Below are 53,712 nucleotides of genomic sequence, written 5' to 3'. Positions count from 1 at the left end.
CGCTCGCAGACCGTCGCCGGCAAGCTGGTCGACGCCGCCGAAAAGAGCGGCAAGCTTGCGATGTTCGGCAACACGCCGGCCAAGTCGCTGATCGTCGAGAACGGCCGCATCAAGGGCGTCGTCACCCACCGCGGCACGATCATGGCGGATCACGTCATTGTCTGCGCCGGCATCTGGGGCCGCCTGATCGCCGAGATGGTCGGCGAGGACCTGCCGGTCATGCCGGTCGACCATCCGCTGACCTTCTTCGGCCCGTACAACGAATTCGAAGGCACCGGCAAGGAGATCGGCTTCCCGCTCTTACGCGACCAGGGCAACTCCGCCTACATGCGCGACACCGGCGACCCGAAGACGACCGAGGGCGGCCAGATCGAGTGGGGCTACTACGAGACCGACAATCCCCGCCTCTGCCATCCGCGCGACATCCTGGAAAAGGACCAGGCGCGGCTTTCGCCCTCGCAGCGCGACCTCGACATGGAGCAGATCATCGAGCCGCTCGAAAAGGCGATGGAACTGACGCCGATCCTCGGCGAGCTTGGCTACAACGAGGGCCATTCCTTCAACGGCCTGCTGCAGGTCTCCGCCGCCGGCGGTCCCTCCTGCGGCGAGAGCCAGAAGGTGCGCGGGCTGTGGTACTGCGTCGCCATCTGGGTGAAGGACGGCCCCGGCTACGGCAAGCTGATCGCGGACTGGATGACGGACGGCCGCACCGAGATCGACCACAACTCGATCGACTATTCCCGCTTCTATCCGCACCAGCTCGAAGAGAAGTTCATCGAGAGCCGCACCTATGAAGCGGCGCAGAAGATCTACTTCCCCGCCGTCCATACCCGCGAGCCCTATGCCACCGGCCGCAACGTCAAGCGTTCGCCTTTCTACGAGCGCGAGGTCGAACTCGGCGGCTATTTCATGGAGCTCGGCGGCTGGGAGCGCGCGCATGGCTATGCCGCCAACGAGCACCTGCTGGAGAAGTATGGCGATCGCGTTCCGGTGCGCGAGAACGAGTGGGACAGCCGCCATTTCTGGCGCGTCTCGAATGCCGAGCATCTGGCGATGAGCGAGGACTGCGGCATCGTCAACCTCAGCCACTTCCACATGGTCGACATCGAAGGGCCGGACCATGTCGAGCTCCTGGAATGGCTGTGCGCCGCGAAGATCGGCGGCGACGGCAATGTCGGCAAGGGCATCTACACCCACTTCCTCGACGACGAGGGCATGGTGCGCGCCGACTTCACCGTCTTCCGCATGGCCGACCGCTGCCGCCTCGTCAACGGCGCCGACGCCGGCCCGCGCGACTTCCACTACATGAAGCGCATCGCCGAGGACCGTGGCCTCGACGTCACCATCACCGACGTCTCGGAAAAGTTCATCACCATCGGCATTTGGGGGCCCAATGCCCGCGAGACGCTGAAGAAGGTGGTGGCCGATCCAGCCGGCCTCGACATCGAGAACTTCGCCTTCGCCGCGATCAAGCCGATCGAGATCGCCGGCAAGGCCGTCACCGCCTTCCGCATTTCCTATGTCGGCGAACAGGGCTGGGAACTGCACATGAAGTACGAGGACGGGCTTGCCGTCTGGGACGCGCTGCGCGCCACCGGCGTCATGGCCTTCGGCGTCGAGACCTATGCGAATTCGCGCCGCATGGAAAAGAGCCTGCGCCTGCAGAATGCCGATCTTCTGACCCAGTACAACCTGATCGAGGCCGACCTCGCCCGCCCGAAGGTCAAGGAGGCGGACTTCCGCGGCAAGGCGAAGCATCTGGAGTACAAGGCGCGCGAGCACCAGCCGGCCATGCTCTGCACGCTGGTGATGACCGAGAATACCGACAGGAACGGCGTCAAGCGCTACCCGGTCGGCAGCCTGCCGGTCATGGATCCGCAGACCGGGGAGACGCTCGTCGACGAACTCGGCCGCCGCTCCTACGTCACCTCGATCGCCTACGGCCCGACGATCGGCAAGAACATCGCGCTCGCCTACCTGCCGCAGGAATACTGCCAGGTCGGCCGCAAGCTGAACGTGGAGTATTTCGCCGAGACCTATCCGGTCGAGGTGGTCGGCATCGGCTACAAGCCGCTCTACGACCCCGAGAACCTCAAGCCGCGCACCTGATCTGCCCGGCGACCGTCCATGCGTCTCTTGGAAAGCCCGCCACAGGCGGGCTTTTTGCTGCGCGGACGCCGATCCATCCCTGTGAACCCGCAGCGGGGACGGGTCAGGCGGACAGGCTCGCGATCTCCGCCATGGCCGTGTCCTGGACGAAATGGCCGGGAGAGACTTCGAGGTAGGTCCGTTTCGGCGGCACGTAGTCATGAGGGCGGACGGGGCTCCTGATCTCCTCGCTCAGCGTCGGCCGCGCCAGCCCGCGTCGCGAGGGGTCGGGCAGCGGCACGGCGGAGATCAGGCGGCGGGTATAGGGATGCCGGGGATTGCCGAAGATGGCGGCGCGCGGGCCGATCTCGACGATCTCGCCGAGATACATCACGGCGACGCGGTGGCTGACGCGTTCGACGACCGCCATGTCATGGGAAATGAACAGATAGGCGAGCTGGCGCTTTTCCTGGAGATCGAGCAGGAGATTGGAGACCTGCGCCTTGACCGAGACGTCGAGCGCGGAGACCGCCTCGTCGGCGACGATCAGCTTCGGCTCCAGCGCCAGGGCGCGGGCGATGGAGACGCGCTGCCGCTGGCCGCCGGAAAACTCGTGCGGATAGCGATCGGCCATGGCCGGCGACAGGCCGACCTGTTCCAGCAGTTCGGCAACGCGCTCCCTGGATTCGCGCCTGCCCATGAGCCCGTGCGCCAGCATCGGCTCGGCGATCGCAGAGCCGATCGAGATGCGCGGGTTCAGCGAGGCGAAGGGATCCTGGAAGATCATCTGCGACGTGCGGCGCATGGCGCGAAGCGCCTTCGTGCCGGCCCTTGTGACATCCTGGCCATCGACGACGATGGACCCTGCGGTCGGTTCGATCAGGCGGATGATGGCGCGGCCGGTGGTGGACTTGCCGCAGCCGGATTCGCCAACGAGCGCCAGCGTCTCGCCCGGGCGCAGGTCGAAGGAGACGTCTTCCACCGCATGGACGCGCCCGTTCGGCAGGTCGAAGCGGACGGTGAGATTGTCGACCTTCAGGATCGGGGCTGCGTCTGCTGCGACCGCCTTTGTCTCACGGCCGCCGGTCGCCTCGCCGGTCTTGGGGTCGACCTCGGGGAAGCGTCGCGGCGATCGGGCCTCGCCCATGGTTCCGAGCCGGGGGATCGATGCGAGCAGCGACCTGGTGTAGATCGCCCCGGGTTCGGCGAAGATCCTTTCGGTGGCCCCGGCCTCGACCATGTCGCCGCGGAACATCACCACGGTGCGGCCGGCCACCTCGGCCACCACGCCCATGTCGTGGGTGATGAACAGGACGCCCATGTTCTCTTCGCGCTGCAACTCGCGGATCAGGTGGAGGATCTCCGCCTGGATGGTGACGTCGAGCGCGGTCGTCGGCTCGTCGGCGATCAGGAGCTTCGGCCGGCAGGCGAGCGCCATGGCGATCATCACGCGCTGGCGCATGCCGCCGGAGAACTTGTGCGGATATTCGTGCAGCCGGGTTTTCGCAGCCGGGATGCGGACGCGCTCCATCAGGCGCAGCGCCTCCGCCTCGGCGTCCTTCCAAGACAGCGCCTGGTGCAGGACCAGCGCCTCGGCGATCTGGTTGCCGATGGTGAAGACCGGATTGAGCGACGTCATCGGCTCCTGGAAGATCATGCCGATGGAGCCGCCGCGCACCGCGCGCATCTCGGCTTCGGACGCCTTCAGCAGGTCCCGGCCCTCGAGCAGGATGCGCCCTTCGCAACGCGCCCTGCCCGGCGGCAGGAGGCGCATGGTGGACAGCGCGGTCACGCTCTTGCCCGAGCCGGATTCGCCGACGATCGCCACCGTCTCGCCGGCATGCACCTCAAGGCTGATATCGCGGATGACGGCGCGCCAGCCGTCCGGCGTCCGGAAGGAGGTCGTGAGGTTTTCGATGGACAGCACCGGCTGGCCCGCAGAGGCGGCTTCACGCATGGTCAGCTTTCCTTGGCAAGACGCGGATCGACGAGATCTCGCAGGCCGTCGCCGAGCAGCTGCAGCGACAGCACCGAGAAGACGATGGCGAGGCCGGGGAAGACCATCAGCCACGGCGCGTTGTTCATGTATTCGCGTCCCGAGGCCAGCATGGTGCCCCAGGTCGGCATGTCGGTGGAGACGCCGACGCCCAGAAACGACAGGCTCGCCTCCGCCAGCATCGCCGAGGCGAACACGAAGGTCGCCTGCACCAGGATGGGAGAGGCGAGGTTCAGCAGCACGTGGCGCAGCAGGATCTGCCATGTCGGCAGGCCCATGGCGACCGCCGCCTCGATATAGGGCAGTTCGCGCAACACGAGCGTCGAGCCGCGCACGATGCGGGCCAGGCGTGGCGCGTAGGTGATGCCGAGCGCCAGGATGACGGTCGCGAGCGACGGGCCGAGGGCTGCGACCAGCGCGATCGCCAGCAGGATGTCCGGGAACGACATCATGGCATCGAGGAGGCGCGAGATCGGCGCGTCGAGCCTGCGGAAGAAACCCGCGGCAACGCCGAGAAGGACGCCGAGCACGGTGGAGATGCACACGACGCCAAGGCTGACGAGAAGCGATATGCGGCCGGCGAAGATCGCCCGGGAGAAGATGTCGCGGCCGAACTCGTCGGTGCCGAAGAGATGGGCCAGCGACGGCCCTTTCAGCTTGTTGACGATCGAAAGCTTGTTGGGCGCATAGGGCGCGATCCACGGCGCAAGCAGCGCCGCCAGCACCACGACCAGCAGGATGACGGCCCCGAACAGGATGGCGCGATTGCCGAACAGGCGGCGCAGGCTGGCGGCGAACGGCCGGGCGGCGGATGCGGTCGTCAGGGTCGTCATAGGCGTACCCTCGGATCGACGAGAATGTAGAGCATGTCCACGGCGAAGTTGATCAGCACGTAGATCGCGGCCACGACCAGCAACGCGCCCTGGATGACGGGATAGTCACGGCGCAGGACGGCCGAGACGACGAGATTGCCGATGCCGGGCAGGCCGAACACGGTTTCCGTGACGACGGCGCCGGCGACCAGCATGGCGATGGAGAGGCCGATGACGGTGATGATCGGGATCATCGCGTTCTTCAGCGCGTGCTTGAGGATGACGCGGCCCTCGCCGGCCCCCTTGGCCCGGGCGGTGCGGACATAGTCGTCGCCAAGGACGTCCAGCATGGCGGCGCGGGTGAAGCGGGTGATCAGCGCCGAATTGACGATGCCGAGCGCGATCGCCGGCAGCACGAGGTGATGCAGCCGCACGAGGAAGGTCGTGTCCGGGCCGCCATAGCCGGACGCCGGGAACCAGCCCTGGCCGACGGCGAGCACCTGGATCAGCAGCAGGCCGAGCCAGAAGCTGGGCACGCTGGCCGCGACCATGGTCAGCGTCACGACGATCTGGTCGAACAGCGTTCCGCGCCTGACGGCGGAGAGGATGCCGACCGGCAGCGCGATCGAAACCGCGATCAGGATGGAGAACAGCGTCAGGAAGAAGGTCGGCTCGGCCCGCGCGGCAAGTGCCTGCGTGACCGGCTGGTTGAGGAAGATCGACTGGCCGAGATCGCCGCGCAGCAGGCCCAGCACGAACTGGACATACTGGACGATCAACGGCGCATCGAGCCCCATCTTCGTACGCAGGTCTGCGATGTCCTGGGGCGTGGCGTCCGCCCCGAGCATCACCGCGGCCGGATCGCCCGGCGTCACCCGGACGATGACGAAAACAACCGTCACGACGATGGCGAGCACGACCAGCATGCCCCCAAGCCTGTTCAAGAGTGTCCGGGCGATCCGTGCCATGGTGCAGTGCCTCAGTTCTTCGGCGTGACGTTCCAGAAATGCGGCCAGTAGGTCGGCGTATAGCCGTCGACCGACGCTCCGACGCCCGCAACCGCGTTGAAGTTGCCGACCTTGAACAGGGGCGCGTCGTCGTAGATGACCGTCTGGATCGCTTCCCAGGCCTTGAGCTTGTCGTCGTCGCTCGTGGCCTCCATGTAGCCGGCTACGGCCTTGGCCTTCTGGTCGGACACGTACCAGCCCGGATAGCTGTCGGTGATCGTGTTGATCGTGGTCGGGTCGCCCGGAAAATTGGAATGGGTGATGAAGATGTCCCATTCCTTCGGGTCGGCGCGGCGGGTGGTCAGCGTCGCCCAGTCGACCACCTGCAGGTCGACCTTGAAGCCGGCGGCCTCGAGATAGGCCTTGGCCACTTCGCCGATCTTGTAGTGGAACTCGTACTGGCGGCTGGTCATCAGGCGGATCGGGGTGCCGTCATAGCCGGCTTCCTCGATGAGCTTTGCCGCGGCCTCCGGATCGCCTTCGCCGTAGCGGGCCACGCCGGCTTCCGTGTGCCAGAAGGAGCCGCCCGGGAAGAGCGAGGCATCGACGCTGAAGAAGCGGTCGTCGGAGAAGGCTGCCAGCATCATGTCGGAAGGATTGAGGGCGACCTGGACCGCCTGCCGGAGCGCCTTGTTCGTCAGCAGGCCCTCCTTCATGTTCAAGTTGAGCGAGGCCCAGCCGGCATTCTCGAAGATCACCGGCTTGGCGTTGCCGCTCGCCTCGACGCGCTCATAGGCGCTGACGGGCAGCGAATCGGCATAATCGAACTGGCCGGAGATCAGCCCTTCGACGCGGGTGTTCGCGTCCGGCACCGGCACGAAGCGGACTTCCTTCGCGATCGCCTCGCGCTTGCCGGCATAGTTGCTCGGCTCGCCCTCGGGCGACTTGTAGTCCTCGAAGCGGACAAGCTGGGTGTACTGGTCGGGCTTGCGCTCCTTCAGGGCATAGGGACCGGTGCCGACGAATTCGGTCAGCGTGTCGGCCACCTTTTCCGACGGGATGATGATCGACGCCTGCGAAAGCGTCGCCAGCAACGGGGCGTAGCGGGATTTGAGCTTGACGACGACGGCGTGGGCGCCGTCCTCGGTGAGGCTTTCGACGATCTCTGCGACCTGCTTGCCCTTGGAGTTGACCGCCATCCAGCGCGTCAGCGAGGCGACCACGTCCTTGGCGTCGAACGCGCTGCCGTCGTGGAACGTCACGCCCTCGCGCAGCGGAATGCGGTAGGTCAGGCCGTCTTCGGAGATCTCCGGCATCGCGGCTGCCAAAAGCGGCACCGACTTCCACTGGGCGTCATAGGTATAGAGCGTCTCGAAGATATGCTGGTCGATCATCAGCACGATGTCGGTCGGCGTCTGCATGGCGTCCAGCGTCGGCGGCTCGCCGATGGTGGCGACCGTCAGGATGCCGTCGGACGCCTGCGCAGGCATGAGCCCGGCCGAAGCGGCCAGAGCGGACGCCAAGGTCGCAATGAGAAATGTCTTCTTCATGAGGTTCCCCTTTCTTTCTGATGGCGGGCGCTTCGCGCACGCCGGCTTGTCGCAGCAGTCTCAGGTTCGAGGCGGCACGGATGCCGCGCCCGGGTCAGCTTTCCAGGCCCAGCGGATCGGCAACGCGCGGCCACAGTTCGAGGCTCGCCTTCCTGTAGGGCGTCGTTGCCGGATCGGTGGGATAGGAGGTCGGCGCGGCGATGTAGACGATCTCGGAAGCGACCGGCTGAAAGCCCGCGTGAAAGTGGTTGGTCGACTTCACCAGCAGCATGGCCTTTGCGGAAAAATCGATGCCGAGGTTGGAAAAGATGTCCGGCTCGTAGGTCTGCGTGCGGCTGGTGATCAGGACGATGTCGATCGCCGTGCCGACCGGGCGGACGACGGCCGCGCTGCCGAGGGTGACGCGGCTGTTGCGGAAGCTCTGCCAGCCGGCATCCACGACGCGCTCGACGCGGACCCGCAGGTCGAGCGGTTCTCCGCCTTGCGGGCCGGACTTGCCGCCGATGCGCAGGTCGAGCTCCGCCCCCTCGCCTGCCGCATGGCAGAAGGAGACGGCGACGGGATCCCAGATGGTGGCGACGGCGATGTCGTCGAGGCCACGCTCGATCATCCGGCGCAGGATATGGGTCGCATCACCCGCCACGCCGCCGCCCGGATTGTCCCAGACATCGGCGATCACGACCGGCTTGTCCGGCCGGGCGGCCCTGAGTTCCAGCGCCCGGTCGAGCCCGGCCTCGGTGTCGAGCATCGGCATGGCCGTCTGCCTGCGCATCCGGTAGAGCTCGTGCCCGAGTGCGCTTGCGAGCGCATCGCCCTTCTCCCTGGCGTCATCGGTGACGACGACGATGCGCGTTCCCATGTCCGGCACGTCGCCGGCCATGAATCCGTGGATGACCGAAATCGAGGCGATGCCGTCCTTGCCTTCCAGCGTCTTCAGGCGGTCGACGAAGGAGCGCATCGGCTCGCGGCTGGTCGGATAGATGGTGATCATCCGGCAGTCGAAGGTGGAGATCACCGGCTTGAACCCCTCGCGCAGCGCCCGAAGGGCGAGGTCGACGACGTGTTCGCCGCGTTGCTCGAAATCGGTGTGCGGGAACTCGAGGAAGGTCGCCATGAGGTCGAGACTGGCAAGGCGGAGCGCCGTCAGATGGCTGTGCGGATCGAATTCGGCGGCGATGAGGACGTCCGGCCCGACGATGGCGCGGACCTTCGAGAGGAAATCACCTTCCGGGTCGTCATAGCCCTGCGCCACCATGGCGCCATGCAGGCCGAGGACGACGCCGTCGACCGGCAGGGCGGCCTTCAGCTCGTCGAGGATCCGGTCGCGCAGCGTCTCATAGGTCCGGCGCTGGATGAGGCCGGCCGGCTCGGCCCAGCAGGAGGTACCCTCGATGACGGTGAAGTCTTCGGCGCGGCCGCGCCGACGCAGGATCGGCACGACGGACGAGCAGAGCGTCGGCGTATCGGGATGTTCGCCCGGCTCCGCATAGAACGCCGCCCTGAAGGCGTGCATGTCGGTCGGGACGGGAGAGAAGGTGTTGGTCTCGGTCGCCAGCGAGGCGGTAAATATGCGCATCAGATGTCCCAAGGCTGTCCCGGCCGATAGCCGTCGCCTGCCGGCGCTCCTGTCGTTCGACATGGCGCGCCGCCGTTCCTTTCATCACCGACCACCCCGGAGGACGCGCTTCGCCGCGCACGCGCCGCCGCCGGAGGCGGCCGGACATGCCGGTCGGCGAGATGCGGTTCGTTCCGGAGGCATGCCTGCCTGCTGATCCTGCTCACCCGTTCACTGTTGGCCAGTGTAATTTATTTTCTTCATTTTGCGTCATTGAGCCCGAATGTCAACGGACTTTGGATTGATGACAAGAAAATATGTAATTCATTTACATTCCTCTCGTAACGCCGTGAAAATTTTCATCGCGCATGGCTGCGCGCCGCCTGCCGCCGCGCACCCCGCATTGCGTTTTCTTTTGCAGATCAGATGCTTCCGAGGCACCGGCGCCCGGCACCGCTTCGAGGCGCATAGGCACGCCATGAAAAACGCGCCGGCAAATTGCCGGGAATTTTCGCTGCGCGGCGCGGCCAGGCCGGGCCGGGCCCACAGGGAAAATCCGGGGCCCGGCGCGAAGAAAGTCCTACATCGGCGCGCTTTTCACCACACCGTGCCGCGCGCGTCGACGGCTTCGACGCGGGTGACGACGCCGTCGCGATGGAACACCATGCGGTCGAAGAGATTGCTGACCACGCAGGTGTGGTTGGGCACCACCCTGACCATGGCGCCGACCTCGGGGAAGACGCGCGCGCAGCCCCTCAGATCGACCACCGCATGCTCCTCCGACAGGGAGACGATACGCGCGCCCTCGAAGCCCTCGATCATACCGTAGTCGCTGAAGCCCAGCAGATCGGAGGTCAGCGCCTTCGACCCGCAATCGAGGACGGCGCGATCGGGCGCGGGCCGCGAGACCACCGTCGCCAGGACATGCATGGCGAGATCGTCCGTCGTGCAATGGCCCGCCCGGACCATGCTGCGGTCGTTGTAGACATAGGTTCCGGCGCGATGCTCGGTGGCGGAGGGGACGAGGTGGGCGGAGAACAGGTCCGGCGAGCCGCCATTGGAGCGTACCGGGCATTCGATGCCCTTCGCCGCCAGCAACTCCATGGTGCGGACGATGAAGGCCTCGACGTTTTCGGCACCGCCGGTGGCCGGATAGGTCAGGATGCCCATGAAGCGAAGCCCGGGCGCGGCCGCGATCCTTTCCCCCAGGGCCGCGGCGTCTTCCGGCGTCTGCACGCCGCAGCGCCGGCCGCCGGTATCGCATTCGACCAGCACGGCAAGAGGCCGGCCGGCCTCGAAGGCCGCCGCCAGCCCATCGACGACGGCAACGCTGTCGGCCACCACGGAAAGGCGCGCCACCCGCTCGTGCAGGGCGCGCAGGCGCGCGAGCTTGGGCGCGCCGAGGATGTTGTAGGTGATCAGGATATCCTCGAAGCCGGCATCGGCGAAGACCTCCGCCTCGCTGACCTTCTGGCAGTTGATGCCGACGGCGCCGACCTCGACCTGCTGGCGCGCGACGGCGGCGATCTTGTGCGTCTTGATATGCGGACGAAACGCCTTGCCGTGGCTTTCGAGATAGCGCTGGGCCCTTGAGACGTTGGCCGCGAGGCGATCCTCGTCGATGACCGGCATCGGGGTTGCGACCTGATCGAGCGACGTGCCGACCTCGGGCCAGGGATTGAACATGGTTGCACCTCATTTTTGGGAAGGAAACGCGCCGTTGGCTGCGGCGCTGTCATTTATTTTCGTTCGAACACCCGCTTCCGTTGAAGCTCCGGCGCACTATGCTATGAAAAGACGTTCGAAAGAAATTCATTTTCACATTGGAATGGCATCGCCAAGGCGACGCCATCGCCCCGGGAGTTCCTATGGATCTTTTTCACGGCCTCTCCGACGAGGACGGCAGGCTTTCGGGGCTGGAGAAGAAACTCGCCCGGCTCGTGCTCGACGACGTGGAATTCGTGGTCAACTCGTCGATCATAGAGCTTGCCGAGCGGGCGGGCGTCTCGCCGCCGACGGTGACGCGCTTCTGCCGGCGGCTGGGGTGCCAGGGCTATTCGGACTTCAAGGTGCAACTGGCGCGAATGACCTATGTCGGCCTGCGCTACCTCAAGCCCGAAGCACCGACGGCCACGCCGGAGGAGGTCGCCGAGGACATCGTCACCAAGGCCCAGAATGCGCTTTTCGAGCTTCATCGCCAGCTCGACATCGCCGTGCTCGACAAGGCCGCCCATCTTCTGCGTGGCGCCGAGTTCATCCAGGCCTTCGGCGCGAGCGGCAACTCCGCCATGATCGTCAACGAACTGCATAACCGCCTCTTCCGGCTCGGATGCCGCATCAACGCCTCGAACGACCACAACATGAACATCATGATGTCGGCCGCCGTGCAGCCCGGCACGGTCGTGTTCGGCTCCTCGTTCACCGGCCGCGACCTCGGCCTCGTCCACTGCCTGGACCTGCTCCGGCAGGCGGCCATTCCGACGATCGTGATCACCCAGCCCGGTTCTCCCGTCGCTGCCGCGGCCGACGTTGTGATCGCGATCGAGCTGCCGGAGGGCAAGAACATCTTCCGTCCCACCTCGACGCGCTTCGCCTATCTCGCGGCGATCGACATCCTCGCCAACCTCGTCGCCTATGCCGATCGCGCGACCGCCATCAAGGCGCTCCGCTCCATCAAGGAGGAGCTGGTGCGCCACCGCGACGGCGATGATCGCCAGTTGCTGGGCGACTGAGGCGCCGCCGCAGGCTTGGCACGCGCCGCGCCAGGATCAGTCGAGCGGCTTGTAGGCGATGACGTCCATCTCGACCTTCGCGTCGACCATCAGCGGCGACTGGACGGTGGAGCGCGCCGGGGGATGATCGATGAAATGCTTCTGGAAGACGGCGTTGAAGCTGGAAAAGTCGCGCGCGTCGGCGAGCCAGACGTTGACCTTCACCACGTCCGCCAGCGTGCAGTCGGCGAGGGCAAGGACGTCCTTGATGTTGGCGACGACCTGCTCGGTCTGGGCGACGATGTTGCCGACGACCACTTCGCCGTCAACGGTCGGGACCTGGCCGGAGACATAGACGAAGTCGCCGGCCCTGACGGCCTTGGCGAAGGGTCGGCGCTGGCCGCCGGCCTGGCTGTCGGCCGTTTCCAGACGCACCAGTTTCTTACGGGACATGATGGATCCTGCAATTCATTTTCACGTGTTGGACATATTACATGACGCTATCCATCCAAGTGCGAAAAGTCCATCAATTGATGAAAATAATTTCCACGTAGAGAGCGCCGCGCACGCCAGTTTGCCGCATTGTACGCCGGACGGTGCGTGGGCTATGGTGCTGCATGTGCCGCAACGGTACCGGGGAAATCATGGTCGGGCGTCTGAGCTTCGTCGAACACTGCATGGTGCGTGTGCTCTGCACGCTCGCCCTGTTCTTCGTCGGCTTCGCGCACGATCCGGCAGGCGCGCGTGAGCGGGCGATCCCGGTCGGCGAGCTTGCGCAATACGTGCTGCCGGACGGCACCCTGCCGGAACTCTGCCATTCCTCGGGGCACGACGAGGACGGCCATAACGGCAGCGACCGGGGTTCCGGCTGCGAAGCCTGCAGGCTCTCCGCCTCCATCCTGCTGCCCGCGCCGCAGGAAGAGGCCGGCGAACCGGTCCCTGCCGGGGCCGACCCGCATGTCGCCTTCCGCACCGATACCCACTACCGGCAGCTCTTTCCCCCGAACACCGCCCCGCGCGGCCCGCCTTCCGGCCTTAACGCCTGAACGGTCGCCGCCGTTCGCGGCAGCGCCTCCCGTCGCGCCGGCTCCGCCGGACGGTGCCTCATGCCCGACAGGACACATCCGAACGTCGCGCGCCGCCTTGTGTCGGGAAACCGACCCTTCCACCGACAAACCAGACAAAATTGACAATGGAGACCATCATGAAACGACAACTCACGACACTTCTCGCCCTGGCACCGCTGCTGTTTGCGCCGGGCCTTGCGCTGGCGCACGATTTCAAGGTCGGGCAGATCGAGATCGACCACCCCCATGCGCGGGCCATGCTGCCCGGGGCGAAGGTCGGCGGCGGCTACCTTACGATCACCAACAACGGCAGCGACGACCGTCTCGTCGCCGTCGCGGCCGCCCGCGCCGGCGAGGCCCAGTTGCACGAGATGAAGATGGAAGGCGAGGTCATGGTCATGCGCGAACTGAAGGACGGCGTGGCGCTTCCGGCCGGGGCCACCGTCGAGCTCAAGCCCGGCGGCTACCACGTGATGTTCATGAACGTCGGCCAGCCCTTCAAGGAAGGCGAGGCGATCAAGGCGACGCTGACCTTCGAGAAGGCCGGTTCCGTCGACGTGGTATTCGCCGTCGGCCCGGCTGCGGGCGGCGCGCCGATGAAGCACGATGCCGCCGCACAGCCTGCGGAAGCAGGGCACGGCCAGTGACGTCACGCGCCGTCGGGCCAATCGCAGGGCGATCGCCTTGAAGCCTTGAGCCGCCGCGACCGCCGCAGGCGCGCTCAAGGAACGAACGGGGCGCGGACGGGTTCGCGGCCCGGGCCGTCTGCGGAGGCGCGAACCGGTGTATGTCCGGCCGAGCCGCAGCGGATACCCCGTCGTGGCGCCGGCAACCGTGCCCGTCGCGGCACCGGCGGCGAGAACACGCCGGAGGGTGACGGCGATGTGCCGCGCCCGTTCCCCTGTTGCAGCGAGACCGTAGAGCGCATTGCCGATGCGCGAATGGCCGCGCGATGGCGGCGCCGGGCGGTGGCCCCGATCGGCACGGCCTTCGGCGCCTCGGGCTCGGCGACCGTTCATTCAGAGAATTTCATCGGTCTCTGGACCCGGTCAAAATGCCTCAATTCGGGCCGAAATTGGCAAAACCAATCTATACAATCTCTATAGAATATGGTCTTTCTACCCGTCTGAAACCTGTGCGCCCTGAAACCGCATGATGCAAGGAGCAGTCGACATGGGTACGTTCTCGCCCGCGATTGGCCATCCTGTCCGCACCGCCGCCCTCATCGGCGCGGAAGACGAAGCGATCAACGTCGCCACCTCCATTGCCGCCTCCTTCGAACCCGCCGGAACGGACAGCACCGTCGACAGCCAGGAGGCCCGGCTGGAGATGGTCGGCCGCTCCGGCCTGTTCGGCGTGTCGGTGCCGACCGAGCATGGCGGCATCGACGTCTCCAACACGGTTCTTGCCGAGATCTGCGCCCTCGCCTGCGAACGCTCGGCGGCACTCGGCGAGGTCCTGGCGGCGCATTTCGTGGCGCTCGAACACCTGCGCAGCCACGGCACCGAGGGACAGCAGACGGCCCTTTTTCCGGCAGCGCTGGCCGGCGCGCGGCTTTCGATGGCGACGCCGGTGCAGCGCGACGGCGGGATGGCGACGGCGCTGCCGCTGACGCCGGCCGGTGTGGGCTGGCGGATGGGCGGCGAGCTTCTCTGTACCCCCTGCGCGCGACATGCCGACTGGGTGCTGGTGCCGACGCGGACCGAGACGGGCAAGACGGCGTTGGCACTGCTGCCGACGCGCCTCGACGGCCTGCATTATGTCGCCAACACTTGCGAGCCGACGGCCCAGGGCACCGCGCGGCCGGAGCACGTTCTCGTCAAGGACGTGCCCGTCGATGCCGGCGCGCTGCTGCATGCTGTCGCCGACGTCCCGCGAAGCGACGTGCCGCATGCGCTGGACCTGCTGCTGCAGGCCGCAAGACATCTCGGCGCCGGGCGCCAGTCGCTGCAGGCCGCCCTCTCCGACGACGATGCGGATCCGCTGGCGATCGGGCTCGCTTCCGCCCGGATTGCCGCCGCGGGTGCCGCGGTCGAACAGGCCGGTCGTGCGATCGACGCGGCCCAGATCGGCCTTGCGGAACTGCACCGGACGAACGCATTCCTGGCCGCGGCGGCCGCCTTCGTCACCGCCGCCGATGCCGCAGGCGGGGTTGCTGCGCCCTGCCGGCCGGACGGCACTCCGGCGAAGGCGCCCGACGATCTCGCCGCGACCATTGCCGACATCCTTCGCGAGACCGGCGCCCTGCGGCTCATGGCCCATCGCCTTCCCCCCGAGGAAGACTAAAGAGGTCATCTGGCCTGACGCTGCGGGATGCCCGTGTTCGCTTCGGCAAGCGTGCGGATGTCCGCGGCTACCCGGTCGGCCACGAAATGCGCGTGCTCGGTGACCTGCGGCAATCCCATCAGTTCGCCGAACGTGCCGCGCGCAAGCGGGCCTGCGACATAGAGCGAGCGCTGCGGCTGTCCGCCCGCATCGACGGCTCGGCTTTCCTCGTCGACATCGATGCCAAGGCCGACCGGGTCGGCGCGCAGGCGCCCCTCGGCAGCGAGCCCGGCGAGGTATGGCTGGCTTGCGAGGATGCCGGCGTGGCCCGGGCCGGTGGTCACGACGACGGCGTCGTAGCGTTCCTCGCGCACGCCCTTTTGCTGGCGCGCGCGGAGCCGGACGGCGATCTCGCCGTCGTCCAAGACTTCCATGCCCGCAATCGAAGCCGGGCGGAAGGTCAGGCGTCCATCGGCAAGCCGCCTTTCGAGCACCGCCTCGACCTGCGGGGCGATGCGGAAGCGATGCACGTCCCAGTAGGGACGCAGGAAGCGCACAAGACGGCAGCGCTCGGCCACCGGCAGCGCCTTCCAGATCTCGCCGCCATCGGTGCGCAGCCGGTCGAAGACCGCATGCCAGGAGAGGCCCTGCGCCGCCGCTTCGGCAATGGCGCGGCGCGTGGCCCGCAGCAGTTCCAGCGCGGTCCGGCTCGGCTGCGTCATGAAATCGCCGAACGGCTCCTGCGGCAGGGCGGCGTGCCCGCGCGAGCGCAGTCCCCTTCGCGAGATCGCCGCAATCGCACCGCGATGGCCCGCGGCATCGAGGGCTGCGATCACGTCGGCGGCCGTCAGCCCCGCCCCGACCACCAGCACCCTGTCGTCCGGCCGGATGGCGGCGAGCGCGCCCGGCACGGTCGTGTCCGCCACGTAGCGCGGGTGCTCCGCAAGCGCACGCGCCAGCACCGACGGCGCCTGCGGGCTCGGATGGGTGGTGGCGACGACGACGATATCGGCGACCGTTTCGGAGCCGTCATCGGCCTCCAGCCGCCAGCGTCCCTGATTTGCGCCCCGCCCTATGGCCGTGACCGAGCGGACGCGCGTCTTGCGGTGCTCGATACTGCCATCGGCCGCCAGCGGGGCGAGATGGGCGTGGACATAGCGGCCGAAGGCGCCGCGCCGGGGAAACATGCGGCCATCCGCCGTCACGGCCTCCGGATCGTCCCGAAGCGCGCCCGTCTCCTCCAGCCAGCGCGGGAAATGCTCCTCGTCGCCGGGAAAGAGGGACATGCGGGTCGCCGGAACGTTGATGCGGTGGACGGCCTCGTCGGTGTCGTAGGCGAGGCCGCCGCCGACGACCTGCCGCGGCTCGAAGAGGACGATGCGCGCCGAGCCTGCGCAGATTCCGTGGACGAGGCGATAGGCCAGCGCCGCGCCGGTGAAGCCGCCGCCGATGATGGCCACGACCGGCCTTGCGGCGGCGCGGTTCACGACTGACAATCCTTCGCCGCCGAACAACGGGTGCCGGCGACCGGCTCACCGGAGGCCCCGGCGCCGATGGTCGCCCGGGGCGACGGAATGCCATGATCGAGCGGACGTTGCGACATGGGCAGTTCCTCGAAGCGATCAGCCTCTTCTGGAGGAAGGTAACGGGAGAAGACGGGGCTGTCGATGCCGATCCACCAGTCCTTTCCGAGACGCCGGAAGGCATTCTGCGCCGCCTCGACGCTGATCTTTCCGGGCGCGGCAGTCATGTCTCGATGCTCCTGATGTCGCATGTCGGGCGTCTTCACCGACGAGGTCAAGCTTGTCCGGATGCAGAGCATAAAATACATAAAATTAGTTGACAATAGAATTCCACCTCCGCATTCTCGCCGCGAAAATCGGGCCCGGCAGTTAGGGCGGAGACAGGAGACCGGGGATGAACATGGCCAGGCTGACGCGGGACGAGCGCGACGAGGTCCGTGCGCAAGGCTCCGCCCTCATCGATCCGGGCCTGCTGAAATCGGCCATGCGCAGCGTATCCGGGGCCGTGTCGGTGATCAGTGCCGGCGTCGGACCGGACCGCACGGGTGCCACGGTGACCTCGGCGACGGCGCTGTCGGTCGAGCCGCCGACGATGATCGTCAATATCAACCGCTCTTCGTCCACCTTCCCGGTCATCCGACGTTACGGTCACTTCTGCGTCAACATCCTCGCCAGCGGTCACGAGGACGTGGCCAACCGGTTTGCCGGGATCGGCGGGACGAAGGGCGAGGCCCGCTACGAGGGGGCAAGCTGGACGACGCGGATCAGCGGCGCTCCGGTCCTCGTCGGCGCGCTCGCCTCGATCGATTGCGAGGTCGAGGAGATCATCGAACGCCACAGCCACGGCATCATCCTCGGCCGCGTGGTCGAGGTCATTTCCGGCAGCGGCCAGTCGCTCGTCTACCACAACGGCCGCTACGGCAGCTTCGCGCCGGCGATCGGGTAGCCTTTCTGCCACCGGCGCCAAAGGCCGCGCAAACGGCTCAGCCCGTTCGCTTCCGCGGTTCGTCGTCGTCGATGATGGAGGCGGCATCCGGCACGGAGACGAACTGAGCGAGCGTCATGGTGTCGAGGATCGAGGCGATCGCGTCGCGGACGTCCGTCATCGCGCGGCGCACCTGACAGGTTTCCGGATCGGCACAGTCCTCGCAGGCCTCGAAGGCGGTGCGGCTGGCACAGCGGATCGGCGCCAGCGGGCCGTCGAGGACGCGGATGGCGTGGCCGATGCGGATCTCCGAGGCCGGATGGGACAGCGAGTAGCCGCCGCCGGGCCCCTTCTTGGAGCGCAGCATGCCGGCATTGCGAAGCTCCAGCAGGATCGTGTCGAGGAACTTCTTCGGAATGTTGTTGCGCAGCGCGATCTCGCTGACGAAAGCCGTTTCGCCCGGCTCCAGCCGCGCCAGGTCAACAAGCGCCTTCAGGCCGTATTTTCCTTTTTTCGTCAGCATCGCATTCCGCTTTCATCGGCATCTGTGCCGTATCCGGATCCGCCCGGAAGCGCCGACGCGTACGCCGCGTCATGCGGTGTTAGTGGCACCCAAGTGCGAAAATCATATAAAACCGGTATAATTAATTCATAAACCCCGCCGCAACGAATTAGACGTCTCTTGCCCGCGATCTATTCACTTTTGCGCATGCGGCGTCACCGATCGGCATCATCCGGCCATGGCGGGCGTCATTCCGGCCGGGATCGAGGCGAAATCCGGGTTCGAGCCGGCATGCGTGCTCCCCCTGAACGGGCCCGCCCCTTGCGGAAAGCCCACCCGGCGGGGCCGCGCCATCACCGCATACATTCCCGCCCACGGGCCACGTCCGGACGCCGATCGCGCCATTTATGACAGAATTGGAAGGGAATTGGAAAAGGCCGTTACAGCGCTGACACGTGAGCCGGCTAGGGCCTGCCTACGGCGCGTCCGACAGTCTGAGACGCTCCGGTCCGGAGAAGCGGCCCCATGAAAATTATCCAGATCACCGACACCCATTTCAGCCTCGGGAAGACCCATTTCAACGGCAACTGGGCGCCGCTCCTGACCTTCATCGAGGACAGCGGCGCCGATCTCGTCGTCCACACCGGCGACCTGACGCTGGACGGGGCCGACGAGGAAGCCGACATCACCTTCTCGATGGAGCTGATGCGGCAGGTGAAAGTGCCGATGCTGATCGTGCCCGGCAATCACGACGTCGGCCACTTCGCCCACATGGATCAGCCGGTCAACCCGGAGCGCCTCGGGCGCTGGCGGCGCATCGTCGGCGGCGACCGCTTTCTCGAGGACGCGAACGGCTGGCGTCTCGTCGGGCTCAACGCGCTTCTTCTCGGTCACGAGGACGAAGAGGAAGAGACGCAGTTCGAATGGCTGCGGACCGCCTTCGAAGAGCGCGACGGACGCCGGCTGGCACTGTTTTCCCACAAGCCCCTGTTCGTCGATGCCCCGGACGAGGGCGACACCGGCTACTGGAGCGTGCGGCCCTCGCAGCGCAAGCGCCTCACCGACCTGATCGCAGCCCATGACGTGGCGCTGTTCGCCAGCGGCCACCTGCACTGGGCCTGGCAGGGCCGGTTCGGCAACACCGCGCTCACCTGGGCGCCGTCCGCCGCCTTCGTCATCGACAAGCTGGAACGCGAAATGCCGGGCGAACGCCTGGTCGGCGCCGTCGTCCACACCTTCGAAGACGACGTCCGGAGCGAGATCGTCACCGTTCCGGGCATGACCGCGCACGTGATCGACGAGGTGATCCACGAAGTCTATCCGCGATCGGCCGGCAAGGCGGCCAGGGCGGCTGCCGAATGAGCGCGCTCTCGCTTCGCAACATCGAGAAGTCCTTCGGCGGCAACCCCATCCTCAAGGGCGTGACGCTGGATGCGGCGCCCGGCGAATTCATCGCGCTGGTCGGCCCTTCGGGATGCGGCAAGAGCACGCTTTTGCGCATCCTCGCCGGGCTTGAGACGGCCGACAGCGGCGAGATCGTCATTGCCGGTCGCGACATGACCGCGGCCCATGCCGCCGACCGCAACATCGCCATGGTCTTCCAGTCCTACGCGCTCTATCCGCACCTGACGGCGGCGCAGAACATCGCCGTGCCGCTGGTGATGCGGCGCCTGACGCGTGCCCGCCGCCTGCCCGTTCTCGGCCGCATGATACCCGGCCAGCGCAAGACGGTGGCGGGCATCCACCGCGACGTGCGCGAAATGGCGGCATCGCTCAAGATCGATCACCTGCTCGACCGCAAGCCGGGGCAGATGTCCGGCGGCCAGCGCCAGCGCGTGGCGCTCGCCCGCGCCATGGTGCGCCGTCCGGCGGTCTTCCTCATGGACGAGCCGCTGTCCAACCTCGACGCGAACCTGCGCGTGCACGCCCGCGGCGAGATCGTGGACCTGCACCGGCGCGCCGGCGTGCCGACCCTCTACGTCACCCACGACCAGGCCGAAGCGCTCTCGATGGCCGACCGCGTGGCCGTGATGATCGGCGGATCGCTGCTGCAGCTCGCCTCCCCGCAGGTGATCTACGAGGACCCGCAGCATGTCGAGGTGGCGAAATTCATCGGCCAGCCGCGCATCAACCTGATCGCCTCGAAGGTCGAGGACGGCGCGACCGTGGCGCTCGGCGGCACACGCTGCCGCCTTGCCGACCGGACGGTTGCGGCCGGATCGGCGGTAACGCTCGGCGTCCGGCCGGAATTCGTCACCGTCTCGCGCCAGGGCAACGAGGGCCTGCCCGCCCGCGTCGAGCGGCTGGAATTCCTCGGCTCGGAAATCATCGTCACCTGCCGGCTCGACGCGATCGGCGAGACCATGGTCGCCAAGGTCACCCCGGCCGACGGGGCGGGCCTTTCCGCCGGCGCGCCGGTGCGGCTTGAAGCGGATCCGCGGCACATCTTCGTCTTCTCCAAGGACGGCGGACGCCTCGCGGCCGCGCCCGTCTCCGACGCTGTCGTGCGGGAGGCGCTGCATGGCTGATCTCGCGACCTCTGCCACCGGCTTCGCCGGCACTGTCTCGCGCGCCGTCACGCCGGAGCAGCGCGAGGCCCGCGTCGCCTGGCTGCTCGCCGCACCCGCGCTCCTGCTGGTGCTCGTCTTCATCATCCTGCCGGTGATCGCGGTGATCGGCCTGGGCTTCACCGATTTCGAACTCGGCTATGCCGACTTCCGCTTCGTGGGCCTGGAGAACTATGCCGAGCTTCTCGGCGACCGCACCTTCCAGCGCTCGCTGTGGAACACCGCCGTCTATGCCGGCATCGTCACGCCGGTTTCCATCTTCATGGCGCTCGGGCTGGCCATGCTGATCGAGGCGGAGGGCATCGGCCGGTCCTTCTTCCGCACCGCCTATTTCCTCCCGGTCGCCTCGCTGCTGGTGGCGATGGCGACGGTCTGGCAATATCTCTTTCACCCGACGATCGGCCCGATCAACGCCATGCTGGCGACGTTCGGCGTTCCCGGTCCGAACTGGCTCGGCGCCTCCTCGACCGTGCTCTACAGCCTGTCGATCATCGGCGTCTGGCAGTCAGTCGGCTTCAACCTCGTGCTTTTCCTCGCCGGCCTCACCGCCATTTCGCGCGAACTCTATGCGGCGGCGGAGGTCGACGGGGCGAAATCGGCGTGGGACCGCTTCCGCCTGGTCACCTGGCCGATGCTCGGGCCGACAACGCTGTTCGTCACCACCATCAGCATCATCAACGCGGTGAAGGTGTTCGAGACGGTCAAGACGCTCACCGAAGGCGGCCCGAACAAGGCTTCCGAAGTGCTGCTCTTCACCATCTACCAGGAAGGCTTCGTCTACCTGCGCGTCGGCTACGCCTCGGCGATGACGGTCGTCTTCCTCGCCATCCTCGTCGTACTGATGTTCCTGCAATACCGCGTCCAGGACCGGCAGGTGCACTACTCATGACCTCTCTCAGCCTCACGCCCGGCCGCCTCATCCGGCTCTCCATCCTCGGTTTCGGCGCCCTCGTCTTCCTGGCGCCCTACATCTTCATGGTCTCGACCGCCGGCAAGGCGCAGAGCGACATCTTCACCTCGTCCTTGTCGCTCGTTCCGCAGCAATGGTTCTACGTGCAGAACTTCGCCAAGGCGTTGTCGCGGGTGTCGATGGGGACGCTGTTGATGAACGGCGTCATCGTCTGCGCGCTGATCCTCGTCATCCAGGTGGTGATCGCCATTCCCTGCGCCTATGCCATGGCGAAGCTGAAGTTCCGCGCCGCCCGCGCCATGATGGTGCTGGTCATGCTCGGCCTGCTGGTGCCGATCCACGCCACCGCACTGCCGCTCTATGTCGCCTTCGACCGGGTCGGGGCGCTGAACAGCTACGTGGCGCTGGTCGCGCCCTTCACCATCTCGGTGTTCGGCATCTTCCTGTTCCTGCAGTTCTTCCGCGCCATGCCGGACGATCTCATCCATGCGGCGCGCCTCGACGGCATGAGCGAGCCCGGCATCATCGCCCGGGTGATTGTGCCCAATGCCTGGCCGGCCATCACCGCGTTCTCGATCTTCTCGGTCGTCGCCCACTGGAACGACCTCTACTGGCCGCTGATCGTGGTCGCCAACCAGGCCTATGCCACGCCGCCGCTCGGCCTGCTCTACTTCCGCGCCGCCGAGGCCGGCGACGACTACGGCGCGCTGATGGCCGCAACGCTGATCATCACCTTCCCCCTCGTCGCTGCGTTCCTGTTCGCCCAGAAACGCTTCGTCGAGGGCATCACCATGACCGGTCTCAAGGGTTGACCGGCCTTTTAACAGGAGCCATTCGATGAAGCATTTCAAGCCATTCCTTGCCGCCGCCGCGATCACCCTGTCGGTGACGCTTCCGGCCCATGCCGAGACGACGCTGACCGTCCACTACCCGATGCCGGGCTTCTTCAAGGACGTGATGGACACGATCTCGAAGAAGTTCATGGAAGAGAACCCCGACATCAAGATCCAGTTCGCCAATCCTTCGGCGACCTACGAGGAAGGCATCCAGACGATCATGCGCCAGGCCGGCACCGACGAGATGCCGGACATCACCTTCATCGGCCTCAACCGCCTGCGCATGGCCGACGAGCGCAACATTCCGGTCGACATGGGCCCGCTGATGGAAGGCGACAAGGCCTCGATGGCCGAGCAGGGCTTCTCCGACACGATCCTGAAGCTCGCCCAGGTCAACGGCAAGCAGGTCGGCCTCGCCTTCGCCACCTCCAACCCGATCATGTACTACAACGCCGATCTCGTTAAGGCTGCCGGCGGCAACCCGGACCAGCCGCCGAAGACCTGGGACGAGGTCATCGAACTGGGTGCGAAGATCAAGGCGCTCGGCAACGGCGTCGATTCTGTCGACTTCCGCTGGCAGGGCGACGACTGGATGTTCTCCGCGCTTCTGTTCGGCGCCGGCGGCACGATGCTCTCGGAAGACGAGAGCGAAGTCACCTTCAACGGTCCGGAAGGCCAGAAGGCGTTCCAGGTGATCGACCGCCTGGTCAAGGAAGCCGGCATGCCGGTCTTCACCAAGCAGGCCGGCGAGCAGGCCTTCGTCGCCGGCAAGGTCGGCTTTGCCTTCCAGACCACCGGCGCACTGCGCAACACGATCAAGAACGTCGGCGACAAGTTCGACCTGCGCACGGCCGAGATCCCGCTGCTCGACCCGGAGAACGGCAAGCTGCCGACCGGCGGCAACGCCGTCGTCATCCTGACGCATGACGAGGCGAAGCAGGATGCCGCCTGGAAGTTCGCCAAGTTCGCAGCCGGCCCCTACGGCGCCTCGGTCGTCGTTCCCGGCACCGGCTACGTGCCGAACAACGAGCTCGCCGCCACGTCCGCCGAATACCTCGGCGATTTCTACAAGGAGAACCCGCTGTTCCAGGCCGGCCTGAAGCAGATGCCGCGCATGATCCCCTGGTATGCCTTCCCGGGCTCCAACGGCGTCCGCGTCACCCAGACGATCGTCGACAACACCTCGCGCGTCGTCGACCAGTCGGCCACGCCGGACGAAGCGCTGAACGACGCCGCCGACGAGGTGAAGCGCCTGCTGCCGCGCAGCTGAGCATTCCCGTGACCTGACAAGCAAAGGCCGTCGCAACCCCTGCGGCGGCCTTCTCCTTGCTAGAGGGCGCGCACCGTGCCGCCGCGGCGCAGCAGGTAGTCGAAGTTGAAATGCCGGGTCGGCGCTCCATTGCCGGCAATGTCGAGCAGCAGCGACGCCGCCGTCGTGCCCATGCTGGCGTCGGGCATCTCGATCGTCGTCAGCGGCGGATCCAGCATCTGCCCCATCTCGATGCCGTCGAACCCTGCGACGGAGACGTCGCGCGGCACGCACAGCCCCTCACGCCGCAGCGCGCCGATGACGCCGAAAGCCAGAAGATCGTTGGAGGCGATGATCGCGGTCGGCGAGGACCGGGCGAGCACGGTATCGAGCTCGAGCTGGCTGTAGCCGCCGACGAAGGCGATCTGCATCGCTTCCAGCGGCTCGACGCCGGCATCCGCCATGGCCTGCAGGTAGCCCTCGTGCCGCGACCGGGCGCGGTCGGAGGCGGTGAAGTTTCCGGAGACGAACAGGATCCGGCGATGGCCGAGGTCCAGCAGGAACCGGGTCAGTTCGTGACCGGCCCCGACATTGTCGACGCAGACCGCTGCCGGAAAGGCGGCGGCCGGGCGGTTGCCGAGCAGCACGGTCGGCGGCAGGTCGGGGGGCAGGTGGGCGGTGTTTCCCGGATCGCACAAGGTGAGGATCAGGCCGGTGGGCCGATCATTCAGGAGTGCCGTGACGGCATCGGCCTCTCTCGCCGGATCATAATGGGACTGCGCGATCACGACGCCATGGCCGGCGATCAGCATCCTGTTTTCGATGCTGGAGAGGGAGGAGGAGAAGACCGGATTGGTGACGCTCGGCACGAGAACGCCTATGACCCGCCGCCCCGCCCTGCCGCCGGCAGGCGACTGGCGGTAGCCGAGTTCCGCCGCCGCGCGCCGCACCTTGCGGCTCATCGCGTCGCTGACGCAGCCGTTCCGGGTGAGCGCACGGCTCGCGGTCGCGACCGAACACCCTGCTCTCAACGCCACGTCCTGCAGCGTACTCATCGACAATCCCTTCCGGCCGACACCGCCGTTGGCCGACCCGGCGTGGTTTTCCCGGTTTCTCATGAAGGAATTGTGTCAGGCGGCCATGCCGGCGCCGGGCGACGGGAATTGTCTTGCCGATGGCGTGCATCGGCGCTATAGCCTGACTTCAATATTTCAAGGAACGTTGAATTATGGATGATCGTCAAGCCCTCGCGTCGTTTGCCGCCCTGTCGCAGGAAACGAGGCTCAAGATCGTGCGCATGCTGGTGGTGGCCGGCCCCGGCGGCATGTCGGCCGGCGCTCTCGCCGAGGAGATCGGCGTTTCGCCGTCCAACATCTCGTTCCATCTCAAGGAGCTCGACCATGCCGGCCTGATCGGCCAGCAGCGCGAATCCCGCTCGATCATCTATACCGCGCGCTTCGACGCGCTCGGCGGCCTGGTGCGGTTTCTCATGGAGGACTGCTGCGGGGGGCATCCCGGCATCTGTGCCCCGATCGTCCCGGCTCCCACCTGCTGTGCCGCCGAATGAAGGCGTCGCTGCCGCGCAGGCTCGCTGCCGAACTCCTCGGCACCGGCATCCTTGTCGCGACCGTCGTCGGTTCGGGCATCATGGCCGACATGCGGACCGCCGACGACGCGCTGGCGCTCCTCGCCAACACGCTGCCGACGGGCGCGATCCTGGTCGTGCTGGTCACGATCCTCGGACCGGTCTCGGGCGCGCATTTCAATCCCGCCGTGAGCGTGGTCTTCGCCGCGCGCGGTGAACTGGCCACCAGGGAGTTGGGCGCCTACGTCGTTGCACAGATCCTCGGCGGGATCGCCGGCGCCTGGCTCGCCCATCTGATGTTCGAAGTCCCGCTGCTGCAGGTGTCGGGAACGGAAAGAACCGGACAGGGCCAATGGATCGCGGAGTTCGTCGCGAGCTTCGGGCTGCTCCTGGCGATCCTCGGCGGCCTGCGCCACAGGGCGGAAGCGGTCCCGATGCTGGTCGGCCTTTACATCACGGCCGCCTACTGGTTCACCGCCTCCACCGCCTTCGCCAATCCCGCCGTCGCAATCGCCCGAAGCCTGAGCGACACCTTCGCCGGCATCCGTCCCGCCGACCTTCCGGCATTCGTCATCGCCGAGGTCGCCGGCGCCCTGGCGGCAGCGGTGCTGGCGGGCTGGCTGTTCGAAGACCGGCGTCTCGAAAAGAACCCCGCAGCCCCAACCGGAAGGCCATGACCATGAACGTCGTCATCTATCACAACCCCGCCTGCGGCACCTCGCGCAACACGCTGGAACTGATCCGCAACGCCGGGATCGAGCCGACCGTGATCGAATACCTGAAGACGCCGCCGTCGCGCGAAGAACTGGCCGGGATGATCGCCGACGCCGGCCTGACTGTCCGCGAGGCGATCCGCGAGAAGGGAACGCCATTTGCAGAACTCGGTCTCGGCGATCCGGCGCTGACGGACGAGCAATTGCTCGACGCCATGCTGAAGGATCCGGTCCTGATCAACCGTCCCTTCGTGGTGACACCGATGGGCACCCGCCTCAGCCGGCCGTCGGAAGTCGTTCTCGACATCCTGCCGGACACGCACAAGGGGCCGTTTGCCAAGGAGGACGGCGAGCAGGTGATCGATGCGGAGGGCAAGCGCCTTGTCTGACCTGCCTGCCGCCGCCGGCGAATATCTCCGCACGCCTGACCCGGAAGCGCTCCGCGCGCCATTCTCGACGCACAAGCCGCGCATCCTGATCCTCTACGGCTCCCTGCGCGAGGTGTCCTACAGCCGCATGCTCGCCCACGAGGCGCGCAGGCTTCTCGAGCATTTCGGATGCGAGGTCCGGATCTTCGATCCGAAGGGGCTGCCATTACCCGACGAGGTCCCGGCCAGCCATCCCAAGGTGCAGGAACTGCGCGAAATGTCCGAGTGGTCCGAGGGCCAGGTCTGGGTCAGCCCCGAGCGCCACGGCGCGATGACCGGCATCATGAAGGCCCAGATCGACTGGATTCCGCTTGCGATCGGCGCGGTCCGGCCGACGCAGGGCAAGACGCTGGCGGTGATGGAGGTGTCGGGCGGAAGTCAGTCTTTCAACGCGGTCAACCAGATGCGCGTCCTCGGTCGCTGGATGAGGATGCTGACGATCCCGAACCAGTCGTCGGTGGCCAAGGCCTACCAGGAGTTCGACGCCGACGGGCGCATGAAGGCGTCACCCTTTTACGACCGCGTCGTCGACGTCTGCGAGGAACTGGTGAAGTTCACGCTGCTGACCCGCGATGCCTCCGCCTACCTCACCGATCGCTACAGCGAGCGCAAGGAGAAGGCCGCCGACCTGGAAAGGCGGACGTCGCTGAAATCCATATGACGTCCGCGGAAGGCTCCACCGGCCGCCGGTCTACCAGCGGCGGCCCTTCACGAGCATGGGCGCGTATTCGACGACGAAGAGGCTGAAGGAGGCCAGCCACAGGATGCCGGATATGGTGTAGATCGTTGCGGCATGGTCGGGCAGGAGGCCGGCGGCGGGTCGTGCGACGGCGCAAAGGACGATCGCCGCATAGGAGATCGTGGTCAGCGTCGACGCCGTCAGTTCGCGCCCGGTATGGCCGCGGGTCGCCCGGGTCATCACCGCGACCATCATGGCCGCCACCGTGCCGATCGTCATGACGTGCAGCGTCGCGGTCGGATCGACGAGGCCGATGGCCGAGAGCGCGATCGCCAGGAACCCCAGCGGGACGAAAGCATAGGCGACGTGCAGGATCGCGACCAGCATTTCCGAGAACGTCGTCCAGCCGCGCCAGCGATAGAGGCGTACCGCATGCAGGGCTGCGGCGACAGCCGCGCCGGTCGCCGTGATCCGGCTGTCCGGCAGCACGATCCAGAGGCCGAGCGCGACGATGCCGATGGCGATGGCGGCGGCGTCGAAGCGGTTGTAGGGAACGGGAAAGTCCGTCCGGCCCTGCTTGTTGATCCAGTTGCGGGTGAAACTCGGAATGATCCGGCCGCCGATGACCATCACCAGGCCGACATAGGCGGCGATCGCAAGCCGATAGGCGCGGTCGGGATGCTCGCCCATGATGACTTCGTAGTGGAAGCAGGCATTGGCGAGCGACAGGGCCAGAAGACCGGCCGTCACCTTCAGGTCGTTCCACTTCTTCCCGGCGACGACTTCGCGCACACAAATATAGAGGAGTGCCGGCAGGAAGATCATGTCGGCTGCGACGGCGAGTTCGATCCCGATCGTATCCGAGGCGAGGAAGGCCACCCTGCCCCCGGCCCAGAGCAGGAAGAGGAAGAAGAGCGGCCGGCCGGACACCGGCAGGCGCCCGGTCCAGTTGGGCACGGCCGTCAGGAGGAAGCCGGCCAGGACGGCCGAGGCATAGCCGAAGAGCATCTCGTGGGCATGCCAGTGATGGGCGCCGTATTCCGAGGCGAAATCCAGCTGGCCCGAGAGCGCAGCGATCCACAGCGCCATGGCGGCGATCGCCCAGAGCGCGCCCCCGAGGAAGAATGGGCGGAAGCCATAGGAAAACAGGACCGGCCCGGTACGCGCCAGCCCGCGCGGAGTGCCTCCAGTCCTGATATTCGATGTCGAAGTGCTCATCTTGCGGTCGCTCCTGTATTCAGGACGATCAGTAAACAAAATGTCGCACCCTTCTTTGATATCTCGCAAGCAATGGCGCAGTAAAGTTTGTCGCGGATCAAAGACCACCTTAGCGAGTGGCGTAGATTTTTCTCCAACGGAACGGGATAGCCCGCTCCTGTTCAAGGAGAAGACCGATGACTGAACACTTCCAGATGACCAGACGCTCGATGTTGGCTGGCGCTGCGTTCGCCGGAGCCATGGCTCCGGTCATTACGGCGACATTCGCCCAGGCCGCCGAAGAGGCTCCTCCGGCAGAGATGAAGCCGGCCGACCTGTCGACGCTGCCGCACGTAAAGGTAGAGCTCGTCAAGCCGCCCTTCGTCCACGAGCACACCCAGAAGGCCGAAGGCGGCCCCAAGGTCGTCGAGTTCACGCTGACGATCGAGGAAAAGAAGATGATCCTCGACGACGCCGGGACCGAGGTGCACGCGATGACCTTCAACGGATCGGTCCCCGGCCCGCTGATGGTGGTCCACCAGGACGACTATGTCGAGGTGACGCTCGTCAATCCCGAAACCAACACGCTGCAGCACAACATCGACTTCCACTCGGCGACGGGTGCGCTCGGCGGCGGCGCGCTGACGATCGTCAACCCGGGTGAAAGCGCTGTCCTCCGCTTCAAGGCCACCAAGGCCGGCGTCTTCGTCTACCATTGCGCACCTCCGGGAATGGTGCCCTGGCACGTCACCTCGGGCATGAACGGCGCGATCATGGTGCTGCCGCGCGAAGGCCTGACGGACGGCCACGGCAAGGAGCTCGTCTACGATCGCGTCTACTATGTCGGCGAGCAGGACTTCTACGTGCCGAAGGACGAGAACGGAGCCTACAAGAAGTACGACAGCGTCGGCGACGCCTATGCCGATACGCTCGCAGTCATGCGGACGCTGACGCCGAGCCACGTCGTCTTCAACGGGGCCGTCGGTGCGCTCACCGGCGAGAACGCGCTGAAGGCCACCGTCGGCGAGCGGGTGCTGGTCGTCCATTCGCAGGCCAACCGCGACACCCGCCCGCACCTGATCGGCGGACATGGTGACTACGTCTGGCAGACCGGCAAGTTCAACAACGTGCCGGACCGCGACCAGGAAACCTGGTTCATCCCGGGCGGCACGGCCGGCGCTGCGTACTACACGTTCCAGCAACCCGGCATCTACGCCTACGTGAACCACAACCTGATCGAGGCGTTCGAACTCGGTGCGGCCGGGCACTTCACCGTGACCGGCGACTGGAACGACGATCTCATGACGGCCGTCAGGGCTCCTTCGGGGAGTTAGCCCATGAGACCCATGCGGGCCGGCACGCCCGGCCCGCAGACCTGGCTGCCGCATCTCCACGTGCGGCAGCCCCCTTGATCACCGTCTGGCCATGCGGGCCGCTTCGCCTTTGGGGGCGACCATGACAACCTTCCGCGCCAAGCTTTCAACCCCGATCCTCCAGACACTTCTTCCCGTCGCGATCCTCGCCGTTCTTGCCGGCGGCATAGCCCACCAGGCGGGCTTCCTTGCCGAGACGCCGGCAACCGCGCAGCTTTTCCGGCCGCAGACGGTCACCATTGCGCCGCGGACGTTCTCCTACCGCGAGGACGGGGAATTCCTGCGGGCCAACTACGTGATCGACGCGCCGATGCGCACGATCACCGAAACCCGGCCGATGACGATCATGAAGCACCAGGTCTCGTTGTCGGAGTATACGGCCTGCGTTTCCGAAGGTGCCTGCAGCCCGCCCGTCGGCGTCTCGTACGATCTGGGGAACGTGCCGGTGACGGGCGTCAACTATGACGACGCCCGGGCCTATGCCCGCTGGCTGTCGGACAAGACCGGCGAACTCTGGACCCTGCCGACCGACCGGCAACTGGCCTTCGCCGCCGGCAAGAGCTTTCCCGACGATGCCTTCGGCCTCGAGGACGACGGCAGCAATCCTGCCATCCGCTGGCTCGCGGACTACCGCCGCGAGGCCGCCGAGCGCTCGAAGCGGGATCCCGTGCCGCGCGTTCTCGGCAGTTTCGGAGAGAACGAATACGGCTTGTCGGATTTCGGCGGCAATGTCTGGGAATGGACCGGCACCTGCCATCGCCGGGTCATGCTGGACAAGGACAACACCGTCCTTCGCAGCGAGGACGCCTGCGGCGTCTATGTCACCGTCGGCAACCACCGCTCGCCGATGACGTCCTTCTTCCGGGATCCGAAGGGCGGCGGCTGCGCCGTCGGCACGCCGCCCGACAATCTCGGCTTCCGGCTGGTCAAGTCGACGGCGTGGCATGCGCCGCTTGTGAAGGCGCTGCGGGACCGGGGGATCGACCTGTAGGGTCGCATGCGGGTTTCCTCTGCGACCTTCTGATCCATGTCAATGCACGTTTCCGATAGAGCTGCTGCCTTGCGCCGGCGCCGCCACTGGTCGTAAAACCGTGTCGTTGCAGCGAGGGGAGTGGCAGCCGTGAAGATCGACAAGAGCCTGGTCAGGTCCATCCCGCTATTCGACCGCATGAGCGATGCGGATCTCGACAAGTTCCTCGGCCACGCCGTCTCCCGCCGCGTCCCCGCCGGAGAGGCGGTTTTCGAACAGGGCGCGGCCGCGACGCATTTCTTCCTGCTGTTGCATGGCCGGCTGAAGGTCACGCAGGTCACCGAGGACGGCCAGCAGATCATCGTCCGCGTCGTCCATCCGGGCGATCTCTTCGGTTTCGCCAAGGCGCTGCAGCGCTCGGACTATCCGGGCACGGCCCTCGCGGTTTCCGAGAGCATCGCGCTGCGCTGGCCGACCGAGTTGTGGCCGCAGTTCGTCGATCGCAATCCGCGGCTCGCCGTCACGGCCATGCAGACGATCGGCCAGCGCCTCGAGGAGGCCCATACCCGCATCCGCGAGATGTCGACCCAGGAGGTCGAGCGGCGCGTCGCCCATGCCGTCCTTCGCCTGGCCAACCAGGCAGGCCGGAAGGAAGGGTCGGGCGTGCGGATCGACTTTCCCATTTCACGCCAGGACATTGCTGAGATGACCGGAACGACGCTGCACACCGTCTCCCGGATCCTGAGCGCCTGGGAGGGCAAAGGACTGGTCGAAGGCGGACGCCAGAAGCTGATCGTCCTCGACATCAACGGACTCGCCGCACTGGCCGATCATGTCAAGGAATAGCATGCAGATCATCGCGTTCATGCCGATGTTTGCGCTATGTCAAAGATGACTTCCACGGTCCGGATAATCTGCTCCTGACGAAGCCGAGAGGGCTTCCGAGCCAGGAGTAAAGAAAATGAAGACGTTCCTTCGTACTTTGGCGGGCGCTGCTTTTTTGACCGCCGCACTCGGCGGCTATGCCGTCGCCGCCGATCACGAAATCCACATGCTGAACAAGGGCAAGGACGGCGCGATGGTGTTCGAGCCTGCCTCGCTGAGGATCGCCGCGGGTGACACCGTTTCCTTCCTGCCGACCGACAAGTCCCACAATGCCGAGAGTATCAAGGACCTGATCCCGGACGGCGCGCAGCCATTCAAGGGCAAGATGAACGAAGCCATCAAGGTCACCTTCGACGTGCCCGGCGCCTATGCCATCAAGTGCGCTCCGCATGTGGGCATGGGCATGGTCGCCCTCGTCGTGGTCGGCGATGCGCCGGCGAACGCCGATGCCATCAAGTCCGCGAAGCTGCCGAAGAAGGCGCGCGACCGGCTCGACACTGAAATCGCCGCAAGCGGCCTCTAGTCTGGCCCTTCCACCACACGCACCATCGGATGGCTCCGACCGGAGCCCTCCGGTTTCGGCAGACGGTGCCGCTGATGCGGCCCTCTGCAATCCCGGGGAGCGGTCATGGATATCGTCGACGATCTGCGCGTTCACCTCGACCATCTGAGCCGGACCGTGCTGTTGCAGGTGCGGGAGAGATACGTCCGACCGGACGAGAGCGAGGCGCGGGCGGACCGTCCGGCCCGCGAAGCCGATGCATCGGCCGGTGGTCCCCGCCGGCGGTTTCCGTTCGTTCGCCGGTAGCCGGCAGGAGGCCGCCGTGAAGGACAATGGTTTCTCGCTCATTTCCGGAGACGACAGGCGCACCGGGCCGCGCGACGACGTCCTGCACGCCATCCGCCGAGTCCGCACCGTCGTCCTGGCCAGCGCCGAGGATTGCCGGTGCCGCGACCGCGTCGCCGACGCCATCCAGAGTTTCGAGCACCTCGAGCATCGCCGGGAGAAGAAGCGCCTGGCGGATGCGACGCGCACGCAACGGCGCAAGCTCAAGGCGCTTCTCGAACTGCTGGAGGATCTCGATCCCGCCACCGCCGACGACGGGGAGCTTTCCGAGGCGAGCCTGCTTCTGAACGACATCGCGGCGGAAGCGGCGCTTGCATCAAGCCACCTGCGGGAATTGCTGCGCCTTCGCGCCGCCATCGATGGCAACTGACGACCGGAGGCCCCGGAAAGGAGAAGGCGATGAAGCCTGTTCCAAGATGCACCGACAGGGACGGCCTGCTGGATATTCTGATGGCGGGCGCGACCGCGCCCGGAGAGACGAGCCTCTTCCTTGACATGCTCGACCGCGAGATCGGCCTGCGCCCCAGCGCCACCGATATCGTCAGGCGGCCAAGCCTGACGGCGAGAGAGCGGCGCCGCTAGGCCGGGCCGACACGACCGATCGCGATAGACAAGTCCCTCCCCGTCCGCCGTCAGCCCTGACCGAGCGCGGCGTTTCGCCCCCTGGCGATCCAGGCAGCGCCTTCCTGCTGGTGGTAGAAACCGTTCGAGAAGACCGCACCCGGATAGACGTCCGAAAGTCTCGCGATGGCCTCGCCGTCATCCATGGCGCCGTCGAGCACGGCGCGATAGATGGCGGCCACCGCGACCATGTCGCAGTCCTGCGGCGAAAGGCGCACGCGCGCGATTCCCGCAGCCGAGAGCGCCTGCAACTCGCCGAGCAGCACGACGCAACTGTTCGACATGGTCTGCACGCCGTTCAGGACGAGGAACGACTGGCGATCGAGGGTGCGAAGGGGAAGGCCGTCCGGCTCCTCGCCGCAGATGAACTGGCAATTGTCCTTGGTCAGCCCCTTGGACCGCGCATGCGCGCAACGGGCGGAAATCGCAAGCGGCATGCGCCCGAAGGCAAAGACCTCGAACGACAGATCCGGCAGGCTTGCCACGATCTTCTCGATCGAGTTCATCGGCAGTTCCGGCGGAAGACAGATGTTGTTCGCGCCGCGTGCGGCAAGCACCCTGGCGGTCGCTGCGTTATAGACGTTGACGAGCGGCCCGATGGAATGCGCCCTGCCCGCAATCAGGCCCAGCGCCGAAAGATCGTTGGCTTCGACAGGATGCGCACTGTCACGGATCAGGTCGCGAACATGCCGGCTCTCGCGTTCGAGCGTGACCATGGCGAGCGTCGACAGCGTCACCTTCTTGCCGGCGGCCTCGAGCCGCTCGACCACCTCGGCGATATGCGGCTCGGTGAAGTGTTGGCGCTTCGAGCAGACCGTCTCGCCGAGGGTGACGTGCTCCACCGGGGCCTCGTCGGCGATCCTGAAATAGAAGTCCCGCCACTTGGGGCCGTCCCAGAGATAGTAGACCGGGCCCAAACTGAGCGCCGGCGTGTGTGCGTTCGTCATGATCTCTCCTATCGCCAGCGCTTGTCGTAGGCGCCCGAGGTGGTGCGCTGGCCCTCGCTCATCGCGCGAAGCCGGGCGACGAGTGCCGAGCGCTCGGCAGGCTCGGCCGACAGGGCCTTCTTCAGGGACGAGACCACTTCGGCGACATAGGCCTTGCCCCGCTGGCGCCCTTCGATCTTGAGCGCCGAGACGCCCGCTTCCCTCAGCGCATCGATGTGATCGACGACGTCGAGCGATACCGGATCCTCGAAGGCGTAGCCGTGCGTCTCGCCGATCTCGAAGCGGCCCTTGCAGAGCGTCGGATATCCGGATGCCTCGTCGGGGCCGAAGCGGTTGATGGTGTAGGCGCCGAGCTCGGAGACCATGGTGTCGCCGTCCCGGCGGTATTTCACATGACTGGCCGGCGAACAGACGCCGTTCATGTTCGGCGATTTTCCCGTGGCGTAGGACGAAAGCGAACAGCGGCCTTCCGCCATGACGCAGAGCCCGCCGAAGGCGAAGACCTCGACCTCGCAGGCGATCTGCCGCGTCAGCCTGGCAATATCCTGCACCGTCAGGATGCGGGGCAGCACGACACGCTTCGCCCCGAAGGCCTCGACCAGGAACTGGATGGCATCCCTGTTCGAGGCCGAGGCCTGGACCGAGACATGCAGCCGCTGGTCGGGATATTTATCGGCCACATAGGCCATCAGGCCGAAATCGGCGAGGATCAGCGCATCGGCGCCCAGCGCCACGGCGTCGTCCGCAGCCTCGTACCAGAGCTGCTCATGGCCCGCCCGCATGAAGGTGTTGAGGGCGACGAAGGTCTGGACACCGCGCTTGCGGGCATAGCCGATCGAGTCCTTCAATTCCGGGCGGCTGAAGTTCAGGCCCGGGAAATTGCGGGCATTGGTTTCGTCGCGGAACCCGCAATAGACGGCGTCCGCACCGGCATCGACTGCCTCGCGAAAGGCCGAGGGCGTGCCTGCGGGGCAGATCAGCTCCATGTCGCATCCCTTCCTTCGAGCGCCCGCTTGCGGACATAGCGTGCGGCACCGGCGACGAGCGGCGCCAGCGGCCCGGCGAGGCTGCCGATCTCGTCGGGAAGGTCGATCGCGCTGTCGTCGAGCGCGTTGCGCAGCGCCAGCATCGCCTCCATGTCTCCGGTCACCGAGAGCTCGCGCGAAAAGAACAGCGCGTCGGCGTCGCATCGCCCCTCCATGAGCCCGAGGAGCAGCACCAGCGGCCCCTCGATGCAGGCATCCGACACCGGCCGCTGTGCCTTCCGGGAAACGTGCACCGTCTTCGCCGCCGGCACGACGAGGAAGTTCAGCGGCAGGTCGGACGGGCAGAAGAGATATCGGGTCTGCCGGTATTCGCCGAGGCGCTCGAAGAGATCGGGGTGCGCGCGAAGGACACCGGAAAAGATCGTCCTGGCTGCGCGCTCGATCAGCCAGAGAGGCGCAAGGTCGACAGGCGCGACCAAAGCGGGCGGAAGGGTCATGCGTAGGGCTTTCGGCAGTGTACGTTACAGACCGAGACTAGGGACGGACGTCCGGTTTCAGTTTGAGCCAGGACAAAGACGTTCCAATTTTTCGACGGCAATCCTTGTCGAATGAAAGCCGATGTCTCCAATCCACGCCGATATGACAGCCTGCAGGACTTCGTCGCCCTGCTCGAAAGCCGGGCCAGGCTGAAGCGCATCGCGCGCCCGGTGTCGCTGGTTCACGAGATTACCGAGATCCATCGCCGTGTTCTCCGCGACGAGGGGCCGGCGCTGCTTTTCGAGAAGCCGGTCGATGCCGCCGGCAATATCCAGCCCATTCCGCTGCTGGCCAATCTCTTCGGCACGACGGAGCGGATCGAGTGGGGACTGGGCCTGGAATGCGGCGGGCTGCCCCGTCTGGCCGAAATGTTTGCCGACCTGCGCGACCCGAGGCCGCCGCGGTCCATGCGCGACGCCTGGCAGAAGCTGCCGCACCTGAAGGCGGCGCTCGCCATGCACCCGCGCCCGGTCGGACGCGCGCCGTGCCAGCAGGTGATCTGGCGCGGGGACGACCTCGACCTGGACCGCCTGCCGATCCAGACCTGCTGGCCGGGCGAGCCCGGCCCGCTCGTCAGCTGGCCGCTCGTCATCACCCAGGCGCCCGACGACCCCACCGACGTCAATGTCGGCATCTACCGGATGCAGAAGCTGGGGCGGGACCGGCTGATCATGCGCTGGCTCGCCCACCGCGGCGGCGCGCGCCATCACCGGCTGTGGCAGGCGACCGGACGCGACATGCCCGTCGCCGTCGTCGTCGGCGCCGACCCCGCCACCATTCTGTCCGCCGTCATGCCGCTGCCCGACGGCATGAGCGAACTGAATTTCGCCGGGTTGCTGAAGGGCAAGCGGCAGGAGATCGCGACCGGGGTGAGCGTACCCCTGCCCGTCCCCGCCACCGCGGAGATCGTGCTGGAAGGGACGGTTTCCGCGAATGAGACCGCGGACGAAGGTCCCTTCGGCGACCATACCGGCTACTACAACAGCGTCGAAGCCTTTCCGGTGATGACGCTGTCGGCGGTCACCATGCGGAAGAACCCGCTCTACCTCTCCACCTATACCGGGCGCCCGCCGGACGAGCCCTCCTGTCTGGGAGAGGCGATGACGGAACTGTTCGTGCCGCTGGTCAAGCGCCAGTTTCCCGAGATCCGGGACCTGTGGCTGCCGCCGGAGGGGTGCTCCTACCGGGTCATGGTGGTTTCCATCGACAAGCGCTATCCCGGCCAGGCGCGGCGCATCATGATGGGTCTCTGGTCGATCCTGCCGCAGTTCAACTACACCAAGATGATCATCGCCGTTGACGGCGACATCAACGTCAGGCGCTGGGAAGACGTGATCTGGGCGCTGTCCACGCGCTTCGACGCGAGCCGCGATCTCGCCGTGGTGGAAAACACCCCGATCGACTATCTCGACTTCGCCTCGCCGAAATCCGGCCTCGGCGGCAAGCTGGGCCTCGACGCCACGACCAAGATCGGCGCGGAGACGGACCGCGAATGGGGACGGGTGCTTGCCATGTCGCCCGAGGTGAGGGCCAGGATCGACGGCATCTGGGCCTCGCTCGGGCTCGGCGAGGCCGGGCCATGACGGTGGAACGCGTCATCGTCGGGATCTCGGGCGCCTCGGGTGCCGCGATTGCCGTGCGGATCGTCGAACGGCTGGCGTCGATGCCGGATGTCGAAACGCATCTCGTCGTCTCCGACGCCGCGCGGCGCACGCTCGACCTCGAGCATGGCGCCGGGGCGATCGGCCATCTGCGGCCGCTCGTCCACGAGCATCATCCCAGCGCCGATGTCGGTGCGTCGATCGCGAGCGGATCGTTTCCGGTCCGGGGCATGGTCGTGGCGCCCTGTTCCATGCAGACGCTGTCTTCGATCGCCACCGGTCGCGCGGACACGCTGCTGACGCGCGCAGCCGACGTGCAGTTGAAAGAACGGCGCCGGCTCGTTCTGCTTGCCCGGGAAACCCCGCTTCACCTCGGCCATCTGCGCAGCATGTGCGCCGTGACGGAAATGGGGGCGATCGTCATGCCGCCCGTGCCGGCGTTCTACCATCGGCCGCGCACGGTCGACGAGATCGTCGACCACCTGGCCGCCCGGGCGATCGACCTTCTGGCCCTCCCTTGCGGCCCGATCGCCCTGCCCTGGCTGGGCCAATAGCAACAGGAGATCCGCAATGCCGATAGACACAGCGGTCAGGATCGCGATCGTCACGGTCTCCGACCGGGCGAGCCGGGGCGAATATGCCGATCTGGGCGGGCCCGAGGTCGAGGCCTGGCTGCGCTACGCCATCGCAAGCCCCTTCGAGACGGTCCGCCGGCTGATCCCGGACGGGCGGGACTCCGTCCACACCACGCTGATTTCGCTCTGCGACGAGGAAAAAGCCGATCTCGTGCTCACCACCGGCGGGACCGGTCCCGCGCCGCGCGACGAGACGCCGGACGGCACAAGGGCCGTGCTGGACAGGGAACTGCCGGGTTTCGGCGAGTTACTGCGCCAGGCCGGGCTTGCCCAGACGCCGACCGCGATCCTATCGCGCCAGATCGCAGGCGTGCGCGGCAGCACCCTGATCGTCAACCTGCCCGGACGGCCCGCCTCGATCCGGCTGAGCCTCAACGCCGTCTTTCCCTCCATTCCCTATTGCCTGGACCTGATTGGCGCCGGCCGCATCGAGACCGATCCGTCGCGCATCGTCAGCTTCAGGCCACGCTAGCGGCCCCGACACCCCACAAGGAGACCCCCATGATCGAAATCACCCAGGACAAGACCGTCAGCGCCATCTCGGCGACGCTGCCGGGCGCTGCAGAACTCTTCCGCCGCGCCGGCATCAATTTCTGCTGCGGCGGCAACGTGACGCTGGCCGATGCCGCAACCGAGGCCGGGCTCGATCCCGAAGCGCTGGTCGCCGATCTCCAGGCCCTGCTTGCAGCCGCCGGGCGGGATGCGCCGGAGGAGACGGGGCTTCTGATCGACCACCTGATCAACCGCTACCACCTCGTCCACCGGACCGAACTCGAATGGCTCATCCCGCTCGCCCAGAAGGTCGAGCGCGTCCACGGCGACCGACCGAACGCCCCGAACGGTCTCGCCGACGCCCTGATCGAGCTGCGCGAGGAACTCGAGGGCCATATGCGGCGCGAGGAGCAGATCCTGTTTCCGATGATGAAGCGCGGCGGCAGCGCCACGATCGACCACCCGCTGGCGCAGATGCGCCACGAGCATGGCGACACGGCAAGGCTTCTCGGCCGGATCGAGCACACCACCAACGGCCTGAACCTGCCGCAGGGCGCCTGCGGCTCCTGGACGGCGCTCTATACCGGCCTGCGCAAGTTCTGCGACGACCTGGTGACCCATATGCTGCTGGAAGACTCCGTCCTGTTCCCGCGCTTCGAGCAGAAGGGCGCTTCCGCCTGACGCCGTGCGCCAAGGCCATGGCCAAGGTCGGGGCCGGATAGGTCACCCGTTCTGGCAGGCGCCGCATCGGCCGCTGTTCGCCCTCGCCGGGCTCTGGGCGCTGGTCGCGCCGCTGGTCTGGCTTGTCCCCGACGGGATCGCGACCGATCCCGTCGGCTGGCACCTGCACGAGCTGATGTTCGGAATGGCCGGCGCCGCCGTTGGCGGTTATCTGCTGACGGCCCTGCCGGCCTGGACCGGGAGAGGCCCGGTGCCGGCGCGGCTCACGCTGGCGCTGACCGCGTTGTGGATCGCGGGGCGCCTCGCCTTCCGGCTCTCGGACATGCTGCCGCCGACCGCGGTCGCGGCCGCGACATCCGCCTATTTCGCGGTGCTCGGGGCGTACATCCTGCGGGCGCTTCTGCAGTGCCGGCTCTGGTCCAGGCTCTGGGTCGTCGCGGCGATGTGCGGATTGCTGCTGGCGGATCTTCTGATCGTCTCCGGCGCAGCCGCCGTTCAGGGGCGGGTCGGCCTTTGCGGCGTCCTGCTCTTTGCCTTGCTGATCAGCGCGATCGGCGGACGGGCGGTGCCGGCGTTCACGCGCCACTGGCTCGAACGGCGGACGGACCCGACCGGGTTTCGTGATGGTCGGTGGCTCGGACGCCTCGGCATCGGAGCGCTCATGGCCGGCGCCGCGGCGACAGTCCTCGATGCAAACGCCGCTGCGGGCGGCCTCCTCGTTCTCTCCGGAACATTGCAGTTCCTGCGAACGGCCGGCTGGCGGAGCCTTGGCACGCTCCGCTACCCTGCTCTTCTGTTGTTTCATCTGGCCTGGCTCTGGCTCCCGGCCGGTCTGCTGCTCGTCGGCCTGGCGCTGCTTTTTCCGCAGACATTGGTTCCGTCCGCGGCGCTGCACGCGCTGACGATGGGCGCCATGGGCACGATGATGCTGGCAATCATGAGCCGGGCAGCCATGGTCCGGCAGGACGACCGGCTCGTCCTGTCGCCCACGCTGGCGGCTGCATTCGCGCTGGTCTGGCTCTCGGTGCCGATCCGGATCGCCGCCGGAAGCGTGGCCATGGAACCGCTCATGCCGATGCGGCTTGCGTCGCTGTTCTGGATCGCCGGCTGGGCGCTCTTCCTCTGCTCCCATCTGCGGTCGTTGCGGCGACCGGTGCCCCGGCCGGTGCTCAGCGCGCATCGGCGGGCGGCACAATAGGCACGGTCGGTCACCAGACCCAGAAGAACAGGATCCACGACCCGGCCGCAACAGTCCAGGCAAACGCCAGGCAGGCCATCGAACCCACGCGGCGGCCGGGGCTTTCTGTGTAGAGCCCGCCGACGCGCCAGCCGAGACAGGCGCTCCAGGTCGCGGCCAGGAGAAGAAGGCCGGCGCGAGCCTCCGCGACGAAGGGAATGACGATGCCGTCCGACCGCAACTGGGTGACCGTCATGGCGGAGAGCCCGAGAAACAGCCCTGCGCCGGCGAGCGGGATCAGCGTCTGCGTCAGGTGGTGAAAGCGCCGGCCGTCCCACCGGCCGAGGCAGCGGACGGACAACGCCACCGACAGCGACAGCATGGCCCCCAGGGTTGCCGCGGACGCCAGCATATAGGCGAGCAGAAGCGCGCCATCGACGACCGTCAGGACGTCGTTGCGCTCCGGATAGTTGGTCAGGAGCCACCAGGGCAAGGCCTGTTCGAGCGGAGCCAGCCAGCCGATGTCGATCAGGAACCCGCCCAGCGCCTGTTTGGCAGAAATGAACCAGGGGCTCGCGCTCCAGTGGAAGGCGCCGACCGCCAGCCCCAGCAGGCCCGCCAGTATCAGCACCGTCTCGGCCGGCTTCGGCACTGTGCCCGCCACGTGGATGATCTCGTGGTTCGGCGACCGGCGCGCCAGGAAGATGGCGCCGCGAAAGCCGCTGCAGCGGCCGCACATATGACAGTCGCCGGCGCCGCGCATCGTTCGGAGCGGCACGAGCGGCGCGCACTCGACCACGCCCGGCTTTTCGCCCCGTTGCTGCGACAGCCGCCAGAGAAAGGGATCGGAGCGGAAATGCAGCGGGGCCAGCTTGGCCATCAGCGCGAAGACGCCGCCGACGGGGCAGAGGTAGCGGCACCAGACGCGCTTGTTGCGGCCATAGGCATAGCCCACCGCCATCGCCGCGACGGTCGATCCGCCGAGGATGAGCGCTGCCGGCTTCGGGTACTGATAGACGCTCGTCATCTGGCCATAGACGGTGGTGAGCGCGAAGGCCGCCGTCGGCCAGCCGGACCATTGGAGCCATTTCGGGATCGCGCCGCCGCGGCCGTGCCGGCTTGCGAATTCCGAGAGCGAGCCTTCGGGGCAGAGCAGGCCGCACCACATGCGGCCGACAAGGGCGGTGACGAGGATGACGAAAGGCCACCAGATGCCCCAGAACATCAGTTGCGCGAAGCGGGTGAGGTTGTTCCAAATCGTCGCGGTGCGGTCCGGCAGCGGCAGGAGCAACGGCACCACGAGCAGGGCCAGATAGAGACCGACCACCACCCATTGGGCCATTTGTATGTGACGGCGGTGGCGGAACAGCCAGTCGCCGACACGTCTCCACGGATCGGCCCGCAATGGTGGCGCATGGTACATGTTCATGACACGGCCGCTGTCTTTCGCGGCATCCAGGACCCGAGCAGGCTGACGACGAACCAGTAGCCGCCAAAGACGAGAACGGGCAGCAATTCCGGCCGGGCGCGATAGCCGGCGAGCGTCGCGAGAAGGCCTCCGACGCCGCGGGCGTCGTCCAGGAGCCATGACGTATCCCACAGGGGCTGCGACAGCGGCGACAGGAGATCCAGCGAAATCAGCCGGTCGAGGCCGTTCATCAGCAGCGAGCCGGCAAGGATCAAAAGCATCGCCTCGCTGAACCGGAAGAACGCCTTCCAGCTCAGGGCGCGGGCGCCGAACTGAAGGGCAACATAGAGGCCGATCGCCGCGGCGAACCCGAGCCCGGCCGCCACCACCGCCGGCAGATCGATGCCGCGTCCGGACGAGACGAGGATTCCGTAGAGAAAGATCGTGGTCTCGCTGCCCTCGCGCGCGATCGCGATCGCCGGGATCAGAAGCAGTCCCCATCCGCTTGCGGCAGACAGGGCCCGGCTGGCGCGGCCCTCCAGCGCCCGTCGTGCGCCCGGGCCCTGTCGACGCATCCAGTGGACCATCTGCAGGATCAGGGCCGCGGCAACGAGCACCATCGTCGCCTGGAAATAGTCCTGGCGGTCACCGTCGAGCCATTCGCCGACGAAGAGGATGACGCAGGCGATCAGAAGAGCCGCCAGAAATCCGGCGACGATGCCCGCGCGCAGCCAGCCCTGCCCCCGCCGCCGCGCCTCCGCCGGCTGTCGCTGCAGCCACGCATGGAGAACGCCGATGACGAGCAGTGCCTCGATGCTCTCGCGCCATACGACGAGGGCAATCTGGATCATGGTGCCTGACATGAATCGGTTCCTTGGTTGGCCATCAGTCCGGCCGGGCAATCAGCCTGGCCGGCGGCATGTCGAGATGGAAATCGTCGAAGAACTCGTATTCGCCCGGATCCAGCCGACGGATGACGATGAAGCTGGATGCGCCGGGGCCCAGCACCTTCTCCTTGCGGAGCACGATGCTCTCGAATTCCACGGGGCTGTCGCCGATGTTGTGAAGCTCGAGCTTGAAGCGCGTATCGGCCGGCACCACGAGTTCGGACGGCGCGATCGCGCCGTCCTTGAACTCGATGACGAAGACGGGATCGTCTTCGGCGCGGGCAATGCCGACTGCCGCCGCCACGGGAAGCACGGTCGCGAGAAGAACCGCAACCGACCGGCGCATCTCAGTACGCGCCCTTCTTGCCGGTGCCGGTGAAGGCGAACTCGTAGGACAGGGTCACCGGTTCGGGCCAGGCGGCGACGCCCGTCTCCTTGTCGACATGGCGGCCGAAATGGCCATGGCCTTCGCCGCCACTGTTGACGACCAGTTCGAGGCGGTACTTGCCGGGCCCCTTGAGCTTGACGTTGTCGCCATAGTGCGGGCCGTCGCTCGCCACCATGGTCATGAGCGTGCCGCTGACCATCTGGCCATCGTCGATCCTGGTGAGCCGGTAGTCGATGGACAGGTTCGGCAGCCAGTCGCCTTCGGCAAAGCCGTTCGCATTGTCGGCCGTCGCGTGGATATCGGCCTCGAGATGGATGTCCGTCTCGCTTGCCGGCGCCATCATGCCTTCCGGCTCCATTTCGATCGGCTGGAGATAGACGGCTGCGATCTCCATGCCGCTGACGAGTTGCGGTTCACCGATCGGATATTCCGCAGCGATGGCGGACTGGAGCGACAGGCCGAGAAGGCCGATGCCGGCGAGGGAAAGGGATCGAGATAGGCGCATGAGATGTCCCCGTTAATATGAGATAACGAGTCATGTTTATGCGCAATCATGGCGTGCGCTGTTTGCGCTGGAGCAAACAACTTCGATTTTGAGCGTGGACCTGTCGCAGGCGTCTCTATTGCTGCACGAACAGCACTGCTGCGATCGCAACGGAAAACACGACGGCGGAGACGGCGCTGTAGCGCTGGAGCACGCCCATCCGATAGAGCGCGATCGCAAAGACAATGATGATCGGCGTGGCCACGAGCAGGCCGGCTTGTGCGTCAGACATTCTGGTAAACCCTGTCAATCGCCCCGATCCTAGCCTTCCCGCCAGCTCCGTCTTTGCGAAAGCGCAAAGAACGGCGGTGGTGGAGATGCCAAGCATTCTGCCGGACAGAGATGGAGATGCAGAATGACCATGGCGCCGCTATCACAGGACGAGGCGTCCGACGAGGGAGGCGACCTGCTTCTGTGGGTCCTCGTCTTCAGCGAACTGGCCGCCTTCGGCATTCTCCTCGGCGGCTTCCTCGTCATGTCCGTGCTTCATCCGGAGAGCTTCGGCGCAGCAAAACTTCACCTGTCGGCGCGCATCGCCGGCTTCAACACGGTCGTGCTGCTGGCCAGCGGCTGGCAGGCAGCACTGGCGGCCCGCGCCGGCGCCAGCATCATGCAGCAACGCATCGCGCTGCTTCTCGCCGCCGCACTGGGCTTCGTCTTCGTCGGGCTGAAGCTCTTCGAATACAGCACCGAACTGAGCTACGCGGGCGACGCGACGTTTGCGGCCTTCTTCGAGTTGTATTTCATGATCACCGGCTTTCACCTGGCGCATGTCGCCTTTGTCGCCGGCCTGTTCGTCATCGTCGCCAGAAGGCCGTCGCGATCCAACATCGTCATGCTGACGACCGTCTGGCACGTGATCGACATCGTCTGGCTCGTCATGTTCCCGCTGATCTATTTCGGGTGAGGCCAATGGACCCCAAGACCTCCGGCTCGCTGTTTGCGAGCACCAACTGGATTTTGATGATGGGCGTCGTATCGGGCGTCATCTCGGCGCAATGGAAGCACGAGGCGCTGCCGGTCGCAGCCCTGGTCTCGATCCTGGCCCTGACGGTCTTCAAGGCCCGCCTCATCATCCTCGATTTCATGCATCTGCGCGAGCGTCCGGCGCTGGCGGCGGCGCTGCTCGCCTGGCCGATCCTGTTCTGCATCGCCATCCTGGCAAGGATCGCAGCACCCGGCCTGTTCTAGAGCATTGCCGGCGATTATTGAATCGCCGACTATGCTCTATCTTCTTGGTTTTACGCAATTCCAGACGCAAAACCGGTTCCCACTTTTGCTGGAATTGCTCTAGCCCGGACGAGGGCCGACCGCCTTGCAGGCGTGTCAGTCCGCCGCACCCCGGGGGCTTTCGCCCTCCACCGCGTTCTTGTTTGCAAAATCACAAAGAAGGGCGGCCGGAAAGACCTCAATAAACTGAAGGTCGTATGCGCCACATCGCGCCCGGTTGCCGCGAATATCCTCGCGGCAAAGCCGAGGACCGGTGCGGCCTCCAATGCAAGGGGACCTCGGAATGGCTGAACGCCTGACAAAGACAGGAGCCCGAAACGTCTTTTACGGCGGCTCGGCGTTCTTCTTCGCAATCTTCATCGGGCTCACCGCCCATAGCCACTACTACATACGCACGACATCCACGGACGAGACGACGCTGACGAGTTCTGTCGCCCGCGGCAAGCACGTGTGGGAAAAGAACTCCTGTATCAACTGCCACACGCTGCTCGGCGAAGGTGCCTACTTTGCACCGGAACTCGGCAACGTGTGGAAGCGCTGGGGCGGAGACACCGACCCGGACGGCGCCCGCGACACGCTCAAGGGCTGGATGGCCGCACAGCCGTCCGGCATCGAGGGCCGGCGCCAGATGCCCCAGTTCAACCTCACCGAGCAGGAACTGAACGATCTGGCGGACTTCCTCGAATGGACGAGCCGCATCAAGACGCAGAACTGGCCGCCGAACGACGCCGGTTGAGCAGGGGAAAGGAACGCTGACATGAAATACCAAACCCAGAAGGTTGCGATGCTGTACTTCTACGGCGCGCTCGGCCTGTTTCTCGCCCAGGTCCTGTTCGGCGTGCTCGCAGGGACGATCTACGTCCTGCCGAACACGGTGTCCGAACTCCTGCCCTTCAACATCGTCCGCATGATCCACACCAACGCCCTGATCGTCTGGCTGCTGATGGGCTTCATGGGGGCAACCTACTACCTGCTTCCCGAGGAAGCGGAGACCGAACTCTACAGCACCAGGATCGCCATCGTGCAGTTCTGGCTCTTCCTCGTCGCCGCCGCGATCGCCGTCGTCGGCTACATGTTCCACATCCACGAGGGCCGCGAGTTCCTGGAGCAACCCTTCGCGATCAAGGTCGGCATCGTCATCGTCGCGCTGATGTTCCTCTACAACGTGACGCTGACGATCCTCAAAGGCCGCAAGACCGTCGTGACCAACATCCTGGTCTTCGGGCTCTGGGGCGTGGCGATCTTCTTCCTGTTCGCCTTCTACAACCCGACGAACCTCGCGCTCGACAAGATGTACTGGTGGTACGTCGTCCATCTGTGGGTCGAAGGCGTGTGGGAACTGATCATGGCCTCGATCCTCGCCTTCCTGATGATCAAGCTGAACGGCATCGACCGCGAGGTTGTCGAGAAGTGGCTCTACGTGATCGTCGGCCTGGCGCTGTTCTCGGGCATCCTCGGCACCGGCCACCACTATTACTGGATCGGCGCCCCGGGCTACTGGCAGTGGATCGGCTCGCTCTTCTCCACGCTCGAGGTCGCCCCCTTCTTCACCATGGTCGTCTTCACCTTCGTGATGACCTGGAAGGCGGGCCGCAAGCATCCGAACCGCGCGGCACTGCTGTGGTCGATCGGCTGCTCGGTCATGGCGTTCTTCGGCGCCGGCGTCTGGGGCTTCCTGCACACCCTGTCGTCGGTGAACTACTACACCCACGGCACCCAGGTCACCGCCGCCCACGGCCACCTCGCCTTCTTCGGCGCCTATGTGATGCTGAACCTCGCCATCATGGCCTATGCGGTCCCGGAGATCCGCGGTCGCGCGCCCTATAACCAGTGGCTCTCGATCGCGAGCTTCTGGATCATGTGCACGGCCATGTCGGTGATGACCTTCGCGCTGACCTTTGCCGGCGTGCTGCAGGTCCACCTCCAGCGCGTGCTCGGCGAAGGCTACATGGACGTTCAGGACCAGCTGGCGATGTTCTACTGGATCCGGCTCGGCTCCGGCGTGTTCGTCCTGATCTCGGCACTGATGTTCCTCTGGGCGCTGTTCGTGCCGGGCAAGGAGCGCAAGCCCAGCCTCTCCGCAACGGCCCAGCCGGCCGAATGAAGGATGCGGCTCCGGCGCCTGCCGGAGCTGCATTCCCCCCTCCATCGAAGGAATCCCGTCATGACTGTACTGACTTCGACCCCGTTTCAGGCCCGGCCGGACATTCCGCCCTACGTGCCCCAGGGCAACGAATGCCAGCTGTTCGAGACCGCGCTCGTCAGGCAACTGCCGCTCCTGCTCAAGGGGCCGACCGGCTGCGGCAAGACCCGTTTCGTCAGCCATATGGCGGCCCGGCTCGGCCTGTCGCTGACGACCGTCTCCTGCCATGATGACCTCGCCGCTGCAGACCTGACCGGCCGCTATCTTCTCAAGGGTGGTGACACGGTCTGGGTGGACGGGCCGCTGTCGCGCGCGGTGCGCTCCGGCGGGGTCTGCTATCTCGACGAGATCGTCGAGGCGCGCAAGGACGTCGCCGTCGTGCTGCATCCGCTCACCGACGACCGCCGCATCCTGCCGCTCGAGCGAACCGGCGAGATCCTGGATGCGCCGCCGGGCTTCATGCTCGTCGTCTCCTACAATCCGGGCTACCAGAACATCCTGAAGGCGCTGAAGCCTTCGACCAAGCAGCGCTTCGTCGCGATCGAGTTCGACTTCCTGCCGAAGGAACAGGAGATTGCCGTGGTCTCGACCGAAAGCGGCCTCGAGGCGGCAAAGGTCGCCCCGCTCGTTGAGCTGGCCCACCGCCTGCGTGCGATGAAGGGGCACGATCTCGAGGAAGGCGTTTCCACGCGCCTGCTCGTCTATTGCGCCTGCCTGATCGACAGCGGCATGCCGGCCAGGGAGGCCGTGCTTGCCGCCCTGATCGAGCCCCTGACCGACGAGCCGGACGTCCGCGCCGCATTGCGGGAAGTCGCCCAGGCCGTGATCGCCTAGGAGGCCATCATGCTCGATTTTCTCGAACTGGAAGAGACGGTCGGCAAGTTCTGGCATCGGCTGGTCGGGTCGACTGCCAGCATGCCGCGCTATCCCGACCATGCCGTATCCTTCGAGGACCTGAAGCCGATCCTCGGTTCCTGCTTCAGGGGGTTCGGCGGCGCGCCCGCGGTCCAACTGACCCCGGCGCATGCGAAGACGTCGCGGCACCGGCTGCGCCTGCGGCAACTGGTCGGGCTCGGGGAGGAGAAGGTGGCGGGCGCCACCCGCGACCTCGCCACCGCGATGCTCCCGCCGGTGATCGACCACTTCCCGGACCGTCAGCTCAACCGCGACCTCTACATCTGGCTCGCCGCCGCCATGGCGCTGATGGAGCTGGAGGCGCCGGACGGAACGGACCCGCTCCGGCGGGACCTTCGCCGGATCGAGACCACGCAGGCAACCGTCCTGCGCGTGATCGCCGCATTCCCGGGTCTCGGCACGACCTACCGCCGCCTTTGCGCCGCGACGCTGAAGGAGCGAGCCCGCGGCATCCTGCCGGCGGTCGAGCAACTCGTCGAGAACCGCATTCTCGGGCTCCTGAAGACGGGAGCGGGCCTCAAGGACGACACGCCGCCGGCGATCTTCCCGCACCATGCTCCTGCCGGTTACCAGCCGATGATGGGCGTGCCGCTCTGGCCCGAATTCCATGTCCGCTCCGAAACCGATACGACGATCGAAGATGCGGCGCGAGACGGCACGCAGGACCAGGGGCTTGCCGGCAATGCGCGCTACCTGGCGACGCGGCAGGCCAGGGACGAGCGCAAGGGCGAGCGCAGCCCTTTCATCCTAAACCGCTTCGAGAAGATCCTGGCGATGGCCGAGATGGTCAATGTCGACCGGCCGACGGACGACAGCGAGGACAGCGACAGCAAGGCGGCCGACGACCTGGACGAGATGAAGCTCGGCCAGCGGCGGGAACGGCCGTCTTCGAAGTTCCGGTTCGATCTCGATCTGCCGCCGGAGATGATCGACCTGTCGGAGATGGCAGCCGAGATCAGCTATCCGGAATGGGACTACCGCAAGGGGCGCTATCTGGAGAACTACACCAGCGTTCTTGCGACGCCAGCCGAAGCTCTCGGCGAAAGAGGCGTTCTCGACAACGAAACCCGCTCGCTCGTGCGCAAGGTGCGCCGCCAGTTCGAGGTCCTGCGGCCGCGCCATGAACTGCTGAAGGCGCAGCTGGACGGTTCGGAACTCGACCTCGACGCCGTCATCCGCTCGCGGGCAGACCTTGCCGCCGGCGGCCAGGGCAGCGACCGGATCCACCTGATGAGCCGGCCGCTCGCCCCCGATCTCGCGACCACGATCCTGATCGACGTCTCGCTCTCGACCGACGCCTGGGTCGACGATCGCCGCGTGCTGGACGTCGAGAAGGAGGCCCTGCTGGTGCTGGCGCACGGCCTTGCCGCCTGCGGCAGCATGCATTCGATCCTGACGTTCACGTCGCGGCGCCGGTCGTGGGTGCGGATCGAGACGGTGAAAGGGTTCGACGAGACGATGAGCCGTGCGACGGAGGATCGCATCGCCGGCCTGAAGCCCGGCTACTATACCCGGATGGGCGCCGCCATCCGCCACGCCGCCGCCGGCCTGCAGAAGCAGCCGAGCCGGAAGAAGCTGCTGCTGGTCCTCACCGACGGCAAGCCGAACGACATCGACCATTACGAGGGACGGTTCGCGCTGGAAGACACCCGCAAGGCCGTGCAGGAGGCCAGGCGGGCGGGAACGAGCGTCTTTGCCGTCACGGTGGACCGGGACGCCAACAACTACCTTCCGACGCTCTTCGGCAGGAACGGCTACGCGCTAGTCGGCGACATCTCCAAGCTGCCGGTGGCGCTGCCCACGATCTATCGCGGATTGACAGCTTAGGGGGCGAAAATCCGCGATGATGAGCGACGAGGTCGGTCGCTCGGGGGCCCGGCATCAGGCGGAGTGCCGGGCCCTCTCCCTTTCCGGCAGGTTCAGCGGACCTGATTCACTTTCCATTTCGTCATCTTGTTTGCCCGGCGACAAAAAGATGCGGGCGGCGGGCCGGTAGTCTTGAAGGATCGGGGGCGCACCGGCCCGGCCTCCGAGTTCCGGATCGGGGCCGATGGAAAACAACATGTCGAATTCCGAGAACATACCGCTGATCGATGTCAGAACGATTGCTCCGCCGGAGCGCCATCCGAGGATCTTCGGAATGCTGACCGCGCTCGCGCCCGGCGGCATGATGCATGTCGCCAGCGATCACGACCCGCGACCGCTGCACTACCAGATCGAGACCCGCTATCCCGAGCAGTTCGAGTGGACCTATCTCGAGCAGGGCCCGGCCGTCTGGCGGGTTTCTATCAAGAGGCACGACAGTTCGGGTTGCGACTGCTGCTGCGGTCACTGAACGAAAGAGACCCTGTCCTGCCGAGGTGATGACGATGCCTGGTGCCACGCTTTCCAGATGGACGATGTCCTACTTCGCCGCAGCGCTGGTGTTCCTGCTTTGCGGCGAGGTCCTGCTGGCGGCGGGCTTCGGCTATCCGGCGCTGGCGGTCGAGGCTCCCGAGACGCTGGTGATCGTCCACACGCTCGCAATCGGATGGCTCGGGCTCCTCTTCTCCGGCGCGCTTTTGCAGTTTGTCCCCGTCCTGGTGGCCAAGCCGTTGAAGGCGCCGTTCCTGGCGCTGCCGGCGCTGATCCTGATCGTCTGCGGGCTGCTGGTCCTGCTTTCGGGGTTCCTCGGCCTCAGCGGCCGCCTGCCCGTCCCGCCCCTCGCCCTGCCCGTCGGCGGCGTCCTGCTTGCCACCGGTTTCGCCGCACTGGCTGCGAGCCTCGCCGCCACGATATGGTCGGCGCGGCCGCTGGCGCTTCCCGGCCGCTTCGTCCTGACCGGGCTCGTCGCCATGGGGCTGACCGTGGCGCTGGGGCTGTGCTTCACCCTGGGCCTGTCGGGGTTCGTGGAGGAGGTCCACGCGCTCAATCTCCTGGCCGGCGGCGTCGGGCTGCATGCGACGATGGGACTGTTCGGCTGGATGACGATCACCGCGATCGGCGTGTCCTACCGGCTGCTGTCGATGTTCCTGCTGTCGCCGGAGCACGACCGCGGCACGTCGCGGATGGTGCTCGTCGCCAGCATCGCGGCGATCCTGCTGCTTGCGGTGCAGATCGCGATGACGGCCATCGGGATCGACGGCGTCTGGCCCGTCGCCGGGGCGAGCGTCATCGGCTTTGTCGGCCTCGGCCTCTACGCATTCGACGTCGCGGCCATCTTTCGCCAGCGCCGGCGCAAGACGGCCGAACTGAACACGCTCCTGAGCCTCGCAGCCGTGGTCTTCCTGATGGTTTCGGTCGTTCTCTTCACGGCATCCTTGCTCAAGGGAACGCTTGCGGAGAGCGCCGCCATCCTGGTCTGGCTCGTGGGCATGGGGTGGCTGACCTGCCTGGGCCTCGGACAGCTCTACAAGATCATCCCCTTCCTGACCTGGCTCGAATGCTACGGGCCGGTGCTCGGCAAGACCGCCGTTCCCCGCGTGCAGGACCTCGTCGACGAGCGTCGGGCGATCTGGTGGTTCGGTCTCTACATCGTGACGGTCGGCGTTGGCGCGCTGGCGCTGTTCGTCCACGATCGTCAGGTGTTTACGGCGGCCGGCGTTCTGCAGATACTGGCGACGCTCGGGCTGATCGCGGAGTTCGTCAGGGCCCGCCGGCTCTCCTGCGCGCCGCCTGACATACGGCTGCCTTCGGGCGTATTGCCCCCTCATCTCTTCCTCACGCACCGGAGATAAAAATGAACGAAGACTTTGCGGAACTGGACGTCCGTCCGATGCTGGAAAACGGCGGCGAGCCCTTCCAGGCCATCATGAGCGCCGTGGATGCCTTGCGTCCCGGACAGGGTCTCAAGCTTCTCGCCCCCTTCCGCCCCCAGCCGCTCTACGGCGTGATGTCCAACAGGGGGTTCGACCACGAGGTGATCGAGACGGAGGGCGGCGATTTCGAGATCCGCTTCACGCCCAAGGCCCTGCCCGAGGTCCAGCTCTCCACGGATGCCGGCGAGCCCGAGCTCTGGGCGGATCCCGTCGTGGACCTCGACCTCACCGATCTTCTGCCGCCCGAACCGATGGTGCGGATCCTCTCGGAAGCCGAGAAGCTGGACGAGGGCGAGGTCATCTTCGCCCTGCTTTCGCGCGAGCCGCTGCTGCTCTTTCCTGAGCTTGCCAAGCGCGGCCATCAATGGGTCGGCAACTTCGACGAGGCGCGCACGACCTATCGCATCATGATCCGCGTCGGGAAGGCGAAGTAGATGTCGAACGACGCCCTCGCCCTGCGCATCCGCGAAGCGCTAACGATCGTCATCGATCCCGAACTGGGAAAGAACGTCGTGGAGATGGGCCTGATCTATTCGATCGACTGCGACGACGAGGGAACGGTCGCCATCGCGATGACGACCACGACGCGCGGCTGCCCGGCGGCCGCATTCCTGACCGACGCGGTGCGGGATTGCGCCGCAGGGGTCGAAGGCGCCCGCGACGTCGACGTCACCCTGACCTACGATCCGCCATGGACACCCGACAGGATGGCAAGCTGAGGCCGGCCATCGGGCCTGCAATCGAGGAAGGGCGGGACCGTTGGCGCGGTCTCGCCCATTCTTCTGGTCTGTTCGGCCCCGCGAGCACGGGAGGCGCCTTCGTCAGAAGACTTCCGCGTGCAGTTCGTTGATGGCGCGGCTGAGGTCGTCGATCGGGGTCATGTTCGACGCCCGGTTGCCTTCCAGTTCCGCGGGCATCTTCCAGCCTGGATCGATGCCCTGCATGTTGGGCAATTCATGCGCGATGCCCTTGTGGCAATCGATGCAGGTCGCCTTGCCGGGAAGCAGGTAGCGCGTGTGGATCTCGGCCGCCCGTTGCGTCTGCTTCTGCAGGTCCATGGCCACCGACGAATGGCAATTGCGGCATTCGAGGCTGTCGTTGGCCTTCAGGCGCGCCCATTCGTGCTGCGCCAACTCCAGCCGGTGTGCCAGAAATTTCGGCCGCGTGTTGATGGTGCCGAAGATCTTGCCCCACACCTCCTTCGATGCCTGCATCTTGCGGGCGATCTTGTCGGTCCACTGGTGGGGAACGTGGCAATCCGGGCAGGAGGCGCGCACGCCGGAGCGGTTGGAGAAATGGATCGTTCGCGTCAACTCCTGATAGACGTTGTCGCGCATCTCGTGGCAGGAGGTGCAGAACTGCTCGGTGTTGGTCAGTTCCAGAGCCGTGTTGAACGCGCCCCAGAACATCACGCCGCCGACGAAGCCGCCAAGGGTGAGGAAGCCGAGCCCCAGCGTGCCGGCCGGGGTGGCGATGATCTTCCAGGCCCAGAGGATGACGCCCTTTATCCATTTGATCATGGCGTCACTCGCTTCCGGCGGGCTTGACGCCCATCTCGCTCATGTCCCTGAAGCCGTTGGGCACCAGGGGGCGCGTGTCCGCCTGCGGCACGTGGCAGGCGGTGCAGAAGTAGCGCCGCGGCGAAACGTCGGCGAGCATCTGGCCCTCACGGGTCATGTAGTGCGTGACGCTGATCATCGGCGCGCCGGAATCCTGGGTGAACTCCCGCTTGTGGCAGGACAGGCAGCGGTTGGCGTTGACCGAAAGCTCGTAGCCCTCGATCGAATGTGGGATGATCGGCGGCTGGTCGGGATAGGCGCGCATCTTGCGCTGATCGTCGACCACCCATTTCGGCAGGGGCGGCGCCGCTTCGGTTGCCATCGAGGGCGTCGGCCCCTCCAGTTGCGGCGGGGTCTTCGTCGCCACCTGGGCAATCGCGGCCGTCGCGACGAAAAGCAGGAGCCCCGCTGCGATTGCCGTCCATTCAGGCCGCCTCAGACGGCGACGGGAAGAATCTTGACCGCGCATTTTTTGAAATCCGTCTGTTTGGAAATGGGATCGGTGGCGTCGAGGGTGACCTTGTTGATCAACTGGCTCGCGTCGAACCAGGGGACGAAGACGACGCCCGGCGGCATGCGGTTGCGGCCGCGCGTCTCGACGCGGGAGCGGATCTCGCCGCGGCGCGACACGATGCGCACTTCCGAACCCTGATTGATGCCGCGCTTGCGGGCGTCGTCGGCGTTCATGAAGACGCGGGCGCCGGGGAACGCCTTGTAGAGTTCCGGCACGCGCATCGTCATCGAGCCGGAATGCCAGTGCTCCAGCACCCGCCCGGTCACGAGCCAGACGTCGAACTCCTCATCCGGTGCCTCTGCCGGCGGCTCGTAGGGCACGGCGAGGATGACCGCCTTGCCGTCCTTCTGGCCATAGAACTTCACGCCCTCGCCCGGCTTGACGTAGGGATCGTAGCCTTCGCGGTAGCGCCACAGGGTCTCCTTGCCGTCGACCACGGGCCAGCGCAGCCCGCGCACCTCGTGATACAG

Annotated in this window: 61 protein-coding genes (2 of these 61 only partly in view); 37 read left to right on the top strand and 24 right to left on the bottom strand. The window is 66.4% G+C overall.

Features of this window, described 5'->3' with window-relative positions; genetic code table 11:
• Nucleotides 1-2,109: the 3' portion of a GcvT family protein gene (locus tag LQK81_RS00825; RefSeq protein ID WP_230802776.1), read on the top strand. Its footprint begins 453 nt before the window's first position; 2,109 of the gene's 2,562 nt are visible here — the last part of the coding sequence; its start codon lies off the left edge, out of view; its stop codon occupies nt 2,107-2,109.
• 103 nt (nt 2,110-2,212) lie between these two features.
• On the opposite strand, the gene LQK81_RS00820 is transcribed toward LQK81_RS00825, so the two are convergent.
• The 6 genes from LQK81_RS00820 to LQK81_RS00795 form a co-directional block, all read right to left on the bottom strand.
• Nucleotides 2,213-4,045, bottom strand: coding sequence for an ABC transporter ATP-binding protein (locus LQK81_RS00820; RefSeq protein ID WP_230802775.1), 1,833 nt, complete (start codon nt 4,043-4,045; stop codon nt 2,213-2,215).
• A 2-nt stretch (nt 4,046-4,047) separates the two neighbouring features.
• A complete protein-coding gene (locus tag LQK81_RS00815; protein ID WP_230802774.1) occupies nt 4,048-4,917 on the bottom strand; it encodes an ABC transporter permease in 870 nt (289 codons plus the stop codon).
• On the bottom strand, nt 4,914-5,864 hold the full coding sequence (locus LQK81_RS00810; protein ID WP_269064536.1) for an ABC transporter permease: 951 nt from the start codon (nt 5,862-5,864) through the stop codon (nt 4,914-4,916). Before LQK81_RS00810 ends, LQK81_RS00815 begins: the two co-directional genes overlap by 4 nt.
• Before the next feature lie 11 nt (nt 5,865-5,875).
• Complete coding sequence (locus LQK81_RS00805; RefSeq protein ID WP_230802773.1) at nt 5,876-7,393, bottom strand: ABC transporter substrate-binding protein; 1,518 nt, start codon at nt 7,391-7,393, stop codon at nt 5,876-5,878.
• Nucleotides 7,394-7,487: 94 nt separating this feature from the next.
• Nucleotides 7,488-8,969: a M81 family metallopeptidase gene (locus LQK81_RS00800; protein WP_230802772.1), complete on the bottom strand. Its 1,482-nt coding sequence runs from the start codon at nt 8,967-8,969 to the stop codon at nt 7,488-7,490.
• 576 nt (nt 8,970-9,545) lie between these two features.
• Nucleotides 9,546-10,634 carry a D-TA family PLP-dependent enzyme gene (locus tag LQK81_RS00795; protein WP_230802771.1) on the bottom strand — a complete coding sequence of 363 codons (1,089 nt, stop codon included), beginning with the start codon at nt 10,632-10,634 and terminating at the stop codon, nt 9,546-9,548.
• Nucleotides 10,635-10,816: 182 nt separating this feature from the next.
• Between LQK81_RS00795 and LQK81_RS00790 the strand changes: the two genes are divergently transcribed.
• Nucleotides 10,817-11,680, top strand: a complete 864-nt coding sequence (locus tag LQK81_RS00790) for a MurR/RpiR family transcriptional regulator (protein WP_230802770.1) — start codon at nt 10,817-10,819, stop codon at nt 11,678-11,680.
• A 36-nt stretch (nt 11,681-11,716) separates the two neighbouring features.
• Here the strand turns inward: LQK81_RS00790 and LQK81_RS00785 are convergent, their stop codons facing one another.
• Nucleotides 11,717-12,112: a RidA family protein gene (locus LQK81_RS00785; RefSeq protein WP_230802769.1), complete on the bottom strand. Its 396-nt coding sequence runs from the start codon at nt 12,110-12,112 to the stop codon at nt 11,717-11,719.
• Nucleotides 12,113-12,303: 191 nt separating this feature from the next.
• Between LQK81_RS00785 and LQK81_RS00780 the strand changes: the two genes are divergently transcribed.
• From LQK81_RS00780 to LQK81_RS00770, 3 genes are all read left to right on the top strand, one after another.
• Nucleotides 12,304-12,705, top strand: a complete 402-nt coding sequence (locus LQK81_RS00780) for a hypothetical protein (RefSeq protein WP_230802768.1) — start codon at nt 12,304-12,306, stop codon at nt 12,703-12,705.
• 158 nt (nt 12,706-12,863) lie between these two features.
• On the top strand, nt 12,864-13,373 hold the full coding sequence (locus LQK81_RS00775; RefSeq protein ID WP_230802767.1) for a copper chaperone PCu(A)C: 510 nt from the start codon (nt 12,864-12,866) through the stop codon (nt 13,371-13,373).
• Nucleotides 13,374-13,899: 526 nt separating this feature from the next.
• Nucleotides 13,900-15,012, top strand: a complete 1,113-nt coding sequence (locus LQK81_RS00770) for an acyl-CoA dehydrogenase family protein (RefSeq protein ID WP_230802766.1) — start codon at nt 13,900-13,902, stop codon at nt 15,010-15,012.
• Between the two features lie 5 nt (nt 15,013-15,017).
• Here LQK81_RS00770 and LQK81_RS00765 read toward each other — a convergent pair whose 3' ends face one another.
• Nucleotides 15,018-16,478, bottom strand: coding sequence for an FAD/NAD(P)-binding protein (locus LQK81_RS00765; RefSeq protein ID WP_230802765.1), 1,461 nt, complete (start codon nt 16,476-16,478; stop codon nt 15,018-15,020).
• Nucleotides 16,475-16,741 (bottom strand): hypothetical protein, encoded by a 267-nt coding sequence (locus LQK81_RS00760; RefSeq protein ID WP_230802764.1) that lies wholly within the window; start codon nt 16,739-16,741, stop codon nt 16,475-16,477. The genes LQK81_RS00765 and LQK81_RS00760 overlap by 4 nt, the downstream gene beginning before the upstream one ends.
• Nucleotides 16,742-16,914: 173 nt before the next feature.
• Here LQK81_RS00760 and LQK81_RS00755 point away from each other — a divergent pair, with 173 nt between their 5' ends.
• Nucleotides 16,915-17,460, top strand: a complete 546-nt coding sequence (locus LQK81_RS00755) for a flavin reductase family protein (RefSeq protein WP_230804362.1) — start codon at nt 16,915-16,917, stop codon at nt 17,458-17,460.
• Between the two features lie 37 nt (nt 17,461-17,497).
• On the opposite strand, the gene LQK81_RS00750 is transcribed toward LQK81_RS00755, so the two are convergent.
• On the bottom strand, nt 17,498-17,962 hold the full coding sequence (locus tag LQK81_RS00750; RefSeq protein ID WP_230802763.1) for an RrF2 family transcriptional regulator: 465 nt from the start codon (nt 17,960-17,962) through the stop codon (nt 17,498-17,500).
• A 504-nt stretch (nt 17,963-18,466) separates the two neighbouring features.
• Between LQK81_RS00750 and LQK81_RS00745 the strand changes: the two genes are divergently transcribed.
• The 5 genes from LQK81_RS00745 to LQK81_RS00725 are packed head-to-tail and all read left to right on the top strand — an operon-like array spanning nt 18,467 to nt 23,524.
• Nucleotides 18,467-19,303, top strand: coding sequence for a metallophosphoesterase family protein (locus LQK81_RS00745; RefSeq protein WP_230802762.1), 837 nt, complete (start codon nt 18,467-18,469; stop codon nt 19,301-19,303).
• Nucleotides 19,300-20,469, top strand: coding sequence for an ABC transporter ATP-binding protein (locus LQK81_RS00740; RefSeq protein ID WP_230802761.1), 1,170 nt, complete (start codon nt 19,300-19,302; stop codon nt 20,467-20,469). Before LQK81_RS00745 ends, LQK81_RS00740 begins: the two co-directional genes overlap by 4 nt.
• Nucleotides 20,462-21,397 carry a carbohydrate ABC transporter permease gene (locus tag LQK81_RS00735; RefSeq protein WP_230802760.1) on the top strand — a complete coding sequence of 312 codons (936 nt, stop codon included), beginning with the start codon at nt 20,462-20,464 and terminating at the stop codon, nt 21,395-21,397. Before LQK81_RS00740 ends, LQK81_RS00735 begins: the two co-directional genes overlap by 8 nt.
• Nucleotides 21,394-22,230: a carbohydrate ABC transporter permease gene (locus LQK81_RS00730; RefSeq protein ID WP_230802759.1), complete on the top strand. Its 837-nt coding sequence runs from the start codon at nt 21,394-21,396 to the stop codon at nt 22,228-22,230. Before LQK81_RS00735 ends, LQK81_RS00730 begins: the two co-directional genes overlap by 4 nt.
• 25 nt (nt 22,231-22,255) lie before the next feature.
• Nucleotides 22,256-23,524 carry an ABC transporter substrate-binding protein gene (locus LQK81_RS00725; protein ID WP_230802758.1) on the top strand — a complete coding sequence of 423 codons (1,269 nt, stop codon included), beginning with the start codon at nt 22,256-22,258 and terminating at the stop codon, nt 23,522-23,524.
• Between the two features lie 59 nt (nt 23,525-23,583).
• Here the strand turns inward: LQK81_RS00725 and LQK81_RS00720 are convergent, their stop codons facing one another.
• Nucleotides 23,584-24,558 carry a substrate-binding domain-containing protein gene (locus LQK81_RS00720; RefSeq protein WP_230802757.1) on the bottom strand — a complete coding sequence of 325 codons (975 nt, stop codon included), beginning with the start codon at nt 24,556-24,558 and terminating at the stop codon, nt 23,584-23,586.
• 173 nt (nt 24,559-24,731) lie between these two features.
• Between LQK81_RS00720 and LQK81_RS00715 the strand changes: the two genes are divergently transcribed.
• Genes LQK81_RS00715 through arsH form a run of 4 tightly spaced genes read left to right on the top strand, consistent with a single transcriptional unit; the run spans nt 24,732 to nt 26,890 of the window.
• Nucleotides 24,732-25,070: an ArsR/SmtB family transcription factor gene (locus tag LQK81_RS00715; protein WP_230802756.1), complete on the top strand. Its 339-nt coding sequence runs from the start codon at nt 24,732-24,734 to the stop codon at nt 25,068-25,070.
• Nucleotides 25,067-25,765 carry an aquaporin gene (locus LQK81_RS00710; protein ID WP_230802755.1) on the top strand — a complete coding sequence of 233 codons (699 nt, stop codon included), beginning with the start codon at nt 25,067-25,069 and terminating at the stop codon, nt 25,763-25,765. Before LQK81_RS00715 ends, LQK81_RS00710 begins: the two co-directional genes overlap by 4 nt.
• A 2-nt stretch (nt 25,766-25,767) precedes the next feature.
• A complete protein-coding gene (arsC, locus tag LQK81_RS00705; protein ID WP_230804360.1) occupies nt 25,768-26,190 on the top strand; it encodes an arsenate reductase (glutaredoxin) in 423 nt (140 codons plus the stop codon).
• Nucleotides 26,165-26,890 carry an arsenical resistance protein ArsH gene (gene arsH, locus LQK81_RS00700; RefSeq protein WP_230802754.1) on the top strand — a complete coding sequence of 242 codons (726 nt, stop codon included), beginning with the start codon at nt 26,165-26,167 and terminating at the stop codon, nt 26,888-26,890. The genes arsC and arsH overlap by 26 nt, the downstream gene beginning before the upstream one ends.
• Nucleotides 26,891-26,920: 30 nt before the next feature.
• Here the strand turns inward: arsH and LQK81_RS00695 are convergent, their stop codons facing one another.
• On the bottom strand, nt 26,921-28,126 hold the full coding sequence (locus LQK81_RS00695; protein WP_230802753.1) for an NnrS family protein: 1,206 nt from the start codon (nt 28,124-28,126) through the stop codon (nt 26,921-26,923).
• Between the two features lie 176 nt (nt 28,127-28,302).
• On the opposite strand from LQK81_RS00695, the gene nirK reads away from it, so the two are divergent.
• The 7 genes from nirK (at nt 28,303) to LQK81_RS00660 (ending at nt 32,762) form a co-directional block, all read left to right on the top strand.
• Nucleotides 28,303-29,439 carry a copper-containing nitrite reductase gene (nirK, locus tag LQK81_RS00690; RefSeq protein ID WP_230802752.1) on the top strand — a complete coding sequence of 379 codons (1,137 nt, stop codon included), beginning with the start codon at nt 28,303-28,305 and terminating at the stop codon, nt 29,437-29,439.
• Between the two features lie 121 nt (nt 29,440-29,560).
• Nucleotides 29,561-30,469 carry an SUMF1/EgtB/PvdO family nonheme iron enzyme gene (locus tag LQK81_RS00685; RefSeq protein ID WP_230802751.1) on the top strand — a complete coding sequence of 303 codons (909 nt, stop codon included), beginning with the start codon at nt 29,561-29,563 and terminating at the stop codon, nt 30,467-30,469.
• A gap of 129 nt (nt 30,470-30,598) precedes the next feature.
• The gene (locus tag LQK81_RS00680; protein WP_230802750.1) at nt 30,599-31,294 is read left to right on the top strand and encodes a Crp/Fnr family transcriptional regulator; all 696 of its coding nucleotides are present in this window, start codon (nt 30,599-30,601) and stop codon (nt 31,292-31,294) included.
• A 115-nt stretch (nt 31,295-31,409) separates the two neighbouring features.
• Complete coding sequence (locus LQK81_RS00675; protein WP_230802749.1) at nt 31,410-31,856, top strand: pseudoazurin; 447 nt, start codon at nt 31,410-31,412, stop codon at nt 31,854-31,856.
• Between the two features lie 105 nt (nt 31,857-31,961).
• Nucleotides 31,962-32,141 carry a hypothetical protein gene (locus tag LQK81_RS00670; RefSeq protein ID WP_230802748.1) on the top strand — a complete coding sequence of 60 codons (180 nt, stop codon included), beginning with the start codon at nt 31,962-31,964 and terminating at the stop codon, nt 32,139-32,141.
• A 16-nt stretch (nt 32,142-32,157) separates the two neighbouring features.
• Nucleotides 32,158-32,550 (top strand): hypothetical protein, encoded by a 393-nt coding sequence (locus tag LQK81_RS00665; RefSeq protein ID WP_230802747.1) that lies wholly within the window; start codon nt 32,158-32,160, stop codon nt 32,548-32,550.
• Between the two features lie 29 nt (nt 32,551-32,579).
• Nucleotides 32,580-32,762 (top strand): hypothetical protein, encoded by a 183-nt coding sequence (locus LQK81_RS00660; protein WP_230802746.1) that lies wholly within the window; start codon nt 32,580-32,582, stop codon nt 32,760-32,762.
• Nucleotides 32,763-32,812: 50 nt separating this feature from the next.
• Here the strand turns inward: LQK81_RS00660 and ubiV are convergent, their stop codons facing one another.
• The 3 genes from ubiV to ubiT are packed head-to-tail and all read right to left on the bottom strand — an operon-like array spanning nt 32,813 to nt 35,231.
• Entirely contained in the window at nt 32,813-33,751 is a 939-nt protein-coding gene (gene ubiV / locus LQK81_RS00655) for a ubiquinone anaerobic biosynthesis protein UbiV (RefSeq protein ID WP_442967072.1), read from the bottom strand.
• A gap of 5 nt (nt 33,752-33,756) precedes the next feature.
• A complete protein-coding gene (gene ubiU / locus LQK81_RS00650) occupies nt 33,757-34,734 on the bottom strand; it encodes a ubiquinone anaerobic biosynthesis protein UbiU (RefSeq protein WP_230802744.1) in 978 nt (325 codons plus the stop codon).
• Entirely contained in the window at nt 34,725-35,231 is a 507-nt protein-coding gene (ubiT, locus tag LQK81_RS00645) for a ubiquinone anaerobic biosynthesis accessory factor UbiT (protein WP_230802743.1), read from the bottom strand. Before ubiT ends, ubiU begins: the two co-directional genes overlap by 10 nt.
• Before the next feature lie 111 nt (nt 35,232-35,342).
• Here ubiT and LQK81_RS00640 point away from each other — a divergent pair, with 111 nt between their 5' ends.
• The 5 genes from LQK81_RS00640 to LQK81_RS00620 are packed head-to-tail and all read left to right on the top strand — an operon-like array spanning nt 35,343 to nt 39,878.
• Nucleotides 35,343-36,854 carry a UbiD family decarboxylase gene (locus LQK81_RS00640; protein WP_230802742.1) on the top strand — a complete coding sequence of 504 codons (1,512 nt, stop codon included), beginning with the start codon at nt 35,343-35,345 and terminating at the stop codon, nt 36,852-36,854.
• Nucleotides 36,851-37,426: a UbiX family flavin prenyltransferase gene (locus tag LQK81_RS00635; protein ID WP_230802741.1), complete on the top strand. Its 576-nt coding sequence runs from the start codon at nt 36,851-36,853 to the stop codon at nt 37,424-37,426. Before LQK81_RS00640 ends, LQK81_RS00635 begins: the two co-directional genes overlap by 4 nt.
• Nucleotides 37,427-37,442: 16 nt before the next feature.
• Nucleotides 37,443-37,979 carry a molybdopterin adenylyltransferase gene (gene mog / locus LQK81_RS00630; RefSeq protein ID WP_230802740.1) on the top strand — a complete coding sequence of 179 codons (537 nt, stop codon included), beginning with the start codon at nt 37,443-37,445 and terminating at the stop codon, nt 37,977-37,979.
• Nucleotides 37,980-38,008: 29 nt separating this feature from the next.
• Nucleotides 38,009-38,680: a DUF542 domain-containing protein gene (locus LQK81_RS00625; protein WP_230802739.1), complete on the top strand. Its 672-nt coding sequence runs from the start codon at nt 38,009-38,011 to the stop codon at nt 38,678-38,680.
• A 4-nt stretch (nt 38,681-38,684) separates the two neighbouring features.
• Nucleotides 38,685-39,878, top strand: coding sequence for an NnrS family protein (locus LQK81_RS00620; RefSeq protein ID WP_230802738.1), 1,194 nt, complete (start codon nt 38,685-38,687; stop codon nt 39,876-39,878).
• Between the two features lie 10 nt (nt 39,879-39,888).
• On the opposite strand, the gene LQK81_RS00615 is transcribed toward LQK81_RS00620, so the two are convergent.
• The 5 genes from LQK81_RS00615 to LQK81_RS00595 all read right to left on the bottom strand — a co-directional run bounded on the left by LQK81_RS00615 (nt 39,889) and on the right by LQK81_RS00595 (nt 43,316).
• A complete protein-coding gene (locus LQK81_RS00615) occupies nt 39,889-41,286 on the bottom strand; it encodes a 4Fe-4S binding protein (protein ID WP_230802737.1) in 1,398 nt (465 codons plus the stop codon).
• A complete protein-coding gene (locus tag LQK81_RS00610; RefSeq protein WP_230802736.1) occupies nt 41,283-42,128 on the bottom strand; it encodes an FTR1 family iron permease in 846 nt (281 codons plus the stop codon). The genes LQK81_RS00615 and LQK81_RS00610 overlap by 4 nt, the downstream gene beginning before the upstream one ends.
• Nucleotides 42,129-42,150: 22 nt before the next feature.
• Nucleotides 42,151-42,498, bottom strand: a complete 348-nt coding sequence (locus tag LQK81_RS00605) for a cupredoxin domain-containing protein (RefSeq protein WP_230802735.1) — start codon at nt 42,496-42,498, stop codon at nt 42,151-42,153.
• A gap of 1 nt (nt 42,499) precedes the next feature.
• The gene (locus LQK81_RS00600; protein ID WP_230802734.1) at nt 42,500-43,045 is read right to left on the bottom strand and encodes an iron transporter; all 546 of its coding nucleotides are present in this window, start codon (nt 43,043-43,045) and stop codon (nt 42,500-42,502) included.
• 115 nt (nt 43,046-43,160) lie between these two features.
• The gene (locus tag LQK81_RS00595) at nt 43,161-43,316 is read right to left on the bottom strand and encodes a hypothetical protein (protein ID WP_230802733.1); all 156 of its coding nucleotides are present in this window, start codon (nt 43,314-43,316) and stop codon (nt 43,161-43,163) included.
• A 123-nt stretch (nt 43,317-43,439) separates the two neighbouring features.
• On the opposite strand from LQK81_RS00595, the gene LQK81_RS00590 reads away from it, so the two are divergent.
• The 6 genes from LQK81_RS00590 to LQK81_RS00565 all read left to right on the top strand — a co-directional run bounded on the left by LQK81_RS00590 (nt 43,440) and on the right by LQK81_RS00565 (nt 49,199).
• On the top strand, nt 43,440-43,991 hold the full coding sequence (locus tag LQK81_RS00590; protein ID WP_230802732.1) for a cytochrome c oxidase subunit 3: 552 nt from the start codon (nt 43,440-43,442) through the stop codon (nt 43,989-43,991).
• Between the two features lie 5 nt (nt 43,992-43,996).
• On the top strand, nt 43,997-44,275 hold the full coding sequence (locus LQK81_RS00585) for a cytochrome C oxidase subunit IV family protein (RefSeq protein WP_230802731.1): 279 nt from the start codon (nt 43,997-43,999) through the stop codon (nt 44,273-44,275).
• Nucleotides 44,276-44,597: 322 nt separating this feature from the next.
• The gene (locus LQK81_RS00580; RefSeq protein WP_230802730.1) at nt 44,598-45,050 is read left to right on the top strand and encodes a c-type cytochrome; all 453 of its coding nucleotides are present in this window, start codon (nt 44,598-44,600) and stop codon (nt 45,048-45,050) included.
• A 21-nt stretch (nt 45,051-45,071) separates the two neighbouring features.
• The gene (locus tag LQK81_RS00575) at nt 45,072-46,418 is read left to right on the top strand and encodes a nitric-oxide reductase large subunit (RefSeq protein WP_230802729.1); all 1,347 of its coding nucleotides are present in this window, start codon (nt 45,072-45,074) and stop codon (nt 46,416-46,418) included.
• A gap of 60 nt (nt 46,419-46,478) precedes the next feature.
• Nucleotides 46,479-47,291: a CbbQ/NirQ/NorQ/GpvN family protein gene (locus LQK81_RS00570; RefSeq protein WP_230802728.1), complete on the top strand. Its 813-nt coding sequence runs from the start codon at nt 46,479-46,481 to the stop codon at nt 47,289-47,291.
• A gap of 9 nt (nt 47,292-47,300) precedes the next feature.
• Nucleotides 47,301-49,199, top strand: a complete 1,899-nt coding sequence (locus LQK81_RS00565; RefSeq protein WP_230802727.1) for a nitric oxide reductase activation protein NorD — start codon at nt 47,301-47,303, stop codon at nt 49,197-49,199.
• Between the two features lie 54 nt (nt 49,200-49,253).
• Here LQK81_RS00565 and LQK81_RS00560 read toward each other — a convergent pair whose 3' ends face one another.
• Nucleotides 49,254-49,436, bottom strand: coding sequence for a hypothetical protein (locus LQK81_RS00560; protein ID WP_230802726.1), 183 nt, complete (start codon nt 49,434-49,436; stop codon nt 49,254-49,256).
• On the opposite strand from LQK81_RS00560, the gene LQK81_RS00555 reads away from it, so the two are divergent.
• The 4 genes from LQK81_RS00555 to LQK81_RS00540 are packed head-to-tail and all read left to right on the top strand — an operon-like array spanning nt 49,435 to nt 51,888.
• Nucleotides 49,435-49,707, top strand: coding sequence for a DUF2249 domain-containing protein (locus tag LQK81_RS00555; RefSeq protein WP_183799475.1), 273 nt, complete (start codon nt 49,435-49,437; stop codon nt 49,705-49,707). The genes LQK81_RS00560 and LQK81_RS00555 overlap by 2 nt on opposite strands.
• Before the next feature lie 34 nt (nt 49,708-49,741).
• Complete coding sequence (locus tag LQK81_RS00550; protein ID WP_230802725.1) at nt 49,742-51,088, top strand: hypothetical protein; 1,347 nt, start codon at nt 49,742-49,744, stop codon at nt 51,086-51,088.
• 2 nt (nt 51,089-51,090) lie between these two features.
• A complete protein-coding gene (locus LQK81_RS00545) occupies nt 51,091-51,603 on the top strand; it encodes a DUF2249 domain-containing protein (RefSeq protein WP_230802724.1) in 513 nt (170 codons plus the stop codon).
• Nucleotides 51,604-51,888, top strand: coding sequence for a metal-sulfur cluster assembly factor (locus tag LQK81_RS00540; RefSeq protein ID WP_230802723.1), 285 nt, complete (start codon nt 51,604-51,606; stop codon nt 51,886-51,888).
• A gap of 102 nt (nt 51,889-51,990) precedes the next feature.
• Here LQK81_RS00540 and LQK81_RS00535 read toward each other — a convergent pair whose 3' ends face one another.
• The 3 genes in view from LQK81_RS00535 to napA are tightly spaced (at most 7 nt apart) and all read right to left on the bottom strand, a layout consistent with a single transcriptional unit that may run on beyond the window.
• A complete protein-coding gene (locus LQK81_RS00535) occupies nt 51,991-52,686 on the bottom strand; it encodes a NapC/NirT family cytochrome c (RefSeq protein ID WP_330166534.1) in 696 nt (231 codons plus the stop codon).
• A gap of 7 nt (nt 52,687-52,693) precedes the next feature.
• Nucleotides 52,694-53,197, bottom strand: a complete 504-nt coding sequence (locus LQK81_RS00530) for a nitrate reductase cytochrome c-type subunit (protein WP_230802721.1) — start codon at nt 53,195-53,197, stop codon at nt 52,694-52,696.
• Nucleotides 53,164-53,712, bottom strand: partial view of a periplasmic nitrate reductase subunit alpha gene (gene napA / locus LQK81_RS00525; RefSeq protein WP_230802720.1) — the end only. 1,959 nt of this gene lie beyond the right edge of the window; the window shows 549 of its 2,508 coding nt (coding positions 1,960-2,508); the start codon falls outside the window, past its right edge — the gene reads right to left on this strand; it ends in the stop codon at nt 53,164-53,166. The genes LQK81_RS00530 and napA overlap by 34 nt, the downstream gene beginning before the upstream one ends.

Origin of the sequence: Rhizobium sp. GN54 (genome assembly GCF_021026345.1) — a bacterium.
GTDB lineage: Bacteria > Pseudomonadota > Alphaproteobacteria > Rhizobiales > Rhizobiaceae > Mycoplana.
Note: the sequence above shows the minus strand (reverse complement) of the source record. Positions and strands in the feature narration are given on the sequence as shown.

Bases quoted from the DNA above. Each gene is read 5' to 3' on its own strand.
- LQK81_RS00820 (WP_230802775.1), bottom strand. From the start codon at position 4,045: ATGCGTGAAGCCGCCTCTGCGGGCCAGCCGGTGCTGTCCATCGAAAAC.
- LQK81_RS00815 (WP_230802774.1), bottom strand. From the start codon at position 4,917: ATGACGACCCTGACGACCGCATCCGCCGCCCGGCCGTTCGCCGCCAGC.
- LQK81_RS00810 (WP_269064536.1), bottom strand. From the start codon at position 5,864: ATGGCACGGATCGCCCGGACACTCTTGAACAGGCTTGGGGGCATGCTG.
- LQK81_RS00805 (WP_230802773.1), bottom strand. From the start codon at position 7,393: ATGAAGAAGACATTTCTCATTGCGACCTTGGCGTCCGCTCTGGCCGCT.
- LQK81_RS00800 (WP_230802772.1), bottom strand. From the start codon at position 8,969: ATGCGCATATTTACCGCCTCGCTGGCGACCGAGACCAACACCTTCTCT.
- LQK81_RS00795 (WP_230802771.1), bottom strand. From the start codon at position 10,634: ATGTTCAATCCCTGGCCCGAGGTCGGCACGTCGCTCGATCAGGTCGCA.
- LQK81_RS00790 (WP_230802770.1), top strand. From the start codon at position 10,817: ATGGATCTTTTTCACGGCCTCTCCGACGAGGACGGCAGGCTTTCGGGG.
- LQK81_RS00785 (WP_230802769.1), bottom strand. From the start codon at position 12,112: ATGTCCCGTAAGAAACTGGTGCGTCTGGAAACGGCCGACAGCCAGGCC.
- LQK81_RS00780 (WP_230802768.1), top strand. From the start codon at position 12,304: ATGGTCGGGCGTCTGAGCTTCGTCGAACACTGCATGGTGCGTGTGCTC.
- LQK81_RS00775 (WP_230802767.1), top strand. From the start codon at position 12,864: ATGAAACGACAACTCACGACACTTCTCGCCCTGGCACCGCTGCTGTTT.
- LQK81_RS00770 (WP_230802766.1), top strand. From the start codon at position 13,900: ATGGGTACGTTCTCGCCCGCGATTGGCCATCCTGTCCGCACCGCCGCC.
- LQK81_RS00760 (WP_230802764.1), bottom strand. From the start codon at position 16,741: ATGACTGCCGCGCCCGGAAAGATCAGCGTCGAGGCGGCGCAGAATGCC.
- LQK81_RS00755 (WP_230804362.1), top strand. From the start codon at position 16,915: ATGGCCAGGCTGACGCGGGACGAGCGCGACGAGGTCCGTGCGCAAGGC.
- LQK81_RS00750 (WP_230802763.1), bottom strand. From the start codon at position 17,962: ATGCTGACGAAAAAAGGAAAATACGGCCTGAAGGCGCTTGTTGACCTG.
- LQK81_RS00745 (WP_230802762.1), top strand. From the start codon at position 18,467: ATGAAAATTATCCAGATCACCGACACCCATTTCAGCCTCGGGAAGACC.
- LQK81_RS00740 (WP_230802761.1), top strand. From the start codon at position 19,300: ATGAGCGCGCTCTCGCTTCGCAACATCGAGAAGTCCTTCGGCGGCAAC.
- LQK81_RS00735 (WP_230802760.1), top strand. From the start codon at position 20,462: ATGGCTGATCTCGCGACCTCTGCCACCGGCTTCGCCGGCACTGTCTCG.
- LQK81_RS00730 (WP_230802759.1), top strand. From the start codon at position 21,394: ATGACCTCTCTCAGCCTCACGCCCGGCCGCCTCATCCGGCTCTCCATC.
- LQK81_RS00725 (WP_230802758.1), top strand. From the start codon at position 22,256: ATGAAGCATTTCAAGCCATTCCTTGCCGCCGCCGCGATCACCCTGTCG.
- LQK81_RS00720 (WP_230802757.1), bottom strand. From the start codon at position 24,558: ATGAGTACGCTGCAGGACGTGGCGTTGAGAGCAGGGTGTTCGGTCGCG.
- LQK81_RS00715 (WP_230802756.1), top strand. From the start codon at position 24,732: ATGGATGATCGTCAAGCCCTCGCGTCGTTTGCCGCCCTGTCGCAGGAA.
- LQK81_RS00710 (WP_230802755.1), top strand. From the start codon at position 25,067: ATGAAGGCGTCGCTGCCGCGCAGGCTCGCTGCCGAACTCCTCGGCACC.
- arsC (WP_230804360.1), top strand. From the start codon at position 25,768: ATGAACGTCGTCATCTATCACAACCCCGCCTGCGGCACCTCGCGCAAC.
- arsH (WP_230802754.1), top strand. From the start codon at position 26,165: ATGCGGAGGGCAAGCGCCTTGTCTGACCTGCCTGCCGCCGCCGGCGAA.
- LQK81_RS00695 (WP_230802753.1), bottom strand. From the start codon at position 28,126: ATGAGCACTTCGACATCGAATATCAGGACTGGAGGCACTCCGCGCGGG.
- nirK (WP_230802752.1), top strand. From the start codon at position 28,303: ATGACTGAACACTTCCAGATGACCAGACGCTCGATGTTGGCTGGCGCT.
- LQK81_RS00685 (WP_230802751.1), top strand. From the start codon at position 29,561: ATGACAACCTTCCGCGCCAAGCTTTCAACCCCGATCCTCCAGACACTT.
- LQK81_RS00675 (WP_230802749.1), top strand. From the start codon at position 31,410: ATGAAGACGTTCCTTCGTACTTTGGCGGGCGCTGCTTTTTTGACCGCC.
- LQK81_RS00670 (WP_230802748.1), top strand. From the start codon at position 31,962: ATGGATATCGTCGACGATCTGCGCGTTCACCTCGACCATCTGAGCCGG.
- LQK81_RS00660 (WP_230802746.1), top strand. From the start codon at position 32,580: ATGAAGCCTGTTCCAAGATGCACCGACAGGGACGGCCTGCTGGATATT.
- ubiU (WP_230802744.1), bottom strand. From the start codon at position 34,734: ATGGAGCTGATCTGCCCCGCAGGCACGCCCTCGGCCTTTCGCGAGGCA.
- ubiT (WP_230802743.1), bottom strand. From the start codon at position 35,231: ATGACCCTTCCGCCCGCTTTGGTCGCGCCTGTCGACCTTGCGCCTCTC.
- LQK81_RS00640 (WP_230802742.1), top strand. From the start codon at position 35,343: ATGAAAGCCGATGTCTCCAATCCACGCCGATATGACAGCCTGCAGGAC.
- LQK81_RS00635 (WP_230802741.1), top strand. From the start codon at position 36,851: ATGACGGTGGAACGCGTCATCGTCGGGATCTCGGGCGCCTCGGGTGCC.
- mog (WP_230802740.1), top strand. From the start codon at position 37,443: ATGCCGATAGACACAGCGGTCAGGATCGCGATCGTCACGGTCTCCGAC.
- LQK81_RS00625 (WP_230802739.1), top strand. From the start codon at position 38,009: ATGATCGAAATCACCCAGGACAAGACCGTCAGCGCCATCTCGGCGACG.
- LQK81_RS00615 (WP_230802737.1), bottom strand. From the start codon at position 41,286: ATGAACATGTACCATGCGCCACCATTGCGGGCCGATCCGTGGAGACGT.
- LQK81_RS00610 (WP_230802736.1), bottom strand. From the start codon at position 42,128: ATGTCAGGCACCATGATCCAGATTGCCCTCGTCGTATGGCGCGAGAGC.
- LQK81_RS00605 (WP_230802735.1), bottom strand. From the start codon at position 42,498: ATGCGCCGGTCGGTTGCGGTTCTTCTCGCGACCGTGCTTCCCGTGGCG.
- LQK81_RS00600 (WP_230802734.1), bottom strand. From the start codon at position 43,045: ATGCGCCTATCTCGATCCCTTTCCCTCGCCGGCATCGGCCTTCTCGGC.
- LQK81_RS00595 (WP_230802733.1), bottom strand. From the start codon at position 43,316: ATGTCTGACGCACAAGCCGGCCTGCTCGTGGCCACGCCGATCATCATT.
- LQK81_RS00590 (WP_230802732.1), top strand. From the start codon at position 43,440: ATGACCATGGCGCCGCTATCACAGGACGAGGCGTCCGACGAGGGAGGC.
- LQK81_RS00585 (WP_230802731.1), top strand. From the start codon at position 43,997: ATGGACCCCAAGACCTCCGGCTCGCTGTTTGCGAGCACCAACTGGATT.
- LQK81_RS00580 (WP_230802730.1), top strand. From the start codon at position 44,598: ATGGCTGAACGCCTGACAAAGACAGGAGCCCGAAACGTCTTTTACGGC.
- LQK81_RS00575 (WP_230802729.1), top strand. From the start codon at position 45,072: ATGAAATACCAAACCCAGAAGGTTGCGATGCTGTACTTCTACGGCGCG.
- LQK81_RS00570 (WP_230802728.1), top strand. From the start codon at position 46,479: ATGACTGTACTGACTTCGACCCCGTTTCAGGCCCGGCCGGACATTCCG.
- LQK81_RS00565 (WP_230802727.1), top strand. From the start codon at position 47,301: ATGCTCGATTTTCTCGAACTGGAAGAGACGGTCGGCAAGTTCTGGCAT.
- LQK81_RS00555 (WP_183799475.1), top strand. From the start codon at position 49,435: ATGTCGAATTCCGAGAACATACCGCTGATCGATGTCAGAACGATTGCT.
- LQK81_RS00560 (WP_230802726.1), bottom strand. From the start codon at position 49,436: ATGTTGTTTTCCATCGGCCCCGATCCGGAACTCGGAGGCCGGGCCGGT.
- LQK81_RS00550 (WP_230802725.1), top strand. From the start codon at position 49,742: ATGCCTGGTGCCACGCTTTCCAGATGGACGATGTCCTACTTCGCCGCA.
- LQK81_RS00545 (WP_230802724.1), top strand. From the start codon at position 51,091: ATGAACGAAGACTTTGCGGAACTGGACGTCCGTCCGATGCTGGAAAAC.
- LQK81_RS00540 (WP_230802723.1), top strand. From the start codon at position 51,604: ATGTCGAACGACGCCCTCGCCCTGCGCATCCGCGAAGCGCTAACGATC.
- LQK81_RS00530 (WP_230802721.1), bottom strand. From the start codon at position 53,197: ATGCGCGGTCAAGATTCTTCCCGTCGCCGTCTGAGGCGGCCTGAATGG.